Raw genomic sequence first — 56,247 nt, 5'->3', positions numbered from 1 at the left:
AGGCCGACGACGATCAGGATGATGCCGAGGGTCGTCAGGATGCTCTGCGGGAGCAGGAGTCCGAGGATGAGAAGGATCAGTCCGAGGACAATCATGGGTGTGCCTCCTAGGTGATGCGCGGTGATGCGATCCGGCCCACGGTGGGCGGGCCGGATCACTCTGGCGGTCCCTGACGCGGTTCGCAAAGTCGGATCCTCCCTACGGGTGAAGGTGTGTCCATGCTCTGTCCACCCCAGACAGGAGCGCGCTCAGTCCGTGCGGAGCGCCTTGATCGCCGCGTCGATGGCCAGCGTGCGACGTGCGGACGCGACGTGGAGGTTCTCCACCATCTTGCCGTTGAAGGTCACCACACCCGCCCCCTTGCCGTCCTCCCAGGCCGCGATCAGGCCGCGGGCGTCCTCGACCGCCTGGTCGCTCGGGGCGAAGGCGGCGTTGGCGCCCTCGACCTGGCCGGGGTGGATGAGCGTCTTGCCGTCGAAGCCCATCTGACGGCCCTGCTCGCACTCGGCGAGGAAGCCCTCGGTGTCCTTGACGTCGTTGTAGACACCGTCGATGACGGCGATGCCCGCGGCCCGGCCGGCGAGCAGGGCGGTGTGCAGGCTGGGCAGGATCGGCCCGCGCCCCGGCACGTGCTCGGCGTACAGCTCCTTGACCAGGTCGTTGGTGCCGAGGACGAAGGCACCGATCCGCTCCGAGGCCCGCGCGATGGCAAGGGCGTCGAGGATCGCGACGGGGGTCTCGACCATCGCCCAGAGACGGGTGTGGTCGGGCGCACCGGCCTTCTCCATCGCAGTGACCAGCCGCGCGACGTCGTCGGCGCTGTCGACCTTGGGGACCACGATCGCTGCGGGCCCGGCCTGGCTGGCGGCGACGATGTCGTCGTCGTGCCACTCGGTGCCGAGGCCGTTGACGCGGACGGCGACCGTACGGCGCCCGTAGTCGCCGCTGGCCGCGGCGGCGGCCGCCGCCTCGCGGGCAGCCGGCTTGGCGTCGGGCGCCACGGCGTCCTCCAGGTCGAGGATCAGGCCGTCGCAGGCGATCGTCTTCGCCTTCTCGAGCGCGCGCTCGTTGGAGCTCGGCATGTAGAGGACCGAGCGGAGGGGGGTGAAGTCGCTCATGCCTGCACCTCTCCGTCCGCCGAGATGGCGTCGTACTGCTTCTTCAGCTCGGGGTCGATCGCGGCGAGCTCCGCGGCGAGCGCGACCATCACCTGGCACTGCTTCACCGAGGCGTCGTCCTCCATCTTCCCGTCGATCATCACCGCACCGGTGCCGTCGCCCATCGCGGCGATCACCCGCCGGGCGTGGGCGACGTCCTCGACGCTGGGGGAGAAGACCTTGTTGGCGATCGTGATCTGCGCCGGGTGCAGGCTCCAGGCGCCGACACAGCCCAGGAGGAACGCGTTGCGGAACTGGTCCTCGCACGCGACGGTGTCCTTGATGTCGCCGAACGGCCCGTAGTAGGGGTAGATGCCGTGCATCGCGCACGCGTCGACCATGCGCGCGATCGTGTAGTGCCACAGGTCCTGCTGGTACGACGTCCGCTGGGCGTCGTACTGCGGCACGCCGAGGTCGTCACGCACCGGGTCCTGCCGGACGAGGTAACCGGGGTGCCCGCCACCGACCCGCGTCGTCTTCATCCGGCGGTCGGCGGCCAGGTCGGCCGGACCGAGCGACAGGCCCTGCATGCGCGGGCTGGCGGCGCAGATCTCCTCGATGTTCGCCACGCCGCGCGCCGTCTCCAGGATCGCGTGCACCAGGATCGGCCGGTCGAGGCCGGCCTTCGCCTCGAGCTGCGCGAGCAGGCGGTCGACGTAGTGGATGTCCTCCGCGCCCTGCACCTTCGGCACCATGATCACGTCGAGCTTGTCGCCGATCTCGGGCACCAGGGTGGTGAGGTCGTCGAGCACCCACGGGCTGTCGAGCGAGTTGATCCGGGTCCAGAACTGCGTGGGCCCGACCGTGCCCCCGAGATTGGCGGTCGCCTTCCCGATGTCGACGAGGCCCCGGCGCGACTTCTCCTTGTTCTCCGCCTTCACCGCGTCCTCGAGGTTGCCGAGCAGCACGTCGACCGTGCCGACCATGGCGGGCACCTTGGCGGCCATCTTCTCGTTGCCCGGATCGAAGAAGTGGATCGCGCGACTCGGTCGGGCCGGGATCTCGCGCGGCGGCGCGGGCGCGCCGACGGCGAGGGGAGCGAAGAAGTCCTTGGCGGGGCGTGTCATGGCCGCAAACTACCGTCGCCCGCCGGGCCCCGGATATGACGCATGTCTCGCCGATCCGGCCAAAAGGTGAGGCCCCACGCGTTTGCCGCAGCCTGCTAGGACTGGGGCACTCGTCCCCGACCGAGGAGCGACCCGTGGAGCTCTACCTCCCAGTGGTGGTCCTGTCCGCGATCGCCGGCCTGTTCGCCGTGGGCTCGGTGCTGATGAGCTCGGTCGTCGGACCGAAGCGCTACAACCGCGCCCGGCTCGACTCCTACGAGTGCGGCATCGATCCGGTCGCCGACCCGGGCCGCAACGCCCGCACGATCCCGGTGCGCTACTACACGATCGCGATGACCTTCATCATCTTCGACGTCGAGATCATGTTCCTCGTGCCGTGGGCAGTGCACTTCGACCAGCTCGGCAGCTTCGGCTACTTCGCCGTGGTGCTGTTCATCCTCAACCTGTCGCTCGCCTATGCCTACGAGTGGCGGCGCGGCGGGCTCGACTGGGACTGACCCGCCCGGCGGTCAGCGGCTGCGCCAGCGGGACCACCACGACGACCTCCGCGGTGCCGCGCGGCTGGCCGCGACGGCTGCGCGCTGGGCCTCGACCCGGGCCGTACAACGCTCGCGCCACGCGGCCACCTCGGCATCGACGTCACGGGGTGCGGTGATCACGGGCGGGCCGCCCTGGAGCTGTCGGCGGGTCTCGATCACCCGCTTGTTGAAGTCCTCGACCTCGCGGCGCACCTCGCTCTCGGCCGTGACCTCGTCCAACCGGGCATCGAGCTCGGCGTCCTCCTTGCGCAGGGCCAGGGCCGGCGGCAGGAGGGCGATGTTCTCGCGCTCGACGAGCTTCTTGACCCACCAGTCCGGGTCGTGCTCGACGCCGAGGTCCTCGATCGGCTTGCCCTGTCCGGGCAGGTCGTCGAACTCGCCACGCTCCATCGCCTGGCGCACCTGCAGGTCCACCCAGGTCGCCTGCTGAGCGATCCGGGCCGCTGCAGCGGAGCGACCGGTGCGGTCGTCGCGCGCGGCGGCGCGGCGTACGGACTCGGTGTCCGCCACCTCGAACCCGTCCTCCCGGTCGCTCTCCGGCATGTCGCCACCCTACGTTCGCGGCCCGGGCAAGGCACGGTCCTGGCCCGGCTCGTGGCTGCAGGCCCGTGACAGGGTGGACGCATGGCCATCCGAGGCATCCCCGACCGGGCCGCCGGCGTCCAGCTGCACGTCACCTCGCTGCCGGGCGGGCGGCTCGGGGAGCCGGCCCGCGACTTCGTGCGCTGGCTGTCGGCCGCCGGGCAGACGGTCTGGCAGGTCCTGCCGCTGACCGTGCCCGACGCGCACGGGTCGCCGTACGCCTCCCCGTCCGCCTTCGCCGCGTGGCCGGGCCTGCTCGAGGACCCGGGCGCGTCGGTCACCGACGACGAGGTCGCGGCCTTCGCCGACGAGCACGTCTACTGGGCCGGGTCGTGGGCGGCGCACGGCGGCGACCTGGCCGACCAGGTGCGCTTCGAGCGGGAATGGGCCGCGCTGCGGGCCTTCGCCGCCGACCACGGGGTGCGGGTGATGGGCGACATCCCGATCTACGTCGCGGCCGGGAGCGCCGACGCCGCGACCTGGCCCGACCTCTTCCGCGACGACGCCGTCGCGGGGGTGCCGCCCGATGCCTACAGCGACACCGGCCAGCTGTGGGGGAACCCGCTCTACGACTGGGCGGCGATGGCGGCCGACGAGCACCGGTGGTGGGTCGAGCGCCTGCGCCGCCACCTCGCCCTCCACGACCTCGTCCGCATCGACCACTTCCGGGGCTTCGAGTCGTTCTGGGCGGTCCCGGCCGGCGACGCCACGGCCGAGCACGGTCGGTGGGAGCCGGGGCCCGGCCGCGCGGTCTTCGACGCGGCGTCCGCGCGGCTCGGCCCGCTGCCGGTCGTCGCCGAGGACCTCGGCGTCATCGACGCGCCGGTCGAGGGCCTGCGCGACGCGCTGGGCTTCCCCGGCATGGGCGTCCTGCAGTTCGCCTTCGACCCCGACGGCGAGGACCGGCGCCACGAGCCGGAGAACCTGCGCCGCGACCAGGTCGTCTACACCGGCACCCACGACAACGACACCGTCGTCGGCTGGTGGGACACCCTGCCGGAGCGACGTCGCCGCGAGGTGGGCCGCGCCTGTCGTACGGCCGGCATCACCGACCCCGACCCCGCCTGGGCCCTGATCCGGCTCGCGCACGCGGCGCCTTGCCGGCTGGCGGTCGTGCAGGCCCAGGACGTGCTGTCGCTGGGCTCGGAGGCCCGGATGAACACCCCGGGCACCGCGGCCACCTGGTCGTGGCAGCTGGCACCCGGCATGTTGAGCGCCGACCTGGCGGCGCGGCTGCGCGAGGTCACCGAGGAGCACGGACGCCTGGTCTGACCGGGCCGTCCGGGTCGGCTCCGGGTCGGGCAGGGGCTTACCCCGATGGTGCTGCGTGCCCCGGCGGCGCATGCTGGAGGCATGGAAAAGATCCGCACCTCCCTCGCCCGGCAGGGCCTCGTCCGCTCGACCGACAAGGCGATCATCGCCGGCGTCTGCGCCGGCGTCGGCCGTCGCTTCGGGCTCACGCCGTGGGTGACCCGGCTGCTGTTCGTCGTGACGCTCTTCGTGCTGCCGGGCAGCCAGATCCTCGTCTACCCGCTGCTGTGGTTCCTGATGCCGTCCGAGGACAGCATCGAGGCCGCCGCGGCCGCCCCGCACCTGCGCTGACGGCAGGGTCGCTCGCCCGTCGGCCGTGCGCTGTCACCGGGCCCTGACAGGCTGACCGCATGACGGACGCGTGGGAGCTGGTGCGCCGCGAGCGCGAGGCGCTGGTCGAGGACCTGGCCGGGCTGACAGACAAGCAGTGGGAGCTGCCGTCGCTGTGCGGCGGTTGGACGGTCCACGACGTCGCCGCACACCTCGTCGACAACGCCCGCACCACCCGGCTCGGCATCGTGGCCGCGATGGTGCGGGCACGCTTCGACTTCGACCGGCAGAACGACGCCGGCGTCGCCCGCGAGAAGGGCGCGACGCCGGCCGAGACGCTCGACCGCCTCCGCGCGGTGGTGGGACGGCGTACGACTCCTCCGGCGCCGCTCGACAGCCGGCTCGTCGAGGAGGTCGTCCACGGCGAGGACGTACGACGCCCGCTCGACGTGCGCCGCGACTACCCGACGGAGACCGTCGAGCGTGCCCTCGCCCACCAGCTCAGGACGTCGGTCGGGCTGGGCGGTGGCAAGCAGCGCGCGGCCGGTCTCCGGCTCGTCGCGACCGACGCCGACTGGTTCCACGGCGAGGGCGCCGAGGTCCGCGGTCCGCTGGTGTCGCTGCTGATGGTCGTCTCCGGTCGGGCCGAGGCGCTCGAGGACCTGACCGGACCCGGGCTGGACCGGCTCGCGGGAGCGCTCACCAGCTGAGGGGCCGCTCCCGGCACGGTGGCGCTGCCGTCCACCGCGGGAGCACACTGGCGAGGTGGTGCGGACCGAGCCGATCGACAAGTGGGTGCGGGGCCGCCTCGACGGCGAGGTGGTCGTCGAGTCCCGCGAGCCCCTGCTCGTGTGGCAGGGCATGTTCCCGCCGGTCTACGCATTCCGTCGCGACGAGATCGCCGGCGGGGTGCTCACGCCCATCGATCCGCCGGTGCGCGAAGGCTTCTTCTTCTTCGGCCCGCAGGTCCCGGTGTCACAGTGGTACGACGTCGCTGCCGCGGGCCGGGTGCTCCCGGCGGCCGCGTGGACGCTCGCCGACGAGGCGCTCGCGGACCGTGTGGTGGTCACCTGGGAGCCGGGGCTGCTCGAGTGGACCGAGGAGGACGAGCCGGTCACGGCGCACCCCCGCGACCCGCACAAGCGGGTCGAGGCCATCGCGAGCTCGCGGCGTGTGGAGGTGGCCGTCGACGGCGTGAGGCTCGCCAGCAGCGACCGGCCGGTGCTGCTCTTCGAGACCCACCTGCCCACGCGCTTCTACCTCCCGGTCGAGGACGTGCGCCTCGACCTGCTGGAGGCGACCGACAACGTCTCGTACTGCCCCTACAAGGGTCGGACCGACGGCTACTGGACCTGGCCGGGGCCGCCTGTCCTGCCCAACGTCGCCTGGACCTACTCCTCGCCGGCACCGGCGGTCGGCACCGTGGCCGGGCGGGTGGCGTTCTACAACGAGCTGGTGGACATCACCGTCGACGGGGTGCGCCAGCAGCGGCCTGAGTCACCGTTCAGCTCCCGCGAGCAGCGGCCCGGCGGCGACGCCTGATCCGGCGGGAAGTTCCCCCGATATCCGGGGATCGCGCCGGAGGTCAGTGCGGGACGGTCTCGTTGCGCACGTCGCTGAAGGCGTGCCGGGGTGCGGCGAGGAGCGCGAGGGCGGCGAGGAAGGACGCGCCCGCGCAGACGGCCCACACGGTGAGGTAGCCGCTGAACGGTGCCACGTGCTCGGACGTCGCGTCGAGCGAGCCGGTCGCGGTGAGCGCGATCGCGAAGATCGCGGAGGCGATCGCACCGCCGACGGTCTTGGTGCCGTTGGTCATGCCGGTGGCGATGCCGGTGCGCTCAGGTGGTGCGGCGGCTGCCGCGGCGGCGGGCAGCGCGGCCACCAGGGCGCCCGACCCGAGGCCGGCGATGCCCATGTTGATCAGCGCCTGCCAGGTCTCGGAGTTGAACGGCAGCCACAGCAGGTAGCCCAGCCCGACGAGGCAGCACGCGACGACCAGCGCGCGTCGTACGCCGCCGAACAGGCGGGTCGTCAGGGGCAGGGTGAACGCGCCGATCGCCAGGGTCACGACGTAGAGCCCGATCAGCGTCGAGATGAATGCCGGGTCCGCACCGAGTCCGTAGCCGCGCTCCGCAGGGTCGGCCTGGGCGTAGGTCGACAGCGGGATCTGCCCGCCCAGCACCGGGATGCCGAACAGGAACGCCGTCACCTGCACCGGCCACTGCGCCGGGCCGCTGAGGAGGCGTACGTCGACGATCGGGTCCGGGTGGCGCAGCTCGAAGCGCCAGAACACGGCGAACACCGCGACGGACACGACGATCGTCGACCAGCCGAGCAGCGATCCGGCACCGTCGAGGCGTAGCCAGACGAGGCCGCCCATCAGCACGCCGAGGGCGACGGTGATCAGGGCCAGGCCGGCCCAGTCGATGCTGCCGGTGTCGTCGCCGGGCGCCTGCTCGATGCCGAAGAGGATGACGAAGAAGACCGCCGTCACCACGACGGCGGGCAGGGCGAGCAGGACGTTCATGTCGAGCGTGTCGACGAGCAGGCCGCTGCTGACCGCACCGACGATGACGGCGAGCTCGAGGGAGCCGACGAGGATCGCGGCCCCACGTCGGGTGAGCAGCTCCTGGCGACCGGACTCGCGCGTGCGGCGGTGGACGATCGCGATCTCCAGCGGCAGCCACACGACGTACGCGCCCTGGATCGCCCAGCCGACGAGGAAGGTCGTGAAGGACGGCGCGAACGCCAGCCACCACGAGCCGAGCGCGGTCACGGCTGTGGAGACGAGCAGGACGCGCTTGTGGCCGGAGAGGTCCCCGAGCCGTGCGAGCAACGGGATGCAGAGGGCGCTCACGATGAGCTGCGCGGCCTCGAACCAGTTGATGTCGCCCTCGCTGATCGAGAGGTGATCGGCGATCTGCGGGTAGATCGGGGTGTAGTAGCCCTGCAGGATGCCGCTGGCGAACTCCACCAGCACCAGGAAGCCGACGATCGTGGCGAGGCCCTTCACGGCGGTCTGCGCGGCCGGCTTGCTGGTCGTCAGGCGTGGGGTGCTGCTCATGCGGGGAGCCTCTCGATCAGCAGCGTGTACCAGCGGGCGCCGTCGACGAGGTCGGCGACGCCGATGTGCTCGTCGTAGGAGTGGATGGCCTCGCGCTGGGCCTTGGTCATCCGGAAGGGGGCGAAGCGGTAGACGTGCTCGCTGATCGCGGTGAAGTGGCGCGAGTCGGTGGCGGCCATCATCACGTAGGGCGTCGCGACCGCGTCGGGGAAGACGTCGCCGATGCAGTCCTCCAGCAGCTCGAACGGCTCGTCCATCGGGGAGACCGGCGACGGCTCGCCCGACTCGACCACGTCGATGCGGATCGAGTCGTCGTCGACCGCCTTCCTGACGTGCTCGACCACGCCGGCGACCGTGTCGCCCACCATCACCCTGATGTTGAGCCCGGCCTTCGCGGTCGACGCGATCACGTTGAGGGCCGGCGACCCGCTGAGGGTGGTGGCCGCGACCGTCGTGCGCGTCATGGCCGCGGCCTCCGGGCCCGCGGCGAGCAGCGCCCGGGTCACCACCGGGGCCAGCCGGTCGGCCCGACCGAGGAGCGGGCGCAGCGGCAGCGGCACGTGCGGCGCCAGGCGGCGCATCAGCTCGAGCGTCGGCGCCGGGGCGGATGCCGGGAAAGGCGCCTTCTCGAGCCGCAGGATGGCACGGGCGATGCGGGCCGTCGGGCCGTTCCTCGCGGGCGTCGAGGCGTGCCCGCCGCGTCCCTCGGCGACGAGCTCGAGCGAGGTGGTGCCCTTCTCGGTGACGCCGATGACGCCCAGCGGGGCCTTCACGCCCGGGAACGCTCCTCCCGCGATCGCACCGCCTTCGTCGAGCACGAGCCACGGGGTGACGCCGCGGTCGCGGAGCACCTCGACGGCCTCGGGCGCCGCGGTGCCGCTGACCTCCTCGTCGCAGCCGAAGGACAGCCAGACGTCCTGGGCGGGGGTGTGCCCGGCCTCGAGCAGGGACTCGACGGCCTCGCAGATCGCCGCGACGCAGCCCTTGTCGTCGAGCGTCCCGCGGCCCCAGATCGCCGGGCCGGTGGGGGAGTCGTGGATCTCGCCGCCGAACGGGTCGTGCTGCCACGGGGCCCCGGCGTCGACGGGCACGACGTCGAGGTGCGCCATCAGCACGACCGGGCGCTCGGCGCTCGCCCCGGCCCAGTGGAGGAGCAGGCCGTGGGTGCCGACACGCGTGAGCTCCAGCCGCTCGTGCAGCAGCGGGAACTGCGTCGCGAGCTCGGCCAGCAGCCGGTCGAAGGCGTCGGTGTCGACGCGCGCGGGGTCGCGGTCGGAGACGGTCGGGATGCGGACGAGCGCCTGCAGAGCGGCGACCACGCGGTCGGTCATGGGCCGACCGTAGTGCCCCACCGCCCGCGGTGGACGAGATTCGTACGTCGCTCGCGGCGGGCCGGTGAGCCCGGGGCGCCGGTGTCGGTCTCGCGGTGGCCGACCGTGATCGCGCCGACCGGCGCGTGGTCCTCGGGGATGCCGAACGCCTCCCGGAAGCCGTCGAGGTGGCGTTCCTCGATGCCGAAGAAGCAGGCGCCCAGCCCTTCGTCGACGGCGGTCTGCAGGACGAGCAGCGCCGCCATCCCCGCGTCGACCCACCAGTAGGGGACCGGCCAGCGCGCCTCGTCGCGGTCGGTCCAGCCCTTGTCGGGCAGGGCGTAGCGGTCGAGGTACGCGGCCTTGCTGGTCAGCGGGACGATCACGACCGGGGCCGTGCGCATGCCGTCGAGCCACGCGTTGTGGGCGTCGGGGTCGGCCCCCGTCGTCGCCCAGAAGAGCGCGACGTCCTCGGGGGTGTCCAGCACCAGGAACGCCCACCCCTGGGTGAAACCGGCGTTCGGCGCGCGCTGCGCGTTCTCGAGCATCCGGTCGACGGCCGCCGGGTCGACCGGCCGGTCGGCGTAGCGGCGCACCATCCGTCGACGACGTACGACCTCGCTGAACTCCATGGTCGAAGGTTAGGCACCTCCGGGCTCGCCGGCAGCCGGCCCCACCCCGGATCGTCTGGGATCCGAGACGACAGGCCGGGGCTGCTCGTTGACCCCGATCGACGATCCCGATGGACTGGGCGCATGGCCTTCGAGGAGATGTGGCGCGACCTGGCACCGGTCGGCCGATCGACGTCCTCGGGCGGCTACTTCCGCCAGCCCTGGACGGCGGCCGAGTCGGAGCTGAGGTCGTGGTTCGCCGAGGAGTGCGCGGCGCGCGGGCTGGCCGTCGAGACCGACGGCATCGGCAACCAGGTCGCCTGGTGGGAGCCCTCCGCCGGCGCGCGCCCGGGCGACAAGGGTGTCCTCACCGGGTCGCACCTCGACTCGGTCCTCGACGGCGGGGCGTACGACGGCCCCCTGGGCGTGGCGTCCGCGCTCGCTGCGGTCGACGCGTTGCGGGCCCGGGGCTTCGAGCCGGGCCGCCCGATCGGCATCGGCGTCTTCGTCGAGGAGGAGGGGTCGCGGTTCGGACGCGCCTGCCTCGGCTCGCGGCTGGTCACCGGCGCCACGACGTGGGAGCAGGCGAAGGAGCTGCGCGACCGCGACGGCGTCTTCCTCGCCGACGCGATCAGCGCCGCCGGGCTGGACCCTGCACAAGGACTGCTGGACCTCGACCGCGTCGGCACCTTCGTCGAGCTCCACGTCGAGCAGGGCCGCGACCTCGTCGACCGCGACGTGGCCGTCGGGCTGGCCAGCGAGATCTGGCCGCACGGGCGGTGGCGCTTCGACTTCGCCGGCCAGGCCAACCACGCCGGCAGCACCCGCATGGAGGACCGGCGCGATCCGATGCTGACCTACGCCATGACGGCGCTCGCCGCGAACAAGCAGGCCCGCATCTCCGGCCAGCGCGCCACCTTCGGCCGCATCACCGTCGAGCCCAACGGCACCAACGCCGTCCCGTCACTGGTCACCGCGTGGCTCGACGCGCGGGCCTCGTCCGAGGAGGCCCTTGCGACCCTCGTGGAGGCCGTCGAGCGACAGGCGCACGACCGCGCCGACCGCGACGGCACCTCGCTCGACGTCACCGCGGAGTCCGTGTCGGGCTCCGTCGCCTTCGACCCGGACCTGGCTGCCCGCCTCGCCGGCCTCGCCGGCTGGCCGGTCATCCCCACCCAGGCCGGCCACGACGCGGGCATCCTGTCCGACGCCGGCATCCCGACCGCGATGGTCTTCGTGCGCAACCCGACCGGGGTCTCGCACTCGCCCGACGAGCAGGCCGAGACCGCCGACTGCCTGGCCGGCGTCGACGCGCTCGCCGACGTGCTGGCCGAGCTGGCGGGTTCCGGGGCGCCCGCATGAGCACCCCACGGCGTTCTTGTCCCCCGCTTCGCTCCTCCCGACAACGCCGCAGGGACCCCGCGTGACGGCGTACCTCCTCGAGCGTGCCTGGGTCGGCGACCGCTTCCTCGACGACGTGCTGGTCGAGGTCGAGGACGGCCGCTTCACCTCCGTCACCCCGGACTCCGACCCGCCCCGCGCCATCCCGGTGCGCGGCCTCGTCGTCCCCGGCCTCGCCAACACCCACAGCCACGCGTTCCACCGCGCGCTGCGCGGCCGCACCCAGCGCGAGCGCGGCACCTTCTGGACCTGGCGCGACCAGATGTACGCCGTCGCCGCGCGGCTCGACCCGGACACCTACCTCGCCCTGGCGCGAGCGACCTACCGCGAGATGGCGGCGGCCGGGATCACGTGCGTGGGGGAGTTCCACTACGTCCACCACCGCCCGGACGGCTCGACCTACGCCGACCCCAACGAGATGGGTGACGTGCTGGTCGAGGCGGCCCGGCAGGCCGGCATCCGGATCACGCTGCTCGACACGCTCTACCTCTCGTCCGGGTTCGGGGTGCCGCCCGAGGGGGCCCAGCTCCGCTACAGCGACGGCAGCGTCGGGGCGTGGGCCGACCGGGTCGACGCCCTGGCCGCCGACCTGGCCGCCGCCGCGCACGCCGTCACCGGCATGGCGGTCCACTCCGTCCGCGCGGTGCCGGCCGACGAGCTGTCGGCGGTGGCCTCACGCCTCGACGGCCGGCCCTTCCACGTCCACCTCTCCGAGCAGGTCGCCGAGAACAGCGCCTGCCTCGAGGCGTACGGCGTCACGCCCGCACGGCTGCTCGCCGACCACGGCCTGCTGGGCCCGACGTCGAGCCTGGTGCACGCCACCCACCTGACCGACGACGACATCGAGCTGATCGGCGGAGCCGGCGCCCACGCGAGCTTCTGCCCGACGACCGAGCGCGACCTGGGCGACGGCATCGGGCCGAGCCGTCGGCTGCACGACGCGGGCGCGCGCCTGACCCTCGGATCCGACAGCCACGCGGTGATCGATCTCTTCGAGGAGATGCGCGCCGTCGAGCTCGACGAGCGGCTGGCCACCCAGCAGCGCGGTCACTGGACCGCCGCCGAGCTGCTGACCGCCGCTACCACCACCGGGCACGGGTCGCTCGGCTGGGACGACGCCGGCGCGATCGCCGTCGGTCGGCGCGCCGACCTCGTCGTCGTCGACCCGGCCAGCCCGCGGACTGCAGGAGCCGGCCGCGACGAGGGCGCGGTGGTCTTCGCCGCGTCCGCGGAGGACGTGCAGCGCGTCATGGTCGACGGTCGATGGGTCGTGCAGGAGGGTGAGCGCTACGACATCGGGCTCGAGCTCGACGCAGCCATCGCCCGCACCTGGGGAGAGGACCACCGATGAACACCCCACGCCGTTCGTCTCCTCCGCTGCGCTCCCCCGAACAACGCCGTGGGGACCCCGCATGAGCACGACCGTGATCACGGGCATCGGCGAGCTCGCCACCAACGACCCGGCGCGGACCGATGAGGGCGGACTCCTCGGGCTCGTGCACGACGCAGCGGTCGTCGTGGAGGGCAGCCGGGTCGCGTGGGTCGGTCCGGCCGCCGACGCACCCGCCGCCGACGTGCAGGTCGACGCCGGTGGGCGCGCGGTGATCCCCGGCTTCGTCGACTCGCACAGCCACCTCGTCTTCGCCGGCGACCGCTCCGCCGAGTTCGAGGCGCGGATGACCGGCCAGCCCTACACGGCCGGCGGGATCCGCACGACGGTCGCCAGGACCCGTGCCGCCACCGACGAGCAGCTCACCTCCCACGTCGCCCGGCTCGTCGCCGAGATGCGGGCCCAGGGCACCACCTCCGTCGAGATCAAGAGCGGATACGGGTTGTCGGTCCACGACGAGGCGCGCAGCCTCGCGGTGGCCCGCCAGTTCACCGAGGACACGACCTTCCTCGGCGCCCACGTCGTCCCCGCGGAGTTCCAGGGAGGCACCACCCCCGAGGACTACGTCGACCTCGTCACCGGCCCCATGCTCGCGGCGGCCGCACCGCACGCCCGGTGGATCGACGTCTTCTGCGAGGACGGCGCCTTCGACGTCGACCAGGCGCGAGCCATCCTCGCCGCGGGGTCCGACAGCGGCCTGCGCGGACGCCTCCACGCCAACCAGCTGACGTACGGCGGTGGCGTGCAGCTGGCCTGCGAGCTCGGCCTCGTCGCGGTCGACCACTGCACCTTCCTGAGCGACCTGGACGTCGAGTCGCTGAGGGACTCACGGACCATCGCGACGCTCCTGCCGGGCGTGGAGTTCTCCACCCGCCAGCCGTACCCCGACGCGCGCCGCCTGCTCGACGCCGGCGTGCGGGTCGCGCTGGCCAGCGACTGCAACCCCGGTTCCTGCTTCACGTCCTCCATGGCGCTCTGCATCGCGCTGGCCGTCCGCGAGATGCGGATGACCCCGGCCGAGGCCCTCCACGGCGCGACCGCCATGGGCGCGGCCGCCCTCGCCCGCGACGACGTCGGGGTCCTCGCGCCCGGCAAGGCGGCCGACCTGGTCCTCCTCGACGCGCCGTCGTACGTGCACCTCGCCTACCGTCCCGGCGTCCCGCTCGTCGCGGGGGTCTGGCAGGCCGGCCGGCCCGTCGTCGGCCCCTCGAGGTAGTCCAGTGAGAAGTGGCTGTCGATCTGCGGTAGACCCAGCCACTTCCCACTGGACTACCGCAGCCCGGCGGTGACGCAGCTACCTCAGACCCCGTCGTACGCCGTCGGGACCGCGTCTGAGGTAGCCAGCGACCCGTAGATAGGGCACGCGCCCGATGTCCCGGCCTACCTCATGGACGCAACCTCTACTCACGGTCCGGAACCGGGCCGAGGAGAAGAGGAGAAGGACATGTTCACCACCGACAGCTTCCTGGGCGCCGAGATGACCTACCGACAGGACAAGATCCGGAAGTACTACGGGCCCCTTCGCCGGACCCGTGTCCGCGCCAACGACACCCGGAAGTGACCCACACCGCGATCGACCCGCAGGTGTCGGACCGACACGACACAATGTGGTCCGTGCCGGCCCTGCGGACCACCGATCTCATCGGACGCGATGCCGAGCTGGAGCAGCTGACCGCCCAGCTCGGCATTCGCACGTCCGGAGACCCCTCGGGGCCCGGCGCCGGTGATCCCCGCACCGCCCCCGCCCGGGCCGTGCTCGTCGGCGGTGACGCCGGCGTGGGCAAGACCCGCCTCCTGATGGCCCTGCGCGACGCGGCCCTCGAAGCCGACTGGCAGGTCGTCGCCGGCCACTGCCTCGACCTCGCCGACAGCTCGCTGCCCTACCTCCCCTTCTCCGAGATCCTCGGTCGCCTCATGGCCGACCTCCCCGACGTCGCCGCCCGCGTGCTCGAGGTGCACCCCACCCTCGCCCGCCTCCAGCCCGGCCGCCGGATCCGCAGCAGCGAGACCTCGTCGGGCGACCAGGCCCTCGACCGCGGCAACGTCTACGACGCGTTCGGCCACCTCCTCGCCGCCGTCGCCGAGCGCGGGCCGGTCCTCGTCGTGGTCGAGGACGCCCACTGGGCCGACGAGTCCACCCGCGACATGCTCAGCTTCCTCTTCTCCCGTCCGGTGCCGGGCGTCGCGCTCGTCGTGTCCTACCGCGCCGACGACCTCCACCGCCGCCACCCGCTCCGTCGCCAGGTCGCGGAGTGGATGCGCCTGCGCGGGGTCGAACGGCTCCCGGTCGAGCCGCTCCACGACGACGACGTACGCCGCCTCGTCCGCGCGCTCCACCCGTCCACGCTCTCCGAGGCCGAATACGTCTCCATCGTCGACCGCGCCGAGGGCAACCCCTTCTTCATCGAGGAGCTCGTCGGCGCCGCGTGGTCCGGTCAGGTCCCCGGCGAGCTCGCCGACGTGCTGCTCGTCCACCTCGACCGGCTCGACGAGACGACCCGGCGCGTCGTGCGGCTGGTCTCGGTCGCGGGCCGTCAGGTCAGCCACAGCCTGCTGGCCGCCGTCTCCGACCTCGACTCCGCCGAGCTCGAGGCCGCGCTGCGCACCGCCGTCGACGCCCAGGTCCTGGTGGCCTCGCGCGGCGGCACCTACGCCTTCCGGCACGCGCTGCTCGGCGAGGCGGTCTACGACGACCTGCTGCCCGGCGAGCGGATGCGGTTCCACGCCGCCTTCGTCGCCGCGCTGGGGGAGGGCCGGGCCGTCGGCACGGCGGCCGAGCTCGCGCAGCACGCGCGGCGCGCCGACGACCGCCCGGTCGCCGTCCGCGCCTCCATCGAGGCGGGCGAGGAGGCGATGGCCGTCGGCGGCCCCGCGGAGGCGGCGACCCACTTCCTCGACGCGCTGGAGCTGGTCGACACCGCCCGCGAGCCGCTGCCCGGCGTCGACGCCTTCGCGCTGGCCCGCCGGTGCGCCGAGGCGTTGGTCGCCTCCGGGCGGGTGCACAAGGCCGTGAAGGTGCTGCGGGCGCGGCTCGCGGCCCTGCCGGCCGAGGGCGCCGCCGTCGACCGCGGACAGCTGCTCACGGCCCTCGCGTCGGCGCTCCTGCTCACCGACACCACCGACTCGCCCCGCGACATCGCGGCCGAGGCCGTCGAGCTGCTGCGGAGCGGCCCGCCCAAACTGCTGGCCCGGGCGCTCCTCGTCCACGCCCAGAGCCTGGGCGGGTGGCACGCCGACGAGGCGCGGAGCGTCGCGGTCCAGGCCCTCGAGCTGGCCGAGCGCAACGACCTCACCAGCCTCGCCGTCGAGCTCCACGCGACCGTCGCCGGGCTCGACCCCCAGGGCGGTGCGAGCCCGAGCGCCGGCTGGCGGGCCGCGGCCGAGCGGGCGCGGCGGGCCGGGCTGATCGAGCCCGAGCTCCGCGCGCTCTACCTGCTCGGCCGGCTCCACCACGACGAGGGCGACCTGCCCCGGGCCGTCGAGGTCTACCGCGAGGTGATCGAGCGGAGCGAGGTCGGGGGCCTGACCTGGTCGCCCTACCCCGCCGAGTCCCGGCTGCTGCTCGCCGTCGTGCTGACCCACCAGGGACTGCTCGACGAGGCGTGGGACCTCCTCGACGTCAGCGGCCAGAACCCGCCCATGGTCTACGAGTGGCTCTTCTTCGCCCACCAGATGCTGATCACCATCGGCATCCGCGGCCGTCGCAAGGAGCACGCCCTCGAGCGGCTCCGCGACTACTGGGGCACCGACGGGCTGACCGCCATCTCGTCCGGCGGCGCGGAGATCATGCGGGCCACGACCGCCGGCGACGGGTCCGGCGCGGTGTCGGTCTACGACGACGTGGTGGCGGTGGTCGTGCCGTTGTGGCACGAGTGGTTCCAGGCGCGGCTGCGTCTCGCGACCCTCACCCTGGCGGCGCTCGCCGCTGCGGCGCCGCGCCAGTCGGCCGAGGAGCGCGAGTCGGCGGCCCACGACGTCGAGCGCCTGATGGCCGACGGCGCCCGGGTGATCGACTTCTACGCGCCCTACGACGGCAGCCACGGCCCGGAGTACCGCATGTGGGTGGCCCGCCRCACCGCCGAGCACCTGCGCTGGCGCTGGCTGGCGCAGGTCGACCCGCCCTCGGCCGACGAGCTCGTCGCGGCCTGGCGCGCCGCCGAGGAGACCGCCGTCGCCTACGCCAGCGTCCCGGAGGTCGCGCAGACCCGGGTGCGGCTGGCCGGGGTGCTGCGCGCGGTCGGCGACGCCGCCGGCGCGCGGACCGTGGCCGACCAGGCGCGGGAGGCGGCCCACGCACTCGGCGCCCGACCGATGCTCGACGAGCTCACCGCCCAGGGGTCCGCGCCCGCGCCCGCCACCGGCACCCAGACGGCGACGCTCACACCGCGGGAGGGGGAGATCCTCGCGCTCGTCGCGGAGGGGCGCTCCAACGGCGAGATCGGCAAGCAGCTCTTCATCAGCACCAAGACCGTGTCGGTCCACGTGTCCAACATCCTGGCCAAGCTCGAGGCTTCATCGCGCACCGAGGCCGCCGCGGTGGCCCGTCGCCGCGGCCTGCTCTGAGACGCGGCCGCGCCGGGCGTTTGTCGGCCCTGCCCGCGGGTAGGTGGAACCCGTCCGACCGCCGGCCGCCCAGGAGCCACCCATGCACGCACGTCGCCTGACCACCGCACTCGCAGCAGCGGCGGTGGTCCTGTTCCCGGCTCTCGTCGTGGCGGGACCGGCCGGAGCCGGGTCGACCACGGAGCGCACGTCCGAGCGCACGTCCCAGCATCGTGCGCCCGACGTCGCCCTGACGACCCGCGACGTGCCGCAGGTCGCGCCGCCGGCGCCGATCGCGGTCGCGACGTCGTCGCGTGCCACCTCGCCGACGTCGGACCGGCCCTACCGTCGCCCGCTGTTCGCCTTCTGGGGATCGAAGTACAACCGCATCGACGGCTTCACGTTCACGACCGCGCTGCGCGGCTCAGGCACCGGCATCCAGCTCGAGGCGGCCTGGAAGACCTACCGCGGCGTGAAGCCGATCCTGCCGAAGAAGGTGTTCGTGCAGGCCCGCGTCGACGGCGGCCGGTGGGGCAAGGTCAGCGGCGCCAGCGGCAAGATCGGCAAGGAGTACGTCGTCGCCCGTGCGCCGGCACACGTCGTACCTGCCGGCGTGGCGTCCCAGACCGTCGACTACCGGCTCAAGACCAAGAAGATCACGAAGGGTCCCCGCAAGGCCCGCCGCAGCGTCGCGTCCAAGCCGGTCACGGTCACCTTCGACAACCAGGCGATGTACACCGGCGACCAGGCCCGGTTCTACGCCCCGATCGCGCAGCTGTGCCCCAACGCCAACATCCACCTCGACACCACCAACATCACCGGTGACCGCGGCGGCGTCTTCAGCTGGCAGCACGGCATCACCATCGACCCCGCCGACATGGCCGCCCGCGTCGACGAGCCCGAGATCTCCAAGCTGGGCACGGCGATCCACGAGTGCGCCCACATGAAGCAGTTCTACAACTGGGGCGGCACACGCCCCGGCCTCGCGGTGATGGAGGCGCGGTCCGCGGCGGTGTTCGTGGCCGACAACGACCCCGCCGGGCCGACCGTCCCGATGGCTCCCGACTGGGTGCCTCTCGAGCACGCCGCTGACTGCGCCAAGGAGCTCATCTCGCCCGAGCGCTACCGGACCTACGGCGGCTACTGCAACCCCGCGGAGTACGCCGCAGCGGGCCTGCTCTGGCAGAACCAGCAGTACTGAGCGCGGGCGGGTGGGACCCGTCGGTCAGACTTCTCCGCATGCCTGACTTCCGGTGCTCGATCGCCAGCCTCGTCGACGACGAGCCGATGGTCGGCACGGCGCCCACGGACGCCGAGGTCCTCCTCGTGGAGAGCCCCGGCCCGTGGGGGCGCGACGCCGTCAGCGACAACCGCCTCCCCGAGGCGGTCCGCGAGCACCTCGGCTCGGTGGACATGAAGGTCTTCCTGCTCCGCCGGCCCGACGGCAGCGCCGGTCCCGGCACCCGTGTCTTCCACGCCCGCGCCACCGAGACGGGCTACGACGTCCGCGCCGAGGTGCTCGACCGGCCCGAGGACCTCCTGCAGCTCGACCTCGCCCGCATGTCGGCGTACGACGGCCCGCTGTGGCTGGTCTGCACCAACGGCAAGCGCGACCGATGCTGCGCCGAGATCGGCCGACCGATCGCCGGCCGGCTCGCGGAGACGTGGCCCGAGGGGACGTGGGAGACCACCCACCTCGGCGGCCACCGGTTCTCCGGCACGCTGCTCGCACTTCCCAGCGGGATCACGCTCGGCAGGCTCGACACCGACACCGCCGTCGACGCGTGCGCCGCGGTCGAGCGCGGCGAGGTGCCGCTGCACTGGACGCGTGGCCGGGCGGGCCGGCCGGCACTCGACCAGGCGCGCGAGCTGCACGTCCTCGCCGGCGGCGATCCTGCCGACGAGCTCGTGACCGTCCCGGGCCCGCCGAGGCGGCAGTCGTGCGGCGACGACAAGGTGAAGGGCACCACCCGTTTCGAGGTCCGTGAGACGGAGACCGTCGGGGGCTGACCACGTCCCCAGGGGTGTGGGACGGTGGAGGTGGCGAACACCAGACTCGATGCCAGACCCGGGGCGGACCGTCCGTCGCGGCGCGACTAGGAGGATCCATGACCACTCCTGACAACCCCCTCGGCGACGACGAGATGACCACCGAGGGCGTCGATCCGACCGGCGTCGCAGCCGGGCCCGGCACGGACGCCGACGGCACCGACGCCGACGGCACCGACGCCGACGGCACCGACGGCGACTCGACCGATGCCACCGACGGTGACTCCACCGACGCCGACGGGACGGACGGCACGGACGCCGACGGGACCGACGGCACGGACGCCGACGGAACCGACCGGACTGACGGGACCGCGCTCTGAGCGCTCTCGACCGGCTCACCGGTGATGCCCAGACCTTCCTCGACAAGGTCTGGGCGTCCTCGGTCCACGTCCACCGCACTGATCCGTCGTACGGCGCCGAGGTGCTCTCGCTCGCCGACGTCGACCACCTGCTCACCGAGACCGCGATCCGCGCCCCCGCGGTCCGGGTCGCCCGCAACGGCTCCGTGCTGCCCGAGTCGTCGTTCACCCGAGGCGGCAGCCTCGCCGGCAAGCCGCTCACCGGACTGGTCGATCCGGTGAAGCTGATGCGCCTGCACGACGAGGGCGCCACCATCGTGCTGCAGGGCCTGCAGCGCTACTGGTCGCCCGTCGGCGACCTGGTCGCGGAGCTGGAGCTCGAGCTCGGCCACCCCTGCCAGGCCAACGCCTACCTCACCCCGCCGGGGGCCCAGGGCTTCGCGGTCCACTCCGACTCCCACGACGTGTTCGTGATGCAGACCCACGGCACCAAGATGTGGGAGGTGCACGGTGAGGGCGGCCCGGGCGACCTGCTGCTCGAGCCGGGGGTCGTGGCCTACCTCCCGACCGGCACGCCCCATGCCGCGCGGGCGCAGGAGTCGGTCTCGCTGCACCTCACGATCGGCATCAACCAGCTGACGTGGCGCAGCCTCGTGACGCGGGAGGTAGGACGCCTGCTCGCGGAGGTGCCCGACGACCACCTGCCCGCCGGCTACCTCGACGACCCCGCCCGCCTGTCCGAGGGCCTCGCCGACCACCTCGCTGGCGTCGCCGATGCCGTACGCCGCCTCGACCCCGCCGCGCTCGCCGAGGACCACGTCGAGGGCTTCGTCAGCAGCCGCCCGCCCCGCCTGGCCGGCGCCCTGCTCGACCGTGACGCGCTCGCGACCGGGATCGACGCCCACACACGTCTGCGCCGCCGGCGCGGGCACCCGTGCGTCCTCGTCGACGACGGCGACGCGGTCCGGGTGATGATCGGCGACCGCGTCCTCCGGGTGCCGTCGCGGGTCCGGCCCGCGCTCGAGCACGTCGCCGACCACGCCGACCTGACGCCCCACGACCTCCCGCTGGACGACGAGAGCGCGCTCGTGCTGAGCCGGCGGCTGGTGCGGGAGGGCCTGCTCGAGGTCGTCCGGTGACCGCCTTCCGGTGCGCGACCGCCAGCAGGGCCCGCGGCGACGAGCTCGCCGGCACGGCCTCGACGGTGCGCAGCTACCTGCTCGTCGAGCACCCCGGGCCATGGGGCACCGACGCCCTGCGCGACGCCCGGCTTCCCGACGGCCTCGGCGACCACCTGCAGGAGCAGTCGCGCCGGCACCGGGTGCGGGTGCTGCTCGTCCGGCGGCCCGGCAGGCGCGCCGGCGACGGACCGACGCGGGTGGTCGCCGCACGCGCCGCGGGCGTGGCCTCGTGGTCGGAGGCCGCCGACCTCGACCGGATCGACGACGTGCGTGACCTCGACCTGGCCGCGCTCGGCGCCGGCCGGTCGCTCGGCCTCGAGCCGGAGGACGCCCCGGTCCTCGCCGTCTGCACCCACGGACGCCACGACGCCTGTTGCGCCGAGCTGGGCCGGCCGGTCGCCCTCGAGCTGGCGTCCGGCCCGCACGCCGCCACCGTCTGGGAGACGTCCCACGTCGGCGGCGACCGGTTCGCCGGCAACCTCGTCGTGCTGCCGCGCGGGCTCTACTACGGCGGGCTCGACCCGCAGTCGGCCCGCGAGGTCGCGGCCGCCACGGCCAGGGGCGAGGTGCTCCTGGAGCACCTGCGGGGACGCTCGGACCTGCCGATGGCCGTCCAGGTCGCCGACATCGCGCTGCGCCGCGAGCACACACTGGTCGGGCTCGACGACGTACGCCCCGGCGCTGTCCGGGTCGACCACGACCTCACCACCGCCAGGTTCGCGGTGACCGGGCGCGGGGAGGTCGACGTCGTCGTGCGCCGGGTGGCCGGCGCCGACGCACACCAGCTCACCTGTGCCGCCCGCCGGGCGAACACGATCCCGGGCCACGAGGTGGTCGAGGTCCGCACCGTGCCCTGAGAAAGTCGCGTGCACCTGGACCCCGCGAGAGGGAGACTGACCGCTCGTGACCTGGACCGACCGGCTCCGAGCGATGCGGATGGACGTGACGCCGCTGCGCGAGTCGCGCGACTTCCGCCTGCTCTTCACCGCCGGCACCGTGTTCTACCTCGGCAGCATGGTCGCCTACGTCGCGGTCCCGTTCGCGATCTACGACCTCACCGGCTCCAACTTCCTCGTCGGTCTCGTCGGTCTCGTCGAGCTCGGGCCGCTCGTCGTGTTCGGCCTCTACGGCGGCGCGCTGGCCGACCACGTCGACCGACGCCGGCTCCTCGTCGGCACCGGGGTCGCCCAGGTCGTGCTGATGGGCGCCTTCGCCGGGAACGCCTTCTCCGCCCACCCGAGGGTGTGGCTGATCTTCGTCATCGCCGCCCTCTATGCCGCCGTCAGCTCGTTGCAGCGCCCGTCGCGCGAGGCACTGGAGCCGCGTACCGTGCGGCACGACCAGATCGCCGCGGCCAACGCGCTGAGCAGCTTCGCCATGCAGTTCGGCGTCCTCCTCGGCCCTCTCGTCGGCGGCCTGCTGGTGGCGTACGTCGGCGTCGGCTGGTGCTTCCTCGTCGGCATGGTCGGCTACTCGATCGCCACGCTTCTGTTCGCTGCCATGCGGCCCTACCCGCACGACGGCGAGACCACCCCGCCCAGCCTGCGCGGCATCCACGAGGGCCTGACCTACGCGCTGCGTCGCCGCGACCTGCTCGGCACCTACCTCGTCGACATCGCGGCGATGATGCTGGCGATCCCGGTCGTCCTGTTCCCCGCCCTGGCGCACGAGGTGTTCGCTCGCCCCGAGCTGCTCGGCCTGCTCTACTCGGCCGAGACCGTGGGGGCCCTCGTCGCGACCGCACTCAGCGGTTGGGTCGGCCGGGTGCACCACCACGGCCGCGCGATCGTGATCGCCGCCAGCCTCTACGGCGCCTGCATCGCGCTCGCCGGACTGATGCCGTCGTTCTGGCTGGCGTGCCTCTTCCTCGCGCTCTCGGGCGCGGCGGACATGGTGTCGGCGGTCTTCCGGTCGACGGTCTGGAACCAGACCATCCCGGACACGATGCGCGGCCGCCTCGCCGGCATCGAGATGCTGTCGTACTCGGTCGGGCCGATGGTCGGCGAGACCCGCGCCGGCTTCGTGGCGGACGCGTGGTCGGTGCGTGGGGCGATGGTCAGCGGTGGCGCCGCGTGCGTCGGCGGGGTGCTGCTCACGGCGGTGGCGTTGCGCGACTTCTGGTCCTACGACTCGCGTACCGACCCGTACGCCCTCGCCGAGCGTGAGCGGCGTGCTGCGGGAGCCGAGTCGTCCGACTAGGAGAGCGCCGGCTCAGCCCAGCCGGTCGCGGAGGTCGGTGGGCCGGTCGGCAGGCTGCCAGTCGGCCCGCTCGACGACGAGGCGGGGGCGTCCGGCCTCCGCGTCCTGGAGGTCGCGGGCAGCGCGGTTGGCCTGCGCCTGCTCGCGCTGGGCCACGGCCTCGGCGTCGCGCATCTCGACCCTGGACTCGATGAGCTCGCGGTGCAGCGCCTGGACCTCGGCGGCCTGGGCCTGGATCTCCTCGGGCGGGGCCTCGGCGACCACCAGCTCCTCGAGCCTGCCGAGCGCGGTCTGCTCCCGGCGCCGGAGCGCGTCCACGGTGGTGCGGGCCGCCTCTGCGGCGTCCCCGGCCTGCACGGCCTCGAGGGCCTCCTCGGCCGCCTCGCGGCGGAGCTCGCCGAAGCTCACCTGGTGGGCACCGGCGGGGACGACCTTGGCGCGGTCCTTGTCGGGGTGGACGCCGGCGTGCTCGGCCAGCGCCTTCACGAGCTCGCGGGTGGCGACCCGGCGGGCGTCACGCAGCTCGATCTTGGCCTCGAAGCACGCCTGGTAGGCCTTCCAGTCGCTCTCCCACGCGTCGGCCTGCTTCTGGGTGGCGTCGCCGGGCAGCGTCTCGACCGGCGGCCAGATGCGGTTGCCGCGCACCTCGAGGCCCTTGCTGACCGCGAAGTCACGCAGCTGCTCGAGGCCCTGGCGGTGCCGGCGCAGCACGTCGGAGTAGGCGTTGATCGCGCGGCCGAGGCCACGGAGGTTGTCGCGGACGGTCGCCGACTCCTCGTGGCGGCGGCCGGCGCGGTCGCGGAGCGTGTCGGCGGCCTCGCCTGTGAAGACGTCCTCCGACAGTGTCGAGGTGCGCTCGAAGGCGTCGACGGCGAGCTCGACCTTGGCGGCGAGCCGGCGCACGGAGTCGCCGTAGGAGTCGACCTCGTCGGGCTCGAGCCAGTGGTAGTGGCAGCCGATCGGGTCGCCGAACTGGAGCTTGTCCTGCTGGGTCTCGATCCGGTCGACGACGACCCGGGTCATGGCTTCACCTGGTCGAGCTCGGCGGCGAACGTGGCGGCCTGTCCGACCATCGAGTCGAGCTCGTCGAAGTCGATGATCGAGTCGTCGACCGCGCCGGCGAGGGTGCGGCACTTCTTCGCCACCTGCTCGGCGTCGTCGACCAGGCTGCGGACCCCCTCGACCAGGAGGTCGCGCCAGGGGAAGTCGTCGGCGGGGTGGTCGATGTCACCGAGCGCGGACCGCAGGTCCTCGCGGGCGGAGTCGAGCTCCTCCTTGGCGCCGCGCAGCGCCCGCTGGTTGATCGCGATCGGCCTCATGGCGTTCTTCTGCCCCGATGAACGGCGTCGAAACCAGAAGTCGTGGAACTGTGAACTAGGCGGTCACCCGGTCTGGACCGCACCTCGCGGATGCGCTGGCCGACCACGCCGTCGAGCGGACCGAAGCCGTACGCCCGCCCGACCGCTGAGCGCGGACCTCGGGCGGTCGAGGTCGTTCGGTCCGATCGACGGTCGGACCCGACGGGTCAGACGTGGCCGCTGAGCTGCGCCAGCCGCAGCTCGAGGCGCCCGAGGAGGTCGGTGCAGGCCTTCTCCGGCATCGCGGAGCGCTTGTCGCCACCCCGGGCGCACACCGGCAGCACGTCGATCGACAGCTTGGCGCCGCCGGCGAGCGCGCGCAGCTCGTCGAGCTTGTCGCCGAAGGGCGTGCCGCTGCCGGGGGAGTAGTAGTGCACGGCGGCGTCGACGTCGTCGGCGAAGAGGTCGGCCTTCGTGACCGCGACGACAAGCCAGGTCGGTCGGTCGCGGCGGACGGCCATGCTCGCGATCCGGTGCGACGTGATCGCCCAGTCCTCCAGCTCGGCGGCCAGCAGCTCCTCGCGGGTGGCGAGGGCCGCGCCGGTGGTGCCGCCCGTGCGGCGCGGGGTCGCGTGGCCCCACGCCACGACGTGCAGCACGCCGTCGACGGGTTCGTCGTGGAAGACCTCGTCGAGCGCGCCGAGCCGGGTGGCGGCGTTCTCGCCCGGCACGACCCGGAAGCGGTAGCCGCGCAGCCGCGCGTTGCGACGGGTACGACGCTCCATCACGGCCGAGCCGACGTCCGCCCCACCGGCCGACTCCGCGCTCGCACGCCGGGAGAGCCGGTCGGCCAGACGGGTCTTGCCGACGCCGGTCATGCCGGTCACCGCCACCGTCGGGTAGCGGTGCCGGAGGAGACGGGAGGCCCGGTCCGGGGCCTGGGAGAGCGCGGCGAGCGCGCCAGTGGCGATGGTGGTGCCGATGGCTGCCTTGCCGTGTCGCAACGGTGACTGCATGGCCCCATCCTGTCCGACGCGCGGTGGCAGGCTCGCCCGACGGGCGGGCGACTTGGACCCGCAACCGCTCGTCCCGGACAATGGCGTCGTCCCCGCTCCCGCATGAAAGGCACCCGCCCACCGTCATGGACACCGAGAACCGCCCCGTGCTGACCGGCCTCGTGGCCCTGGTCGGCGTCGCCGTGGCCATCGGCCTGCTCGGCGGGCTTGCCGTCCTCGTCGGGGTCAAGGCCGCCGGCATCGGCGACAGCACCGAGGCCACCAGCGACCCGACGTCCTCGGCGACGTTCCGGCTGCCCAAGCCCACGGAGACCAGCACCGAGACCACGCCCGAGGAGACGGAGCCCAGCCCGGGCGCCGAGACCTCATCGGAGGCGCCGGCGGAGGGCATCTCGCTGACGGCGACGCAGCAGTCCGTGAGCCCGATGCAGCAGATCGACCTGACCGGGACCTACCAGGCCGGCGAGGGCGCCATCCTGCAGGTGCAGCGGATGGAGAACGGCGCGTGGTCCGACTTCCCGGTGACCATGTCGGTCAGCGGCGGCACCTTCGCAACCTACGTCCAGACGAGCCGCACCGGTCCCAACCAGTTCCGCGTGGTCGACACCGACTCGGACGTCGTGTCCAACGAGGTGACGATCACCGTCGGCTGAGGGCCGCCGCCCGGGCCAGGTCCACGCGCCTGGTCCAGTAGCCGACCCAGCCGGCTCCGACCAGTCCGAGCAGGCCGACGGTCATGCACGCCACCGCCAGCGGCGCGACTGCGGCCACGGCGCTGACCAGCAGCGGCCCGCCCGTGCTGCCGATGTCGCCGCACAGCCGCCACGCGCCGAGGAACTGCGACCTGCCGTCGGCGGGTGCGGCATCCGCGCCCAGGGTCATCACGATGCCCGACCCGAGGCCGTTGCCGCACGCGATGAGCGCCATCACCAGGGCCACCGACACCGCGTCGGTCGCGAGCGGCAGCAGGAGGCACGCCACGGCCATCGACAGCACCACCGGCACGGCGACGACCATCCGGCCGCGGGTGTCCATCAGCCAGCCGCCCGGCCACATGAACGCCACGTCGAGGGCGGCGGCGCCGGCGAAGATGAGGGACGTCGTCGATGCCGACAGCCCGACGTGGTCGGCCCACAGCGGCAGGAGGCTGAGCCGCAGCGAGCGGCTCGCCCCGAGGATCACCACCGCGGTGCCCAGCGTGGCCAGCAGCCGGCGGTGCGCGGCGATCACGGTCCACACGCCCAGGTGGCCGGTCGCCCGGGCGGCGGCGCGCTTCTCCTCGCCGAGGTCGGGCATCGAGGCCGCGAGCAGGGAGGCGAGCACGGACATCGCGGCACCCAGCCAGAAGACGCTCGTCAGGTCGGAGACCGCGATCAGCCCGGCCCCGATGAGCGGACCGATGAGCACCCCGACGCGGTAGGACCCGCCCAGCAGCGACATCGCCCGCGCCCGGTGGCTCTCCGGCACGACGTCGATCATGAAGCCCTGCCGGGCGATGAGGAACAACGTCCAGCACACGCCGCTGAGAAGCACCCCGATCGCCAGCCCCAGGACGGAGTCGGTCAGCGCCGCGAAGGCCATCGCGCAGGCGTCGACGAGGCCCGCGCCCACCAGCGCCCGCCGCTCGCCGATCCGCGCGACCAGCGCGCCTGCCGGCAGGCTCGCGAGGAGCTGCCCGACCCCGAGGAGGGCGACGATCGCGGCCGCGACGCTGACGTCGGCCCCGAGGTCGCGGGCCCGAAGGGCGAGCACCGGCAGCATCGCGCCGTGGCCGATGGCTGAGACGACCGAGGGTCCGTACGCGACGAGGAGGATGTCGCGGAAGCGGAAGTCCTGCGTGGTCCCCGAGGTCACCGGCACATCCTCGCAGCGCCGTCCGGCGACCCGCCCGGCCGGACCGTCGTACGAACCTGTCGGCCTCGTGGTGCTGCCTGCCACGCCGGGCGCCCGTAGGCTCCAGACGTGGCCGAACCGACCGAGACCCAGCCCGTTCCCGTCGACCTCCCCGGGGAGGGTGACTGGCTCGCGTGGGTGGCGCAGCGCTGCCGCGACCAGCTCGAGGAGGCGCAGCAGCAGGTCGGGCTGGTGAAGGCCGGCTCCTCGGACGCCCCCGTCGTCCTGGTCGCGTGGAACAAGGCCGAGACGGCGATCGCCAACGCCGAGGCCGTCGCGCTGTGGGCCGAGGTCCACCCCGACGCGGCCGTCCGCGACCTCGCCGACGACCTCAGCCAGCAGGTGCAGAAGTACGTCACCGAGCTCGGCCTGGACCGCGACCTGTACGCCGTCTTCGACCGGCTCGCGACGTCGTCCGACCTCTCGGTCCTCGACGCCGACGGCCGCCGGGTGCTCGAGCACACGCTGCGCGACTTCCGCCGCGCCGGCGTCGACCGGGACGACGCCACCCGCGACCGGCTCCGCGCGCTCAGCGAGCAGAGCGTCAAGCTGTCGCAGGACTTCGGTCGCAACATCCGCGACGACGTCCGGTCGATCCGGATCGCGCCCGAGCGGCTGGTCGGCCTGCCCGAGGACTACCGCGCCGCCCACGCGCCCGGCGAGGACGGCCTCGTCACCATCACCACCGACTACCCCGACCTGGTCCCGTTCATCACCTTCGGCTCCGACGCCGAGGCCCGCCACGAGCTGGCCCTGGCGCAGAACAACGTCGCCTGGCCCGCCAACGACCAGGTGCTCCAGGACCTGCTGGCGGTGCGTCGCGAGACCGCGCAGCTGCTCGGCTACGACTCGTGGCCCGACTACGACACCGAGGTCAAGATGATCGGCAACGGCCAGGCCGTCGCCGACTTCATCGGCCGGGTCGGCGAGGCGGCCAAGGAGCGGGCCGGCGACGAGGTCGGCGTCCTCCTCGAGCGCAAGCGCGTCGACGACCCGTCCGCGGACGCCGTGGCCACCTATGACTCGCGCTTCTACTCCGAGCTCGTCCGGAGGGAGCAGTACGACGTCGACGGCCAGGTCGTGCGCACCTACTTCCCGTTCGAGCAGGTCCGCCAGGGCCTCCTCGACGTCACCGGCCGGCTGTTCGGCCTCGGATGGACGCCCGTCGCGCGCGAGGACGCCGGCACCTGGCACGACGAGGTCGCCAGCTACGACGTCGACCTCGACGGCACCCGCATCGGGCGGATCCACCTCGACCTGCACCCGCGCGAGGGCAAGTTCAAGCACGCGGCCCAGTTCGACCTGGTCAAGGGCATCGCCGGCGAGCAGCTCCCCGAGGGCGTGCTGGTGTGCAACTTCAACCGTGGCCTGATGGAGCACGACGAGGTCGTGACGCTCTTCCACGAGTTCGGCCACCTCGTCCACCACGTCCTCGCCGGCCAGGGCCATTGGGCCCGCTTCTCCGGTGTCGCCACCGAGTGGGACTTCGTCGAGGCGCCCAGCCAGATGCTGGAGGAGTGGGCCTGGGACGCCGACGTGCTGGCGACCTTCGCGCGCAACGAGGCGGGCGAGACCATCCCGGCCGACCTGGTCGCCGCGATGCGCCGGGCCGAGCAGTTCGGCAAGGGCCTCTACGCCGTGCAGCAGATGTCGTACGCCGCGCGGTCCTACTGGTTCCACGCCGGCCAGCACGACGACCTCACGTCCTACGGCGACGACCTGCAGCGCCGCTACTCGGTGTTCCCGCCGCTCGACGGCGCCCACATGCACTGCGCCTTCGGCCACCTCGACGGCTACTCGTCGGGCTACTACACGTACATGTGGTCGCTCGTCATCGCCAAGGACCTCTTCTCGGCGTTCGACCCCGACGACCTCTTCGCGGCCGACGTCGCCCTCGCCTACCGCGACAAGGTGCTCGCGATGGGCGGCCGCGAGGACGCCGCCGACCTGGTCGCCGACTTCCTGGGCCGGCCCTACTCCTTCGACAGCTGGGCTGCCTGGCTGGCGGAGTAGTCYGGAGCAGTCCGGAGCAGGACCGAGCAACGGGGCGGGGCAGCAGTGCTGCCCCGCCCCGTCACGGAGTGGCTGAGGTCAGGAGACGTTCAGCGCGGTGTCGTCGATCACGAAGCTGGTCTGCAGCGACGAGTCCTCGGTCATCGTGAAGCGGATGGTGACCGTCTTGCCCTTGTAGGCGGTGAGGTTGTGCGAGTACTGCGTGTACGTCGCGTTGGTGCCCACGTTGCTGAAGCTGCGCAGCGTGGTGGCGGTGCTCCCGTCCACGACCTGCACGCGCATCGTGTCGTACGCCGTCGACCCGCTCTCGGCGGTGTCGGTGCGGATCCAGTACGACAGCGTGGCCGCGGTCGCGTTGGACGGGACGGTCACCGTCTGGTTGACCGTCTCGGTGCTCGAGGAGCCGTTGCCGCCGAGCCAGAGCTTCCACGAGCCCGTGCGGGCCGCCCGACCGGTGTTGTTGGTGATCGGGCCGGCGGTGCCGGTCCAGGTCGTCGCGCCGGACTCGAAGCCCGGGTTGCCCAGGATGTTGCCGCCGGTGGGCGGGTCGGTCGGGGGCGTGGTGGTGCCGCCGCAGGTCGGGTCGGCGGTCTGGGCCGGCACGTTGACGGCGTTCCAGGCGGCCTTGACGGCGTTGAACTGGGCGCAGGTGCTGTCCAGGTTCTTGGCCGCGGTGAGCGTCCAGGTGCGGTACTTCAGGTAGTTCGACGAGCTCGTCTTCATCAGCATCGCGTTGTAGAGGACCTTGATGGCCGCCTGCTCGCCGAGGCCGGTCACGGACTGACCGTTGCACTTCGAGACGCCGCCGCGCGAGAGCAGGTAGAACCAGTGGTCGCCGGGGCCGGCGGCCGCGTGGACCTCGGCGGTCGGGATCGAGCTCGAGTAGCACGAGGGGTCACCCACGTTGGCGGGGTTGGAGCCGTCGCGGATCGGGCCCTGGCCGACGAGGTTCACCTCCTCGCCGACGGTGTGGTCGGGGGCGTCGTACGGCGCCACCTGGCCGTCGTAGTACTCCGTGGCCGCCGCGAGGGCGTCACCGATGAACTCCTGCGTGCCGCCGCCGGAGATGCCGCCGGGGGTCTTGTCGTCGACGCCGTGGCCGAACTCGTGGGCCACCACGTCCATCGAGGAGATCCATGCGCCGGCCTGGTTCTTGCCGACCTGGACCTGCGTGCCGTCGTAGTAGGCGTTGATGTCGTTGAGGCCGACGCGGATCGGGACCCAGCCGCCCGAGCCGTTCATGCCGCTGCGGCCGAGCCACGACGACATCATCGCCTTCATCTGCTGCGCGGCGTAGAGCGCGTCGACGCAGCCGGTCTCGCGGTTGGTCGCGTTGCCGTTGCCCCACAGGTCGTCGGTGCCGGAGAACGTCGTGTTGGTCGCGGCGTCCTGGCAGCGCAGCGTCGTCGCCGTCGGGTCGGTCATCGTGTAGCTGCTGCCCGAACCGCTGGTCGCGATGGGCAGCGGGTTGGGGCCGGAGTAGGCGGCCGTGCCGGAGCCGTGGGCGATCTGCTCGCGCGCCTCGAGGACGCTCCCGTCCTTGGCGTCGACCCAGACCTTCTGCCACGACACCTCGCCGGCGTCGGTACCGCGGACCTCGACCTCGTACGCCAGCCGGGTGCCGGTGTCGCGGTGCCAGATCACGAGCTCCGGGGCCGAGGCGTCGCTGACCTCGTCGACCTGGACCCTGGCGACGGCGGCCGCGCGGGCCGCGGGCACCTGGGCGGTGGTGGAGGCGATGTCGACCGGTGCCTCCTGGGCGACCGACGACCCGAGGACCCGGCCGTCGGCGTCGGCGAGGACGACGAAGTCGCCACCGACCACGCGCAGGCCCTCGTGGGTCCGCTCGTAGGCCATCGAGTAGACGCCGTTGTCGCCCTCGAGCGTGCCGGCGCGGACGAACGAGTCGGCGGCGGCGCGCTCCAGCGCGGTCGAATGGCCCTTGACCCAGGCGCTGGCCGCCTGCTGGGCCTCGAGGCGGGGATCGCCCGCCGAGGGTGCGGCGCCGGCCGAGGTGACGGTCGGAACCAGGAACGACGCAGCGACGGCTGACGCTGCGACACCGGCCAGGACGGCCGGACGGAGTGATTTCACTGGGGTTTCCAATCATGAGTTCGCGTCGGTCGACGCGAGGGTGGATTGGGGTGTTGCGGACCACTGCACAAACTCGCAATCGCCGGACGGGTCGTCAATGAGCGCGGATCTGCGTATTCGTGCAACGCGAGAAGATGCACCGTTCGGCCGATGACCGGACAAAAGTGTCCGATAGCCGGGAAGGGGTGCGACTGAGTCGCCGATCAGCGGGTCGGCGCGGAGCTCGGTCGGGTCAGCGGCCGAGCAGGGCGGGCCGTGCGGGTGTCACAGCCGTGAGGCGGTCCGCGACGGCGTCGCCGAACTCCCGGTGCCCGTCCTCGGTGAGGTGGAGCCGGTCGTCGAGGTAGTCCAGGTCGAGGTCGCTGGTGCGCACGTAGGGGACGCCGTACAGGTCGGCGAGCACCTGGAGCCGGTCGTCGACCCGGGGCACGGCACCGGCCCGGAGCGGGGCCGTCGCGGGACCGACGATCACCACGCGGTGGCCGACCAGGTCGGCCATCAGCTCGCGGAAGCCGCGGTTGATGGCGCGGTCGGGCTGGTCGTAGTCGTTCAGGCCGCCCTCGACCACCACGAGGCGGGGCTGCACGCCGAGCGCGGTCGGCGCGCGGTCGTGGAAGGAGACGCGACCGCAGCCGCTGGCCCCGGCGCTGAAGCCCGACCCGGAGAAGCCGCGGACGTGGACCTCGCCCGGGAGCCGGCCGGCCCACGACCGGGTCAGGTCGTCCTGCCCGAGGCCGACCGACCACGAGTCACCGATCACCAGGACCCGCTCGCCGCGACCCGTCACGACCGCCGCGCGCTCGCGGGCGTCGAGGCGGTGCTGCTGGCACCGGGTGGGTCCGGCGTCGGCGATGTCTGCGACGTAGAACGCCATCAGGGCAGCGATCAGCAGCGCGATGGTCGAGGCGCCGACGACCCGGCGCAGGTTCCCCCGATGGAGCACGAGAGAAGTGTGCGGCCTGGAGGCCGTTCCGCGCAGGCGAAAACCCCTGAGATTCCCCTGACTTCGGGACCTAGGCTGCCGCCCATGACGACCGACGCCCTCCTGGCGGCCTACGACGAGCAGCTCCGCACCGACGCCGAGATGGCCCGGGCCCGGGAGGTCGTGCGCGAGGGGCCGCTCCTGTGGGGCGTCTTCGACCACGGCGGGTTCGTGTCCTACCGCGACCTCGGCGGCCTCGAGGGGGAGGCGCTCGACGCGCTCATCGAGCGGACGGTGGCCCACTACCGCGACGACACCGACGTCGCGGCGTTCGAGTGGAAGTCGCGCGGGCACGACCGGCCCGCCGACCTGGGCGAGCGGCTCGTCGCCCACGGGCTCGTCGCCGAGCCGCGGGAGACGGTGATGATCGGCGAGGCGTCGCTGCTCGACGTCGACGTGCCCCTCGCCGAGGAGCCCGAGGGGCCCGTCGTCGTACGACGTCTCGAGCCGGGCCCGTCGGTCGTCGACGACCTCACCCGGATGCTCGACGCGCAGGAGTCGGTCTTCGGCACGGGTCGCGGGCCGTCGGTGGAGTCATCGCTGGCCGAGCTCGAGTCCGGCGACTCGGAGTTCTGGGTCGCCGAGGTCGGCGGCCGCGTCGTCTGCGGCGGCCGGCTCACCCCGGTCCCGGGCACCGAGTTCGCGGGCATCTGGGGCGGCTCGACGCTGCCCGACTACCGCGGCCGCGGGATCTACCGCGCGCTCGTGGCCGCGCGCGCCCGGTCGGCGACGGCCCGCGGCATCCGGTTCATCAACTCCGACTGCACCGACATGTCCCGCCCGATCCTCGAGCGCTCCGGCCTGCAGGCCGTGACCACCACGACGCCGTACGTCTGGACCCGCTGACCTCGAGTCGGCGCATCCTCGCGCCGGGTCGACGGCGTACGCGCGTCAGAGCGGCGCGTAGTCGATCTCGAGGAAGTCCGCGACCTCCGGCACCCAGCGGCCCGCGACGAAGGCGGTGTGCACCGGGTGCTCGTTGTAGCCGTCGTACGCCGCCTGGTCGGCGAACTCCATCGAGAAGCCGAAGGCGAAGTCGTTCTTCGGGCTGGTCTGGCGCAGCTGCTCGAACGCCGTGACGCCCGGGATGTCGGCCAGCGCCCGGGCGGCGGCGAGGAAGTCGGCCTCCTCGGTGGAGCCGGGGGCGTGGTGGAGCCGGAACGCGACGGTGTGGCGGATCATGCGCCAAGGCTAGCCAAGACGAGGGGGAGCCAGGTCACACCAGGTTTCTGTCCGGATCGGGGAACATCCGGCCCCGACCTGCGTTGTACCCCATGAACAGACTTGAGTCAGACCGACTCAACTGTTTTGCCTCCTCCGCCGACGCGCGGCAGGATGGCACCGAGACTGACGTCATCCACGCAAGACCAAGCAGGAGGAACACACCATGGCTCGAGCGGTCGGCATCGACCTCGGCACGACCAACTCCGTCGTCGCCGTCCTTGAGGGTGGCGAGCCCACCGTCATCGCGAACGCCGAGGGCGCGCGGACGACCCCGTCCGTCGTCGCCTTCACCAAGTCCGGCGAGGTCCTCGTCGGAGAGGTCGCCAAGCGACAGGCGGTCACCAACGTCGACCGCACCATCCGGTCCGTCAAGCGCCACATGGGCGAGGACTGGAAGGTCGACATCGACGACAAGACCTTCACCCCCCAGCAGATCAGCGCGTTCGTGCTGCAGAAGCTCAAGCGCGACGCCGAGGCCTACCTCGGCGAGACGGTGACCGACGCGGTCATCACCGTCCCCGCCTACTTCTCCGACGCCCAGCGCCAGGCGACCAAGGAGGCCGGCGAGATCGCGGGCCTCAACGTCAGCCGCATCGTCAACGAGCCCACCGCGGCCGCGCTGGCCTACGGCCTCGACAAGGGTGACGACCAGACCATCCTCGTCTTCGACCTCGGTGGCGGCACGTTCGACGTGTCCCTGCTCGAGATCGGTGAGGGCGTCGTCGAGGTGAAGGCGACCTCCGGCGACAACCACCTCGGTGGCGACGACTGGGACAACCGCGTCGTCGAGTGGATGGTCAAGAAGTTCAAGGACTCCAACGGCGTCGACCTGGCGGCCGACAAGATCGCCAAGCAGCGCCTGCAGGAGGCCGCGGAGAAGGCGAAGATCGAGCTCTCGTCCTCCAGTGAGACCACGGTCCACCTGCCCTACATCACGCACGGCGAGTCCGGCCCGCTGCACTTCGAGGAGAAGCTGACGCGCAGCGAGTTCCAGAAGCTGACCGCCGACCTGCTCGAGCGCACCAAGGCGCCGTTCCAGAACGTCCTCAAGGACGGCGGCGTCGCGATCGACAAGATCGACCACGTGGTCCTCGTCGGTGGCTCGACCCGCATGCCGGCCGTCACCGAGGTCGTCACCGAGCTCCTCGGCGGCAAGCAGCCCAACAAGGGCGTCAACCCCGACGAGGTCGTCGCCGTGGGCGCCGCGCTCCAGGCCGGTGTCCTCAAGGGCGAGGTCAAGGACGTGCTGCTCCTCGACGTCACCCCGCTCTCCCTCGGCATCGAGACCAAGGGTGGCGTGATGACCACGCTCATCGAGCGCAACACCACCATCCCCACCAAGCGGTCGGAGATCTTCACCACCGCTGACGACAACCAGCCGTCGGTGGAGATCAAGGTCGCCCAGGGTGAGCGCCAGATGTGGTCGCAGAACCAGCCTCTCGGCAACTTCGAGCTCACCGGCCTCCCGCCGGCCCCGCGCGGCGTGCCGAAGATCGAGGTCACCTTCGACATCGACGCCAACGGCATCGTGCACGTCTCGGCCAAGGACCAGGCGTCCGGCCGCGAGCAGTCGATGACCATCTCCGGTGGCTCGGCGCTCGGCAAGGACGAGATCGACCGCATGGTCAAGGAGGCCGAGCAGTACGCCGAGGAGGACGCCAAGCGTCGCGAGTCGGTCGAGGCCCGCAACCAGGGCGACCAGCTCGTCTACACGACCGAGAAGTTCCTCGCCGACAACGACGACAAGCTCCCCGAGGACGTGAAGACCGAGGTCCGCACGGACGTCGACGCCCTCAAGGAGACCTTGGCCAAGGAGGACGCGTCCTCCGAGGACATCACCGCCGGCATCACCAAGCTGGGCGAGTCCAGCCAGAAGATGGGTGCCGCGATGTACGCCGCTGCGGAGGCCGACCAGGCCGCCGCGGGTGGCGCCACCGGGGCGACCGGCGAGTCGGACGACGACGTCGTCGACGCCGAGATCGTCGACGAGCCGACGGACGGCTCGACCGACGGCTCGACCGACGGCTCGACCGACGGCAGCGCGTCCGCCGAGGGTGAGTCCAAGTGACCGATCGCCCCGTCGAGCCCACCCCGGGCCCCGAGGCGACCGACCTCCCGGAGGGGGAGCCCACCGCGGCTCCCTCTCCGGGGGGCGGCTTCGGGGACGCCGCCGGTGAGGCGCCCGCCCAGACCGAGGTCGAGGAGCAGGTGGCCGGCGACGCCGTCGCCGGTGACGACCCCGGCACCGCCGAGGAGCGCCCCGACCTGGACGCCGGTGACGACTCCTACCTCGACACCGAGGAGGACCAGCTCGCCGCCATGAAGGGATCGCTCGCCGACCTGACCAACGACCTGCAGCGGCTCCAGGCCGAGTACGCCAACTACCGCAAGCGGGTCGACCGCGACCGGCAGATGGTGGCCGAGTCGGCCGCCTACAAGGCGCTGACGCCGGTGATCGAGGTCCTCGACACCATCGACCGGGCCAAGGAGCACGGCGAGCTCGAGGGCGGCTTCAAGGCTGTCGCCGACCAGCTCGAGCGGGTCGTGGCGAGCGCCGGCCTGGTCCGCTTCGGCGAGCCGGGCGACGCGTTCGACCCGACCTTCCACGAGGCGCTGAGCCACCTCGGCGCCGACGCCGAGGTGCAGGTCACGACGGTCAAGCACGTCGCCAAGGGCGGCTACCGGATGGGCGACCGTGTCGTCCGCGCCGCCCAGGTGCTCGTGGTCGACCCGGCCGACGCCTGAGGCGGCACCACGCACCCGATGACCCTGTCGACGACGGAGGGAGGTTGATCCATGGCTGACAACGAAGGTTTCCGCAACGACTGGGCGACCAAGGACTTCTACCAGGTCCTCGGCGTCGCCAAGGACGCCAGCGCGGCCGACATCAAGAAGGCCTACCGCAAGCTGGCCCGGGCCAACCACCCCGACTCCAACCCCGGCGACGACGCCAAGCACGAGACGTTCAAGGCCGTCGCCGAGGCCTACGACGTCGTCGGCGACGAGGCCAAGCGCGCCAAGTACGACGAGTTCCGCTCGCTGCAGGCGCACGGCGGCTTCGGACCCGGCATGGGCGGGGGCGGCGGCGGCTTCGGCGGCGGCGGCGGGTTCAACCTCGACGACCTGCTCCGCGACCGCGCAGGTGCGGGCGGCGGGCTCGGCGACATGTTCGGCGACCTGTTCGGTGGCGCCCAGCGCGGGCGTACGCAGCAGCAGGCCCGGCCGCGCCGGGGCGCCGACGTCGAGAGCACGGCCACCATCGGCTTCACCGACGCGCTCGACGGCGTCACGGTGTCGCTGCGCCTGACCTCCGACACCGCCTGTCCCACCTGCCAGGGAACCGGCGGCAAGCCCGGCACCCGGCCGCACATCTGCCCGGAGTGCGAGGGCGCAGGATTCGTCGTGTCCGGCACGGGCGGGGCGTTCTCCATCAACGAGACCTGCCCCGCCTGTGGCGGGCGCCAGCTGGTGTACGACGAGGCCTGCCCCACCTGCCACGGCAGCGGTCGCGGCACCTCGGCGCGCACCATCCAGGCCCGCATCCCGGCCGGCGTCAAGGACGGCGCGAGGATCCGGCTCAAGGGCAAGGGCGCGCCCGGCGACAACGGCGGCCCGCCGGGCGACCTGTTCGTCAAGGTCAAGGTCACGCCCCACCGCGTCTTCGGCCGCAAGGACGACAACCTCACCATCGACGTCCCCGTCTCCTTCGACGAGGCGGCCCTCGGTGGCGAGGTGAAGATCCCGACGCTCGGCGGTGCGCCGGTGACCCTCAAGCTGCCCCCGGGCACGCCCAACGGCCGCACCTTCCGGGTCCGCGGCAAGGGCGCCACCAAGCGCGACGGCAGCAAGGGCGACCTGCTCGCCACGGTCGAGGTGCAGGTCCCGGCCCACCTCGACCCGACCGCACGCGAGGCCCTCGAGGCCTACCGCGCGGCGACCGCCGGCAAGCCGCTCCGCGCGGGCCTGTTCGAGGCATGAGCACCCCGTGAACACCGTCTTCCAGCCCCCGTCGCCCGATGCCGCGGTCTACGTCATCTCCGTCGCCGCGGAGCTGACGGGCCTGCACCCGCAGACCCTGCGCGCCTACGAGCGGATGGGGCTGATCCAGCCGGGCCGCACCGGCGGCGGCGGTCGCCGCTACTCCCACCGCGACATCGAGCGTCTGCGCGAGATCGCCGACCTCACCCGTGCCGGCATCGGCATCGAGGGGGTCCGCCGCATCATGGACCTCGAGCTGCAGGTCGACGCGCTCCGCGCCCGCAACGAGGAGCTCGTCGCCGAGCTCCAGGCGCTGCGGAGCGGGCTCGCCGCGCGGGCGGCGGTGCAGCCCACCAACAAGCTTCCGGTGCTGCACCAGGCCGTCGGGCAGTCCCTCGTCGTGTGGCGTCGCGGGTCCTGACGTGCCGCGCATCGACCGGGCCGTCACCGACGTCAGTGCGCCTCCGGAGGAGGTGTACGCCGCCTTCGTCGACGCCGACGCGCTGGCGGCCTGGCTCCCTCCGGACGGGATGACCGGCGAGATCGCCGACGCCGACCTGCGGGTCGGCGGTGGCTTCACGATGACGCTCCGCTACGACGAGGCACCCGAGGGTGGCGGCAAGACGACCGAGCACAGCGACGTCTCCCGCGTCGCGATCGACGAGCTCGTCGAGCCCGAGCGCGTGGTCTGGGGCGTCGAGTTCGACTCCGACGACCCGGACGCCGCCGGCCGGATGACGATGACGTGGACCTTCACCGCCCGCGACACGGGCACCCGCGTCGCCATCGACGCGACCGACGTACCTCCCGCCATCGACGTGGAGGCGCACCAGCAGGGTCTCGACGCGTCGTTGGCCAACCTCGCCGCCTGGCTCGAGGCGTAGCCGGCCCCGGTTGTCGTGGCCTGCGGCTACTGTGCGCGGGGTGCGGCAGCGCAATCTCGAGACGGCGGACCGGTGCGCGTCACCGGTCGGCTTCTCCGGGGCTACCCCGGGGACCACCGGATCGTTCGGGCACGGCACCGCGCGCGACTCGCTGCGCTCCGCTGCAGGTCATCGCGCGCACGACGGGACAGGTCGGGCTGCGCTGCCGCACACCCTCCACGTCACCCTTCCGGCCAACGGGTCGGCGGCCGGATGAGGGCTGACCTGGCGCGCGCCCTGGCGGCCGCCTTCCTCGCCGGCGAGTGGACCCAGCCGGGCATGGTCGCGAGCGGCGCGACGGTGCTGGGTCGCCGAGCGCGGTGGCTGCCGCCGCTCGTGCGCCAGACGCTCGCGCTCTACCCGCGCGCACCGGTCGACCGTCCCCGCGAGCTCGCCGCCAACCTCGCCTCGCGTCCGGCGGCGGCCAAGGCGCTGCGCGCGGTCCCCCTGGTGCAACCGGTCGTCGCCACGCAGATGATCGCCAACCGGTGGCGGCTGCCGGTGCTCGACGACCTCGCGGACGTGGCGTCGTTCCTGCGTCTCAGCGCTTCCGACCTCGACTGGTTCGCCGACCCGAGACACCTGGCGCGCAGCGCCTCCGACGTCCCCCTCCAGCACTACCGCGTCTCCCACCGCGTGGCGCCCAGCGGCGCCATCCGCGTCCTCGAAGCACCCAAGCCGCGGCTCAAGGCCGTGCAGCGCCGCCTGCTCCACGAGGTCGCCGCCCTCATCCCGCCGCACGACGCGGCCAGGGGCTTCCGGCCCGGAGGCTCGGTGCGTTCCTACGCAGCGCCCCACGCCGACCGGAGCGTCGTGCTGCGGCTCGACCTCGAGGCGTTCTTCGCGAGCGTGACCGTCTCCCGCGTCTACGGCATCTGGCGCACCGCCGGCTACCCGGAGCCGGTCGCGCACTGCCTGGCCGGCCTCGTGACGAGCGTCCTGCCGCTCTCGACCTGGCGCGCGGTGCCGACGCCCGCGGACGACGGCATGCTCGACGCCCACTGGCGGCTCGGTCGCCGGCTCGCCGCGCCACACCTGCCGCAGGGTGCGCCGACGTCGCCGGCGATGGCCAACCTGGCAGCCTTCCGGCTCGACGTGCGCCTCACCGCGCTGGCCCGGTCGTGGGGCGGGCGCTACACGAGGTACGCCGACGACCTGGCGTTCTCGGGCGAGCGCGGGTGGGGCACGGGCACGTCGCGCCTCATCGACGCGGTCGAGGCGATCGTCGCGGACGAGGGCTTCCGGCTCAACGCCCGCAAGACCGGGGTCATGCCGCGGGCCGGTCGGCAGACCCTCGGCGGGCTGGTGGTCAACGAACGGCCGAAGGTGGCCCGCCACCAGGTCGACCTGCTGCGGGCGATCCTGCACAACTGCCACCGCCACGGACCGAGCACGCAGAACCACGACGACGTACCCGCCTTCGAGGAGCACCTGCGCGGCCGGATCGCGTGGGTCGCCCAGCACGACCCGGTGCGCGGACGCCGGCTGCAGGACGTCCACGACGCGATCGACTGGAGCCGATGACCGACGCTGTCGGTGCGAGCGCGTAGGTTCATCCCGTGAGTGGACGATGAGCAAGATGGACAACCTGCGTGCCATGCGCGAGGCGAAGTATGCCGAGGCGCAGAAGCGCGCGACCTCCTCGCCCGCGCGCCCGAAGGCTGCGGCGCCCGTCGCCCCGCCGGCTCCGGCTGCGAAGAAGGCAGCCACGTCGGCAGCGCAGCCGGCGGTCGAGTCCGAGCCCTCGGCGACCGAGGAGCTGTGCGGCCACCGCAACATGAGCGGCCGCACCTGCACCCGCGAGCGCGGCCACGCAGCGAAGAGCCACCGCTACTCCTGACGCCTGCCGGGCGAGGGTCAGGCGCTGAGCGCCTCCGCCGGCACGCCGGTCGGGTGGGGCGCGGGCTCCCCGCGCAGCTCGGCGACCTGCGACACCAGCACGGTCATCACCTCGTCGGCCACCCGGCGCACGGTCGCGTCGTCGACCGGCTGGTCACCACTGACTCCCGCGAGGCGTCGTACGTCGATCGGGTCCCCGACCGCGACCCGCACCCGTGGGCGCAGGACGGTGTTGCGCAGCAGCCGGGCGACGATGCCGCTCGTGCCCACGACCTGGTGCGCTCCGACCAGCGCGACGGGGACGACCGGCGCGCCGGTGCGGAGCGCGAGCCGGACGGCGCCGGTCTTGGACCGCTCGGGCCAGTGCTGCTGGTCGCGGGTGATGCGGCCCTCGGGGAAGAGGCCGACGGCCTCGCCGGCCTCGAGGGCGGTTGCTGCGGAGTCGAGCGCGCCGGCGGCCGAGTCGGTGCCGCGGAGGACGGGGATGAACCCGAGCCGACGCACGACCGGGCCGACCAGACCCGACCGGAAGACGCCGCCGGTGGCCATTAGCCGCAGCGAACGGCCGAGGCGGCGGCCGACGAGCGCCAGCAGGATGCCGTCGGCGAAGCTCGTGTGGTTCGCGACCACGATCACCGGTCCGTCGGGGAGCTCGGCGTCGGGGACGGCGCGACGGGTGAGCTCGAGGCGGCTGACCGCGGAGACGATGCTGCCGAGGAGGCCGGCGGCGACGGCGTACAGGAGCGCGGCGCGGAGGCCGGGGCGCTGCCAGGTGCTGGGTTCCATGCGGGTGAGTCTGGGCCAGTCGGGCGGGGTCACGCGTGCGTATGAGGATCAGGTGCGCATGACGGAGGCCCGACCCCTGGACGGGGTCGGGCCTCTCGACGTGGCGGCTGGTGGGTCAGCCGGGGATGTAGTCGAAGGTGTCGGGGTTGGGGCCGGTGCGGCCGTCCTCGCCGCGGTCCAGGCCCGTGATGCGCGCGACCTCGTCGTCGGTGAGGGAGAAGTCGAAGATCTCGAAGTTCTCCTTCATCCGCCCGGGGTTCACCGACTTGGGGAAGACGATGTCGCCGCGCTCGACGTGCCAGCGGAGGGTGACCTGCGCGGTCGACCTGCCCTTCGCCTCGGCGATCTCGGTGATGACCGAGTCGTCGAGCACCTGGCCCTGCGCGATCGGCGACCACGCCTCGGTCGCGATGCCGTGCTTCGCATTGGCCGCGCGGACGTCGTCGTTCGTGAAGTAGGGGTGGACCTCGACCTGGTTGATCACCGGGACGACGCCGGTCTTGTCGACGAGCCGCTGCAGGTGGGCCGGCTGGAAGTTGGAGACCCCCACCGACGCCGCGCGGCCGTCCTCGACGAACGACGCCATGGTGCGCCAGGTCGAGACGAAGTCGCCGTCGTAGCGGGTCGGCAGCGGCCAGTGGATGAGGAACAGGTCGATGCGGTCGAGGCCGAGGTCGCTCAACGTCTTCTCGAACGCGCGCTCCGCGTCGTCGGGGCGGTGGAAGCCGTTGTTGAGCTTGGAGGTCACGTAGACCTCGTCCCGCGCGATCGGTGACGACCGCAGCGCCTCGCCCACCTCCTTCTCGTTGCCGTACATCTCCGCGGTGTCGATGTGGCGGTAGCCGACCTCGAGGGCCTGCGTCACCGCCTCCGCGGTGTCGGCGGGGTCGATCTGGAACACGCCGAAGCCGAGCTGCGGGATGGACGTGCCGTCATGGAGCTGGATGCTGGGAACGGTCATACGAGGCACAGCACGACCCTCCCGCGAGGTATTCCGCCCGGTCAGGACTCCCAGCGTGCGGGCCGCGACAAACCCTCCGGAAGGGTGGTCGCCGGGTCGCCGATGGCGCCGTTGACCTGGGGCTGGGTGAGGAACAGGGCGGTGGAGAGGTCGCAGCCGCGCAGGTCGGTGTCGCGCAGGTCGGCGCCGAGGAGGTCCACCTCGCGCAGGTCGGCACCGCGGAGGTCGGCGGCGATCAGCAGCGCGCCGCGGAACGACCAGCCGCGATGGTCGCCGGTCAGCCGGCGGCCGGCGAGGTCGGCGCGCGTGCGGTCCTGCGCGGTGGGCCACGGTCGTCGCACGCGAGCGCTGGCCTCCGACAGCAGGCGGCCCACCCGCTCGTGCAGGTCGTCGACGTCGGCGAGGAGGAGGGTCTCGGGGTCGGCGCCGGTGAGCTGCTCGACCTCGGCGCGTACGACGTCGGCATCGGGGTCGGGTGAGCGCCGGGCGACCTCGACGAGGTGGACGAGCATCTCGTGGAGCCGGCGCATCACCGACAGCACGGCGGCCATCTCGGCGAGGTTGTCCTGCTCGCGCCACGACGTACCGCCGTAGGTGACCTGGGAGACCTGCTGGCCGGCGCCGAAGCACTCGAAGACCGTGCACCCGGGCCACCCGTCCTCGCGCAGGGTCGCGTGGATGCGGCAGCTGTCGTCGCTGAGGAGGTTCAGGCATGGGCGCCCGCCGGGCTTGTCGACGCCGAAGCCCGCCGAGGCGGAGAAGGGCAGCAGCACGCAGCAGAGGCCGAAGCAGCGCGCGCAGTCAGAGCTCAACCCGGGTGTCGCCACCCGGGGATCGTGTCATGCGTACGGTCGTGGGGCCGGCATGGCCTCAGGCGTACCAACCGCTCGTGATCGCGTAGGCGTTGACGAACAGCAGCAACACGAACGCGACTCCGACGAAGCGGTTGTCGAAGATCAGCTTGCCCATAACACCAAGAGTGCCCGGTTGTTCGCGAAATGAAACAGCTCGTCGGTAAAGATTTGGGGGTGGGGTGCCCGTTCGGCTGCATGGACCTCGGTGCCCGCTGCAGGCACCATCTCGAAGTTGAGGGGAATCGACTCAACTTCTGGCGCGTTGGATGGAGCGAGGCCACAGTGGTCTCGTGAGGGCGCAGGGGCGCCCTCCTCGACCCACGGACATCATGAGGAGATGAGTTGAGCCAGTTCGGTGCCGAGAAGTTCACCACCCGCAGCCGCGAGGTCGTCGAGGTTGCGCAGCTCGCCGCCACCACGGGCGGCAACACCACCACCGAGCCGATCCACCTGCTCGTCGCCCTGCTCAAGCAGGAGGACGGCGCCACCCGCAGCCTCGTGCAGAAGGCGGGCGTCGATCCCGTCGTCCTGCTCGCGCAGGCCGAGGGCGTGCAGCAGCAGCTGCCCCGTGCCACCGGCTCGACCGTGCAGCAGCCCAGTGCGTCGGCCTCGCTGACCCGCGTGCTGGCGCAGGCGCTCGACCTCGCCGCGTCCATGAAGGACGACTACGTCGCCACCGACCACCTCCTGGTCGCCACGGCGACCGTCGAGTCGAGCGCGCAGAAGGTGCTGACCGACGCGAGCCTCACCGAGGCCGGGCTGCGGGAGGCGATCACCGCGGTCCGCGGCAACCGGCGCGTGACCAGCGAGAGCGCCGAGGCGTCGTACGAGTCGCTGGAGAAGTACTCCGTCGACCTGACCAGGTCGGCCGAGGACGGCCGTCTCGACCCGGTCATCGGCCGTGACGCCGAGATCCGCCGCGTCATCCAGGTGCTGTCGCGGCGCACCAAGAACAACCCGGTCCTCATCGGCGAGCCCGGCGTCGGCAAGACCGCCGTCGTCGAGGGCCTCGCCCAGCGCGTCGTCGCCGGTGACGTGCCCGACTCGCTCAAGGGCCGTCGGGTGCTCAGCCTCGACCTGGCCGCGATGGTGGCCGGCGCGAAGTACCGCGGCGAGTTCGAGGAGCGGCTCAAGGCGGTCCTCGAGGAGATCAAGGACGCCGGCGGGCAGGTCATCACCTTCATCGACGAGCTGCACACCGTGGTCGGCGCGGGCGCCGGCGGCGACTCCGCGATGGACGCCGGCAACATGCTGAAGCCGATGCTCGCCCGCGGCGAGCTGCACATGATCGGTGCGACCACCCTCGACGAGTACCGCGAGCGCATCGAGAAGGACCCGGCTCTGGAGCGACGCTTCCAGCAGGTCTTCGTCGGCGAGCCCAGCGTCGAGGACACGATCCAGATCCTGCGCGGCATCCAGGAGAAGTACGAGGCCCACCACGGCGTGCGCATCACCGACGCCGCGCTGGTCGCGGCCGCCACGCTGTCCGACCGCTACATCCCCGGTCGCCAGCTGCCCGACAAGGCGATCGACCTCATCGACGAGGCGTCGTCGCGCCTGCGGATGGAGCACGAGTCCTCCCCCGAGGAGATCGACGTGCTCCGCCGCCGGGTCGAGCGGCTCAAGATGGAGGAGTTCGCGCTCGCCAAGGAGAGCGACGCCGCCTCGGCCGACCGGCTCGCCGTGCTGCGCAAGGACCTCGCCGACCGCGAGGAGGAGCTGCGCGGGCTCGAGACCCGCTGGGAGCGCGAGAAGGACCAGCTCCAGGGCGAGGGTGAGCTGCGCCGCCAGCTCGACCAGCTCAAGATCGAGGCCGAGAAGAAGCTGCGCGAGGGCGACCTCGCCGGTGCCTCGGAGATCCAGTACGGCCAGGTCCCGGCGCTCGAGAAGCAGATCGCCGAGGTCGAGAAGGCCGAGTCGGATGGTCTTGGCGACCTCGAGCCGCTCGTCGGCGAGGAGGTCGGTGCCGAGCAGATCGCCGACGTCGTCGAGGCGTGGACCGGCATCCCCACCGGCAAGATGCTCCAGGGCGAGACCGCCAAGCTGCTCGAGATGGAGTCGGTCATCGGCGAGCGCCTCATCGGGCAGCGCGAGGCGGTCACCGCGGTCAGCGACGCCGTACGCCGCTCGCGCGCCGGCATCTCCGACCCCCACCGGCCGACCGGGTCGTTCCTCTTCCTCGGCCCCACCGGCACGGGCAAGACCGAGCTCGCCAAGGCGCTCGCGGACTTCCTCTTCGACGACGAGCGCGCGATCGTCCGCATCGACATGAGCGAGTACAGCGAGAAGCACTCGGTCTCGCGGCTCGTCGGTGCCCCTCCCGGTTACGTCGGCTACGACGAGGGCGGCCAGCTCACCGAGGCCGTGCGGCGACGCCCCTACAGCGTCGTCCTCCTCGACGAGGTCGAGAAGGCGCACCCCGAGGTCTTCGACATCCTGCTGCAGGTGCTCGACGACGGTCGGCTCACCGACGGCCAGGGTCGCACGGTCGACTTCCGCAACACGCTGCTGATCCTGACCTCCAACCTCGGGTCCAACTTCCTCGTCGACCCGAACCTGATGCCGGACACGAAGAAGATGTCGGTGATGAGCGTGGTCCGGCAGCACTTCAAGCCGGAGTTCCTCAACCGGCTCGACGAGGTCGTCCTGTTCGAGGCCCTGTCGAAGGACGACCTGGCCCACATCGTCGACCTGCAGCTCGCGCTGCTCGAGCAGCGGCTCGCGGTCCGGCGGATCACCATCTCGGTGACCGACGCCGCCCGCGCCTGGCTCGCCGACACCGGCTACGACCCGGCGTACGGCGCCCGGCCGCTCCGCCGGCTGATCCAGTCGGCCATCGGTGACCCGCTCGCCCGCCTGCTGATCGCGGGCACGGTGACCGACGGCGGCGCGGTGACGGTGGACGTCGGCGACGACGGGCTCGTTCTCACCTGATCGGGCCGTCCCAGTCCCAGTGGGTCAGGGCGAGGTCGTCGGGGACGTCGTCCTTCGAGCGTCCCCAGGCCTGGAACGGCCCGGTCGCGGCCCACGTGATGTAGTCGGTGATCGCCCGGCGCACCCGCGGGTCGTCGGGCACACCGGCCTCGTCAAAGGAGTCGACGACGCACTGCACGAACCGGGGGCTGGCCTCGACGGCGTAGTCGCCCTCGCCTGCGTGCAGGCGCTGCACGTGCGACTCGCTGCCGCCCATCGTGGAGGTGTACGTCGGCGGGCCGCCGAGTGCCTCGGCCCAGTAGGCCGCCAGCCGGTCGGTGTGGTCGGGCTGGTTGTCGGCGTGGGAGAAGGGGTGGCTGAGCAGCGGATCGGCCAGGCAGCGCTGGTGCGTCGCCTCGGCCAGCCGCACGAAGACGTCCCTCCCGCCGGCCGCCTCGTAGATCGTGCTCACCCGTCGATCGTCGTGCAACGAGGGGCATTCGTCGAGGCGGTTCTCAGCGCCACTTCAGCCGGCTGCGGGATGCTGGGGGCGTGAGCACCACGACCGAGGCGACGAGACCGTGGTGGCGACTCCGGGACACACCCGTCCCGGGTGGCGTGCCGGACCTGGCGAAGGCGCTGCTGTGGACCGAGCTCGCGATCGTGCTGCTCGTCTCCCTGGGCCGGAGCGCGGTCTACTCGATCGTCAGCATCGTCTCGGCGCTCACGGCGCCGGGGCCGCTGTCGTCGCAGGCGGCCAACCTCAACAACTCCCTCGCCCCGGACCGGCCGTGGCTCGACCTGACCTACCAGCTGCTGCGCGTCGCCTTCGCGCTCGTGCCGGTCGCGCTGGCGGCGTACCTGCTCGTGCGCTCCGGGAGCAGGCTCAAGGACGTGTGGGCGCGGGACGGCGGCTGGAGCAGCCTCGGTGACTGGGGGCGCGGCGCCCTTCTCGCGGCCGGTGTCGGCTCGGTGGGCGTGGTCTTCTACCTCGCGACCTTCGCCCTCGGCACCAACCTGACGGTCGTCGCCCAGTCGCTGCCGGGGGAGTGGTGGCGGGTGCCGGTGCTGGTGCTCGCGGCCGCGCAGAACGCCGTCGTGGAGGAGTTCATCGTCCTCGGCTTCGTGCAGGTGCGGCTGCGGCAGATCGGGTTCGGCGACACCGCCGCCATCGGCCTGGCAGCCCTCCTGCGCGGCAGCTACCACCTCTACCAGGGGCTCGGCGGCTTCGTCGGCAACCTCGCGATGGGGCTGCTGTTCGGATGGCTCTTCCGCCGCTGGGGGCGGGTGATGCCGTTCGTCGTCGCCCACACGCTGCTCGACGTGGGCGCGTTCGTGGGGTACGCCGTGCTCGCCGGGCGGGTCGACTGGCTGCCGACCCTGTGACCCGCCCGGCGGCGGGCGGTCAGCGGCGGATCTTGACCTTCTTGGAGCTCTTCCGCGCCTTCTCGTAGCCCTTCTTCCTGGCCGTCACCCGGACCGAGATCTTCTTGCCGCGGTCCTTGGCGCGGACGCGGTAGGTCGCCTTCTTGGCGCCCTTGATCTTCTTCCCGTTCTTCAGCCACTGGTAGCGCACCTTGACGCTCTTCTTGGCCGGCTTGGGCTTCCAGCCCTTCACCTTGACCGACAGCACCCGGCCGGCGCGCGGCACGCCGCGCAGCTTGGGCCGCTTCGTGCGGAACAGCGCCTTGCCGACGACGACGGACACCGTCGGAGCGGCCACCGTCGGGTAGAACGGCGCGGAGCCGAACACCTGCAGCGTGAGGGTCTTGCCGATGTCACCGCGGCCCAGCTCGAAGGTGCTGGCGGTCGCGCCCGGGACCGCGACGCCGTCGAGCAGCCACTGGTAGCCCAGGTTGACGGCCGGGGACCACGGCGTGGACGTCGCCTCCGCGGTGCCCTTGAAGCGGGGGCGGCCGGCGATGCTGGCGGTGCCCGGGTAGATCTGCGACTGGCGGTAGCCGGCCACGGTCGCCATCTGCTCGTTGATCGCCAGCACGTTGTTGGTCGCAGCGGTGCCCTGGACGCGCCCGTTGTAGGTGACGTTCGGGTTGGAGAAGTAGCCGATGCGGGTGCAGTTGACCTGCTGGCGCACGCACTGGTCGTAGTAGGCCATCACCGTGATCGTCTGCGCGGCCACGTCGACGTAACCGCGGGCGTAGGGCTTCCCGTCGGTCGGCGGCTGGGACGCCCCGGCGTCGTGGTGGGCGCTGAGGTTGTGCCCGACCTCGTGGGCGAACGCGCGGAACTCGGTGGCGCAGGCGGCCGCGTAGACGACCGACCAGGCGGCGTACTGCGGGTCGTACTGCGGGTCCGTGCCGCCGAGGTAGGCGATGCCGCACGACGCGCCGCCCGGGACGCTGCCGGACAGCCAGAGGCTGACCAGGTCGGCGTGGGTCTCCTCGCGCAGCGCCTGCGCCTCGTCGAAGATGCCGTCGCCCGGGGTGCCGAGCGCCCTGAGGTTGGTGACCAGGTCGGAGGACTGCGTCGCGGCGACCTGGCGCGTGCCCACCAGCCGCACCCGGGTGCCGACGCCGGAGCTGGCGAAGGCCTCGTTGGCCTGGGTGATGCCCAGCGCGAACTGGGCCTCCATTGCGGGCTGCCCCATCTGCGCGACCAGCTGGGCGGGGTAGACGATGGCGATGTCGATCGTGTCGGGCGCGTCGGCCGAGGCGATGGGGCCCGGTGCGCCGGCTGCGCCGGCTGCGCCGGCGGTGTCGCGCGGCGCGCGCGGCTGGCTGCCGTGGTCGTGGGACTCGGCCTTGCCCGGGCGCTCGGGCAGGACGACGTCGTCGCCGCCAGGCGGGTCGCCCGCCTCGTCGACGACGTAGTCGCCCTCGGGCGTGCTGCGCACCTCGTAGGTGCCGTGCTCGACGGAGGTGACGTTGATGTGGGTGACCCCGCCGACCACGACGCCGGTGACGCTGCCCTTCTCGCCGATGATCCCGCCGGACCACGACGTGATCCCGGCGGCGTCGGTGCGCCGGTCGACGGCGGCGGTGACGGTCGTGTCGTCGAACAGCGCGAGGCTGATGCGGTCGCCGGTGCGTACGGCGTCGAGCGCGGCGGCGTCGACGTCGACGGAGCGCGAGCGCTCACCACCTTCGGCGTCGGCGGTCGCGCGGGCGGCCGGAGCCGGGCTGAGCAGGTCCACGGGGCGGCGGTCGTCCTGCGACGCGGTGGCCATGGTGACGGGCGCTGTGGTGGCGGCCAGTGCGAGGACGCACAGGCCGGCAACGCCGACGAGTGTCCTGCTGGTGCTCCTGGTGGGCACGGTGATGGGCATGGAGTCCCCCTCTCTCTGGACCCCTACCTCCCCCGGGTGGCGGTGCCCAAACCCGGGCGGGGGAACTACTCGCCCGTCTCGACCTCCTCGCGCTGCTGCTCCTCGGCGAGGGCCGGGCGGCGACGGCCCAGGAGGCCGCCCGCCCACAGCGCCCAGAGGACGAGCACGGGCTGGAAGAAGAGGCGGGTGAGGCGGGCGCGGTCGGTGTCGAGGCCGAACGCGGAGGTGCCCTCGACGTACTGCGCGATGTTGCCCGGGAAGATCGCAACGAAGAAGGCCGCCAGCAGTGCACCGATGGTGCGCCGGTGCCGCGGCAGCGCGACGAACGCCCCGCCCAGCGCGACCTCCACGACGCCGGAGGCGAGGACCGTGAGGTCCTCGTCGACCGGGAACCAGTCGGGAACCTGCGCCCGGAACTCCTCGCGTTGCGTGGTCAGGTGCAGGACACCTGCGGTCACCATGAAGCCGCCGAGGACGATGCGGCCGAGGGTCTGTGCCTTCATGCCTGCAGCCTAGGGCGAGTCCCTACGGGGTGGGCGGGACGAGGACGCCCGGGTTCATCAGCCCGGCCGGGTCGAGCGCCTGCTTGACGGCGCGCATGAGGTCGACCTCGACGTCGGACTTGTACGACGCTGCCGCCGCCACCTTGGTGCGGCCGAGCCCGTGCTCGGCGCTGATCGACCCCGCCTCGCGGGCCACCGAGTCGTAGATCGCGGACGTCAGGTCGGCCGCCGCGGCACGGAGTGCGTCGTCATCGCTGCGACCGTCGGCCAGGGGCGCGTTGAGGTTGTAGTGGAGGTTGCCGTCGCCGACGTGGCCGTAGGTCACCAGCCGCACGCCCGGGCAGACCTCCTGCAGCCGCGGCCCGATCGTGGTCGCCCACTCCGCGAGCCGGGCGATCGGCAGGGTGACGTCGTGCTTGAGCGTGGCACCCTCGACCTTCTGCACCTCGGAGATGCCCTCGCGCAGGACCCACAGGGCCGACCGCTGCGCCGGGCTGCCGGCGATCGCCGCGTCGTCGGCGGTGCCGGCCTCGACGGCCTCGCCGAGCAACGACTCGAGGGTCTCGTCCAGCCCGGCGTCGGAGGCGGAGCCGGCGAGCTCGACCAGGACGTACCAGTCGCTCGGCTCGCCGAGCGGGTCGCTCGCCCCTGGCAGGTGGGCGAGGACGAGGTCGATGGCCTGTCGGTTGGCGATCTCGAACGTCGACAGGTGCACGCCGGCGTGCTGCTGGGCCAGGCCGAGCAGGGACACCGCGGCGTCGACGGAGGGCACGGCCACCCAGGCCGTGGCGTGCCGCGGGGTGGCCGGGAAGAGCCGCAGCACGGCGCCGGTGATGACGCCGAGGGTGCCCTCGGCGCCGACGAACAGCTGCGTGAGGTCGTAGCCGGTGTTGTCCTTGCGGAGCCCGCGCAACCCGTCCCACACCCGGCCGTCGGGCAGCACGACCTCGAGGCCGAGCACCAGCTCGCGGGTCATGCCGTAGCGCAGCACCGCGGTGCCGCCGGCGTTGGTCGACAGGTTGCCGCCGATGGTGCAGCTGCCCTCGGAGCCCAGCGACATCGGGAAGAGCCGGTCGACCTTCTCGGCCGCCGCCTGCACGTCGGCCAGCACGACGCCGGCGTCGACGGTGACGGTGCCGGCTACCGGGTCGACCTCGCGCACGCGGCGCATCCGGCCGAGGGAGAGCACGACCTGGCTGCCCGACGCGTCGGGCACCCCGCCGCCGACCAGCCCGGTGTTGCCGCCCTGCGGCACGACCGCCACACCCGCCGCGGCGCAGGCCGCGACGACCGCGGCCACCTCCTCGGTCGAGCCCGGCCGGACCACTGCGAGGGCCCGCCCGGCGTGGGTGCCGGTCCAGTCGACGACGTACGCCGCGACGTCGGCGTCCTCGGTCAGGACGTGGTCGGCGCCGATGCTCGTGCGCAGCTGGTCGAGCAGGTCGTCCATGGTTCTCCTTCTGGTCGGTCTGGTCGGTCTGGTCGGTCTGGTCGGTCTGGTCGGCGGGGCGGGTCAGCCCAGCAGCACGGCGACGAGCAGCGCCACGGGCAGGGAGGCGAGGGTGGTCACCAGGATGGTCTCCCGCGAGACATCCTCGCCGACGCGGTAGCGGGTGGCGTGCAGGAAGATGTTCTGCGCGGTCGGCAGGGCGGCGGTGATGACGACGCCGAGCAGCACGCGGTCGTCGAGGCCGAGTGCCACGCCGACCAGCCAGGCGACCACCGGCATGACGGCCATCTTGAGGACCGTCGCGAGGACGACCTCGCCGTTGTGGCCGGCCCGACCGATCGGTGGGCTCAGCCTCAGGGCGGCGCCGTACGACATCAGCATCAGCGGGATCGCCGCGCCGGCCAGCATCTCCAGCGGCGACAGCACGGCGGCCGGCAGCCGCCAGCCGGTCGTCGCCAGCACCAGGCCGACGACGGCGGAGATGGTGAGCGGGTTGGTGACGAGCCGTCGGACGGCCGGGCCCACGCCCTCGCCGCGGCCGGTGATCCGGTCGAGGACGATCAGCGCCGCCGGCTGCACGAGCAGCATCTGCACGAGCAGGGTCGGCACGACCACGGTGATGTCACCGACGACGTAGGCCGCGATGGCGATGCCGAGGTTGCCCGCGTTGACGTAGGACGACGACAGCGCGCCGAGGAGCAGCGAGCCGGTGTCGAGGCCCCAGCGCAGCCGCGCGATGACGACGTACGCGACGAAGCAGGCCCCGAGCGAGATGGTCGAGGCGACCAGGTTGGCCGCCGCCGTCTCCAGGTGGACCTTGCTGATGGTGACCACCATGAGGGCGGGGGAGGCGACGAAGAACGCGATCTCGCCGAGGGTGCGCTGCGAGCGGCGGTCGAGCACGCCGACGTGGGCGAGCGCCGCGCCGGCGGCGATGACGACGAGGATCGTGGTGAAGCCGATCAGCAGGCCCATGCGTGCTCGCTCCTCTCGCTCCGGTCGTGGGTGGGTATCGCGCGATAGCGAGGTCGACTTGGACGCCGCGACCGCCGCCCGGCAAGGATGGCGTGGTGACCACCGACACCCAGCACCCGGTCCGTGTCGTCCAGCTCGGCGGGCTGATGCCCTTCGTGCGCGAGTGGCTCTCGGAGCGGTACGCCGCCCCGCAGCGGGAGGACCTCGGCGACCCGGCGGGCGTCGCGGTCGCCGTGGTCGGTGGCGGTGCGCGGGCCGGCGCGGAGGAGATGGAGGCCCTGCCCGACCTGCGGGCGATCGTGAACTTCGGCGTCGGCTACGACAACGTCGACGTGGCCGAGGCGCAGCGCCGCGGGATCGTCGTCTCCAACACCCCCGACGTGCTCACCGACGCCGTGGCCGACCTGGCGGCCTTCCTCGTCGTCGACGTGCTGCGCGGCATCACGGCCGCCGACCGGTTCGTGCGGACCGGTGCGTGGGCGCGCGGCGAGAAGATGCCGCTGACCCGCGACGTGCGCGGCGCGGTCGTCGGCGTGCTCGGCCTGGGCCGGATCGGGACCGCGGCGGCGGAGCGGCTCGAGGCCTTCGGTGCCGAGATCCACTACCACTCGCGCAGCCCCAAGGACGTCGCGTGGACCTACCACGACAGCCCGGTCGCGCTGGCGGCTGCGAGCGACGTGCTGGTGGTGCTGACACCGGGTGGCGCCGGGACCGACGGGCTCGTGGACGCCGCCGTCTTGGACGCGCTCGGCCCCGAGGGCTACCTGGTCAACGTCGCCCGCGGCTCGGTCGTGGACGAGGACGCGCTGGTCGCGGCGCTCGAGGCCGGTCGCATCGCCGGTGCCGGGCTCGACGTGTTCGCCGACGAGCCGCGCGTGCCCGCCGCCCTCCTGGAGCGCGACGACGTCGTGCTGCTGCCCCACGTCGGCAGCGCGACCGTCGAGACCCGGGAGGCGATGGGCCGGCTCGTGCTCGACAACGTCGACGCCTTCCTCGATCGCGGCGAGCTGGTGACCCCGGTCGGCTGACCGTCCCGCCCTCACCACGCCCGCAACCGGGCGTGCGCGGAGGTCAGGTCGGCGAGCGTGGGCGTGCCGAGCATGCCCATCGCGCGCCGCATCTCGTCGGTGAGGAGGTCGAGCACGTGGGTGACGCCGCGCTGCCCGCCGACCATGAGGCCGTAGAGGTAGGCGCGTCCCACCATCACCCCGGTGGCGCCGAGCGCGATTGCGGCGACCACGTCACCGCCGCTGCGGACGCCTGAGTCGACGTACACCTCCGCACGACCGGCGACCGCCTCGACGACGGCGGGCAGCAGCTCGAACGGCACCGGGGCGCGGTCGAGCTGGCGTCCACCGTGGTTGGACAGCACGATCGCATCCGCGCCGGCATCGACCGCGGCGACGGCGTCGACGACCGACTGGACGCCCTTGACGACGACCGGCCCGCCCCACTCCTCGCGCAGCCAGGTGATGTCGGCGGGTCGGATCTCCTGCTCGCGCAGCTCGTTGGACATGCCCCACCGGGCGTGCGCGGACCCCTCGGGGAACGTCGCGAAGCGCAGCGGCTCGGTGGTGAGGATGTCGGCGACCCAGCCGGGGTGGCGGGCCATGCCGGCCATCGTGCGCGCGGTGAGCTGGGGCGGGATGGCGAAGCCGTTCTGCTTGTCCTTGCGCTTCATGCCGGTGACGGTCGTGTCGATGGTGAGCACCAGCGCCTCGTAGCCCTGGCAGCGCGCCTCGTCGAGGTGCGCCCGGGTCACGGCGCGGTCCTTCATCAGGTAGACCTGGAACCAGTTGCGGCCGCCCGGTGCCGCGCGCGCGACGTCGGTGATCGAGGTCGTGGCGTAGGTCGACAGGGTGTACGGCAGGCCGGCCTGCTCGGCCGCGACGGCCGCGGCGCGCTCACCGGTGTGGTGGCTCAGCCGCGTGTAGCCGGTCGGTGCGAGGACGATCGGCGCCGCGGCGGTGCGGCCCAGCAGGGTGGCGGTGGTGTCGGGCGCGGCGACCTGGCCGAAGGTCGTCGGCATGAGCTCGACGCGGTCGAAGGCGTCGGCGTTGCGGCGCATCGCGAGCTCGGAGTCGGAGCCGCCGGCGACGTAGTCCCAGACCGCGCCCGGCACGCGCCGGCGGGCCAGCCGCTCGACGTCGTCGACCGACAGGCAGCGCGTCAGGCGACGTCGTACGACATCACGCTCGACGGGACGTGGCCGCAGGAACGGCTCGAGGTCTCGCCAACGAGGGACCTGTCGACGGCTGCTGACCTGGCTCATCACGACTCCTCACGAGCGGGGCTTGACGTACTTGTGTAATAAGTTGCACACTCATCATACAAGTTAGCTCGTACCTGTTCGCGATGACCCGAGGAACCCCGATGACGCAGACCCTTGTCCCGCCCACCGCGACCCCCACCACGGGCGACCGCATCCGCAGCGTCACGCTGTCGCACGTCGTGCTCCCGCTGCCCAACCCGGTCAGCGACGCCAAGGTCCTCACCGGCCGCCAGAAGCCCCTCACCGAGACGGTCATGCTCTTCGTCGAGCTCACCACCGATCAGGGCCTCGAGGGCATGGGGTTCAGCTACTCCAAGCGCGCGGGCGGCAAGGGGCAGTACGCCCACCTCAAGGAGGTCATGGACGTCGCCATCGGCCAGGACCCCAACGACATCGCCAAGATCTACGAGTCGCTCATGTGGGCCGGTGCCTCCGTCGGCCGCTCCGGCGTCGCCACGCAGGCGGTCGCCGCGCTCGACGTCGCGCTCCACGACCTCAAGGCGCGCCGCGCCGGCCTGCCGCTCGCCAAGCTCCTCGGCGCGCACCGCGACTCGTGCCGCGTCTACAACACCTCCGGCGGCTTCCTCCAGGCCTCCGTCGAGGAGATCAAGGAGAAGGCCACTGGCTCCCTCGAGTCCGGCATCGGCGGCATCAAGATCAAGGTCGGCCAGCCCGACTGGCGCGAGGACCTGCGCCGCGTCGCCGCGCTCCGCGAGCACCTCGGCGACGGTCCCTTCATGGTCGACGCCAACCAGCAGTGGGACCGTGCCCGCGCCCGCCGGATGTGCCGCGAGCTCGAGCGGTTCGACCTGGTCTGGATCGAGGAGCCCCTCGACGCGTGGGACCACGTCGGCCACGCCGACCTGTCGCAGACCTTCGACACCCCGATCGCCACCGGCGAGATGTTGACGTCCGTGGCCGAGCACATGGGCCTCGTCGACGCCGGCTACCGCGGCATCGTGCAGCCCGACGCGCCGCGGATCGGCGGCATCACGCCGTTCCTGAAGTTCGCCACCCTCGCGGCGCACCACCGCCTCGACCTCGCGCCGCACTACGCGATGGAGATCCACCTCCACCTCGCGGCGACGTACCCCACCGAGCCGTGGGTCGAGCACTTCGAGTGGCTGAACCCGCTCTTCGAGGAGCGCATCGACATCCGCGACGGCCAGATCTTCGTGCCGGACCGTCCGGGCCTCGGCTTCACGCTCACCGAGCGGATGCGCGAGCTCACGGTGGAGACCGCTACCTTCTCGGCATGACCACCCTGTCGGCGGGCGTCGTCGCCGGCCTCAAGGACAAGATCCTGGCCGGTGACCTGGCCCCGGGGGCCAAGCTCCCGTCGGAGTCGGAGCTCATCGAGGAGTACGCCGTCTCGCGCACCGTCGTGCGCGAGGCGGTGACCCGGCTCCGGGCCGAGGGCCTCGTCGAGACCCAGCAGGGCCGCGGGTCGTTCGTGCTCGCGGTGCCCGAGTCGTCGTCGTTCCACGTCGAGTCGTCCGCGATCCGCACCCAGGCCGACGTCCTGGCGATGCTCGACTTCCGCATCGGCGTGGAGAGCGAGGCGGCGGCGCTGGCGGCGCGGCACCACACGGCTCTCGACGCTGCGGCGATCGAGGAGGCGCTGGCCGGGTTCACGCGCGTCGGGCACGAGGGGGCCGTCGAGGCCGACTTCGCCTTCCACCTCGCCGTGGCGCGGGCGACGGGCAACCGCTTCTACGTCGACCTGCTCGGCTCCCTCGGGCCGATGATGATCATGCTCCCGCGCACCCGCCTCAGCGACGCGTACTCCATGACCGACGCCACCCACGTCGAGCGGGTCCAGCGCGAGCACGACAACGTCGCCGCCGCGGTCCTCGCCGGTGACGTGGAGACCGCCCGCGCCGCCATGCGGCTCCACCTCGGCAACACCCGCCGCCGCGTCGGCTGACCGGGCACTTCCTCGCGCTACGGGGCGGCGACCGGGCACTTCCTCGCGCTACGGGGCGGCGACCGGGCACTTCCTCGCGCTACGGGGC

At 72.7% G+C, this 56,247-nt stretch carries 53 protein-coding genes (1 of these 53 only partly in view); 30 read left to right on the top strand and 23 right to left on the bottom strand.

Annotated features, from left to right (window positions below; translation table 11 throughout):
- The 3 genes from AC1DP1_RS17005 to AC1DP1_RS16995 form a co-directional block, all read right to left on the bottom strand.
- Positions 1-95 carry the 5' portion of a hypothetical protein gene (locus AC1DP1_RS17005; protein WP_186339411.1) on the bottom strand. The gene continues 49 nt to the left of window position 1, outside the view, so the window shows 95 of its 144 coding nt (coding positions 1-95); the start codon lies at positions 93-95; its stop codon lies beyond the left edge, outside the window.
- Between the two features lie 153 nt (positions 96-248).
- A complete protein-coding gene (locus tag AC1DP1_RS17000; RefSeq protein WP_477507829.1) occupies positions 249-1,118 on the bottom strand; it encodes an HpcH/HpaI aldolase/citrate lyase family protein in 870 nt (289 codons plus the stop codon).
- Entirely contained in the window at positions 1,115-2,224 is a 1,110-nt protein-coding gene (locus AC1DP1_RS16995; protein WP_477507828.1) for an HpcH/HpaI aldolase/citrate lyase family protein, read from the bottom strand. Before AC1DP1_RS16995 ends, AC1DP1_RS17000 begins: the two co-directional genes overlap by 4 nt.
- 134 nt (positions 2,225-2,358) lie before the next feature.
- On the opposite strand from AC1DP1_RS16995, the gene AC1DP1_RS16990 reads away from it, so the two are divergent.
- The gene (locus AC1DP1_RS16990) at positions 2,359-2,721 is read left to right on the top strand and encodes an NADH-quinone oxidoreductase subunit A (protein ID WP_457184509.1); all 363 of its coding nucleotides are present in this window, start codon (positions 2,359-2,361) and stop codon (positions 2,719-2,721) included.
- A 12-nt stretch (positions 2,722-2,733) separates the two neighbouring features.
- On the opposite strand, the gene AC1DP1_RS16985 is transcribed toward AC1DP1_RS16990, so the two are convergent.
- Complete coding sequence (locus AC1DP1_RS16985; protein ID WP_477507827.1) at positions 2,734-3,306, bottom strand: DnaJ family domain-containing protein; 573 nt, start codon at positions 3,304-3,306, stop codon at positions 2,734-2,736.
- Positions 3,307-3,387: 81 nt separating this feature from the next.
- On the opposite strand from AC1DP1_RS16985, the gene AC1DP1_RS16980 reads away from it, so the two are divergent.
- From AC1DP1_RS16980 to AC1DP1_RS16965, 4 genes are all read left to right on the top strand, one after another.
- Positions 3,388-4,617, top strand: a complete 1,230-nt coding sequence (locus AC1DP1_RS16980) for a 4-alpha-glucanotransferase (RefSeq protein WP_477507826.1) — start codon at positions 3,388-3,390, stop codon at positions 4,615-4,617.
- Between the two features lie 81 nt (positions 4,618-4,698).
- Complete coding sequence (locus AC1DP1_RS16975) at positions 4,699-4,947, top strand: PspC domain-containing protein (RefSeq protein ID WP_300047804.1); 249 nt, start codon at positions 4,699-4,701, stop codon at positions 4,945-4,947.
- A 59-nt stretch (positions 4,948-5,006) separates the two neighbouring features.
- The gene (locus AC1DP1_RS16970; protein ID WP_477507825.1) at positions 5,007-5,636 is read left to right on the top strand and encodes a maleylpyruvate isomerase family mycothiol-dependent enzyme; all 630 of its coding nucleotides are present in this window, start codon (positions 5,007-5,009) and stop codon (positions 5,634-5,636) included.
- A gap of 55 nt (positions 5,637-5,691) precedes the next feature.
- Positions 5,692-6,468: a DUF427 domain-containing protein gene (locus AC1DP1_RS16965; RefSeq protein WP_477507824.1), complete on the top strand. Its 777-nt coding sequence runs from the start codon at positions 5,692-5,694 to the stop codon at positions 6,466-6,468.
- Positions 6,469-6,511: 43 nt separating this feature from the next.
- Here the strand turns inward: AC1DP1_RS16965 and AC1DP1_RS16960 are convergent, their stop codons facing one another.
- From AC1DP1_RS16960 to AC1DP1_RS16950, 3 genes are read right to left on the bottom strand one after another with little or no spacing between them, the layout of a single operon-like run.
- Positions 6,512-7,990 (bottom strand): MFS transporter, encoded by a 1,479-nt coding sequence (locus AC1DP1_RS16960; RefSeq protein ID WP_477507823.1) that lies wholly within the window; start codon positions 7,988-7,990, stop codon positions 6,512-6,514.
- The gene (locus AC1DP1_RS16955; protein ID WP_477507822.1) at positions 7,987-9,321 is read right to left on the bottom strand and encodes a M20/M25/M40 family metallo-hydrolase; all 1,335 of its coding nucleotides are present in this window, start codon (positions 9,319-9,321) and stop codon (positions 7,987-7,989) included. The genes AC1DP1_RS16960 and AC1DP1_RS16955 overlap by 4 nt, the downstream gene beginning before the upstream one ends.
- On the bottom strand, positions 9,318-9,932 hold the full coding sequence (locus AC1DP1_RS16950) for a nitroreductase family protein (RefSeq protein ID WP_477507821.1): 615 nt from the start codon (positions 9,930-9,932) through the stop codon (positions 9,318-9,320). The genes AC1DP1_RS16955 and AC1DP1_RS16950 overlap by 4 nt, the downstream gene beginning before the upstream one ends.
- 123 nt (positions 9,933-10,055) lie before the next feature.
- Between AC1DP1_RS16950 and AC1DP1_RS16945 the strand changes: the two genes are divergently transcribed.
- The 10 genes from AC1DP1_RS16945 to AC1DP1_RS16900 all read left to right on the top strand — a co-directional run bounded on the left by AC1DP1_RS16945 (position 10,056) and on the right by AC1DP1_RS16900 (position 22,972).
- Positions 10,056-11,273 (top strand): allantoate amidohydrolase, encoded by a 1,218-nt coding sequence (locus AC1DP1_RS16945; RefSeq protein ID WP_477507820.1) that lies wholly within the window; start codon positions 10,056-10,058, stop codon positions 11,271-11,273.
- Positions 11,274-11,334: 61 nt separating this feature from the next.
- Positions 11,335-12,663, top strand: a complete 1,329-nt coding sequence (locus AC1DP1_RS16940; protein WP_477507819.1) for a formimidoylglutamate deiminase — start codon at positions 11,335-11,337, stop codon at positions 12,661-12,663.
- Between the two features lie 61 nt (positions 12,664-12,724).
- Positions 12,725-13,918, top strand: coding sequence for an imidazolonepropionase (gene hutI, locus AC1DP1_RS16935; protein ID WP_477507818.1), 1,194 nt, complete (start codon positions 12,725-12,727; stop codon positions 13,916-13,918).
- A 398-nt stretch (positions 13,919-14,316) separates the two neighbouring features.
- Complete coding sequence (locus AC1DP1_RS16930) at positions 14,317-17,265, top strand: helix-turn-helix transcriptional regulator (RefSeq protein WP_477507817.1); 2,949 nt, start codon at positions 14,317-14,319, stop codon at positions 17,263-17,265.
- An 82-nt stretch (positions 17,266-17,347) separates the two neighbouring features.
- A complete protein-coding gene (locus tag AC1DP1_RS16925; protein WP_477507816.1) occupies positions 17,348-18,445 on the top strand; it encodes a hypothetical protein in 1,098 nt (365 codons plus the stop codon).
- A 38-nt stretch (positions 18,446-18,483) separates the two neighbouring features.
- The gene (locus AC1DP1_RS16920; protein ID WP_477507815.1) at positions 18,484-19,254 is read left to right on the top strand and encodes a sucrase ferredoxin; all 771 of its coding nucleotides are present in this window, start codon (positions 18,484-18,486) and stop codon (positions 19,252-19,254) included.
- 98 nt (positions 19,255-19,352) lie between these two features.
- Complete coding sequence (locus tag AC1DP1_RS16915) at positions 19,353-19,613, top strand: hypothetical protein (protein WP_477507814.1); 261 nt, start codon at positions 19,353-19,355, stop codon at positions 19,611-19,613.
- 101 nt (positions 19,614-19,714) lie between these two features.
- Positions 19,715-20,731, top strand: coding sequence for a JmjC domain-containing protein (locus tag AC1DP1_RS16910; RefSeq protein WP_477507813.1), 1,017 nt, complete (start codon positions 19,715-19,717; stop codon positions 20,729-20,731).
- The gene (locus AC1DP1_RS16905; protein ID WP_477507812.1) at positions 20,728-21,630 is read left to right on the top strand and encodes a sucrase ferredoxin; all 903 of its coding nucleotides are present in this window, start codon (positions 20,728-20,730) and stop codon (positions 21,628-21,630) included. The genes AC1DP1_RS16910 and AC1DP1_RS16905 overlap by 4 nt, the downstream gene beginning before the upstream one ends.
- Before the next feature lie 46 nt (positions 21,631-21,676).
- Positions 21,677-22,972: an MFS transporter gene (locus AC1DP1_RS16900; RefSeq protein ID WP_477507811.1), complete on the top strand. Its 1,296-nt coding sequence runs from the start codon at positions 21,677-21,679 to the stop codon at positions 22,970-22,972.
- 12 nt (positions 22,973-22,984) lie between these two features.
- Here the strand turns inward: AC1DP1_RS16900 and AC1DP1_RS16895 are convergent, their stop codons facing one another.
- The 3 genes from AC1DP1_RS16895 to AC1DP1_RS16885 form a co-directional block, all read right to left on the bottom strand.
- Complete coding sequence (locus AC1DP1_RS16895; RefSeq protein ID WP_477507810.1) at positions 22,985-23,995, bottom strand: hypothetical protein; 1,011 nt, start codon at positions 23,993-23,995, stop codon at positions 22,985-22,987.
- Positions 23,992-24,291, bottom strand: a complete 300-nt coding sequence (locus tag AC1DP1_RS16890) for a hypothetical protein (protein ID WP_477507809.1) — start codon at positions 24,289-24,291, stop codon at positions 23,992-23,994. The genes AC1DP1_RS16895 and AC1DP1_RS16890 overlap by 4 nt, the downstream gene beginning before the upstream one ends.
- A 206-nt stretch (positions 24,292-24,497) precedes the next feature.
- Positions 24,498-25,286, bottom strand: coding sequence for a hypothetical protein (locus AC1DP1_RS16885; protein ID WP_477507808.1), 789 nt, complete (start codon positions 25,284-25,286; stop codon positions 24,498-24,500).
- Between the two features lie 125 nt (positions 25,287-25,411).
- On the opposite strand from AC1DP1_RS16885, the gene AC1DP1_RS16880 reads away from it, so the two are divergent.
- Entirely contained in the window at positions 25,412-25,939 is a 528-nt protein-coding gene (locus AC1DP1_RS16880; protein ID WP_477507807.1) for a hypothetical protein, read from the top strand.
- Here AC1DP1_RS16880 and AC1DP1_RS16875 read toward each other — a convergent pair.
- Entirely contained in the window at positions 25,926-27,140 is a 1,215-nt protein-coding gene (locus AC1DP1_RS16875) for an MFS transporter (protein WP_477507806.1), read from the bottom strand. The two genes, AC1DP1_RS16880 and AC1DP1_RS16875, sit on opposite strands and share 14 nt — an antisense overlap.
- 108 nt (positions 27,141-27,248) lie before the next feature.
- Here AC1DP1_RS16875 and AC1DP1_RS16870 point away from each other — a divergent pair, with 108 nt between their 5' ends.
- The gene (locus tag AC1DP1_RS16870; protein WP_477507805.1) at positions 27,249-29,192 is read left to right on the top strand and encodes a M3 family metallopeptidase; all 1,944 of its coding nucleotides are present in this window, start codon (positions 27,249-27,251) and stop codon (positions 29,190-29,192) included.
- A 78-nt stretch (positions 29,193-29,270) separates the two neighbouring features.
- Here AC1DP1_RS16870 and AC1DP1_RS16865 read toward each other — a convergent pair whose 3' ends face one another.
- Complete coding sequence (locus AC1DP1_RS16865) at positions 29,271-31,286, bottom strand: M4 family metallopeptidase (RefSeq protein ID WP_477507804.1); 2,016 nt, start codon at positions 31,284-31,286, stop codon at positions 29,271-29,273.
- A 232-nt stretch (positions 31,287-31,518) separates the two neighbouring features.
- Positions 31,519-32,229, bottom strand: a complete 711-nt coding sequence (locus AC1DP1_RS16860) for an SGNH/GDSL hydrolase family protein (RefSeq protein ID WP_457184483.1) — start codon at positions 32,227-32,229, stop codon at positions 31,519-31,521.
- A gap of 84 nt (positions 32,230-32,313) precedes the next feature.
- Between AC1DP1_RS16860 and AC1DP1_RS16855 the strand changes: the two genes are divergently transcribed.
- On the top strand, positions 32,314-33,114 hold the full coding sequence (locus AC1DP1_RS16855) for a GNAT family N-acetyltransferase (protein ID WP_477507803.1): 801 nt from the start codon (positions 32,314-32,316) through the stop codon (positions 33,112-33,114).
- Positions 33,115-33,159: 45 nt separating this feature from the next.
- On the opposite strand, the gene AC1DP1_RS16850 is transcribed toward AC1DP1_RS16855, so the two are convergent.
- On the bottom strand, positions 33,160-33,450 hold the full coding sequence (locus AC1DP1_RS16850) for a Dabb family protein (protein WP_477507802.1): 291 nt from the start codon (positions 33,448-33,450) through the stop codon (positions 33,160-33,162).
- Positions 33,451-33,655: 205 nt separating this feature from the next.
- On the opposite strand from AC1DP1_RS16850, the gene dnaK reads away from it, so the two are divergent.
- The 7 genes from dnaK to AC1DP1_RS16815 all read left to right on the top strand — a co-directional run bounded on the left by dnaK (position 33,656) and on the right by AC1DP1_RS16815 (position 40,233).
- Positions 33,656-35,560, top strand: coding sequence for a molecular chaperone DnaK (dnaK, locus tag AC1DP1_RS16845; RefSeq protein WP_477507801.1), 1,905 nt, complete (start codon positions 33,656-33,658; stop codon positions 35,558-35,560).
- Complete coding sequence (grpE, locus tag AC1DP1_RS16840) at positions 35,557-36,237, top strand: nucleotide exchange factor GrpE (protein ID WP_477507800.1); 681 nt, start codon at positions 35,557-35,559, stop codon at positions 36,235-36,237. The genes dnaK and grpE overlap by 4 nt, the downstream gene beginning before the upstream one ends.
- Before the next feature lie 51 nt (positions 36,238-36,288).
- Positions 36,289-37,470, top strand: coding sequence for a molecular chaperone DnaJ (dnaJ, locus tag AC1DP1_RS16835; protein ID WP_477507799.1), 1,182 nt, complete (start codon positions 36,289-36,291; stop codon positions 37,468-37,470).
- A 7-nt stretch (positions 37,471-37,477) separates the two neighbouring features.
- Positions 37,478-37,891 carry a heat shock protein transcriptional repressor HspR gene (locus AC1DP1_RS16830; protein ID WP_477507798.1) on the top strand — a complete coding sequence of 138 codons (414 nt, stop codon included), beginning with the start codon at positions 37,478-37,480 and terminating at the stop codon, positions 37,889-37,891.
- Position 37,892: 1 nt separating this feature from the next.
- On the top strand, positions 37,893-38,354 hold the full coding sequence (locus tag AC1DP1_RS16825; protein WP_477507797.1) for an SRPBCC domain-containing protein: 462 nt from the start codon (positions 37,893-37,895) through the stop codon (positions 38,352-38,354).
- A gap of 252 nt (positions 38,355-38,606) precedes the next feature.
- Entirely contained in the window at positions 38,607-39,917 is a 1,311-nt protein-coding gene (locus AC1DP1_RS16820; protein WP_477507796.1) for a reverse transcriptase family protein, read from the top strand.
- 55 nt (positions 39,918-39,972) lie between these two features.
- On the top strand, positions 39,973-40,233 hold the full coding sequence (locus AC1DP1_RS16815; protein WP_477507795.1) for a hypothetical protein: 261 nt from the start codon (positions 39,973-39,975) through the stop codon (positions 40,231-40,233).
- 17 nt (positions 40,234-40,250) lie between these two features.
- On the opposite strand, the gene AC1DP1_RS16810 is transcribed toward AC1DP1_RS16815, so the two are convergent.
- The 3 genes from AC1DP1_RS16810 to AC1DP1_RS16800 form a co-directional block, all read right to left on the bottom strand.
- Positions 40,251-41,018 (bottom strand): lysophospholipid acyltransferase family protein, encoded by a 768-nt coding sequence (locus tag AC1DP1_RS16810; RefSeq protein WP_477507794.1) that lies wholly within the window; start codon positions 41,016-41,018, stop codon positions 40,251-40,253.
- Positions 41,019-41,133: 115 nt separating this feature from the next.
- Positions 41,134-41,979: an aldo/keto reductase gene (locus AC1DP1_RS16805; protein WP_477507793.1), complete on the bottom strand. Its 846-nt coding sequence runs from the start codon at positions 41,977-41,979 to the stop codon at positions 41,134-41,136.
- A gap of 41 nt (positions 41,980-42,020) precedes the next feature.
- Positions 42,021-42,806, bottom strand: coding sequence for a pentapeptide repeat-containing protein (locus tag AC1DP1_RS16800; protein WP_477507792.1), 786 nt, complete (start codon positions 42,804-42,806; stop codon positions 42,021-42,023).
- A 369-nt stretch (positions 42,807-43,175) separates the two neighbouring features.
- On the opposite strand from AC1DP1_RS16800, the gene clpB reads away from it, so the two are divergent.
- On the top strand, positions 43,176-45,767 hold the full coding sequence (gene clpB, locus AC1DP1_RS16795) for an ATP-dependent chaperone ClpB (RefSeq protein WP_477507791.1): 2,592 nt from the start codon (positions 43,176-43,178) through the stop codon (positions 45,765-45,767).
- Here the strand turns inward: clpB and AC1DP1_RS16790 are convergent.
- Complete coding sequence (locus AC1DP1_RS16790) at positions 45,760-46,218, bottom strand: globin domain-containing protein (protein WP_477507790.1); 459 nt, start codon at positions 46,216-46,218, stop codon at positions 45,760-45,762. The genes clpB and AC1DP1_RS16790 overlap by 8 nt on opposite strands.
- A gap of 80 nt (positions 46,219-46,298) precedes the next feature.
- Here AC1DP1_RS16790 and AC1DP1_RS16785 point away from each other — a divergent pair, with 80 nt between their 5' ends.
- The gene (locus AC1DP1_RS16785) at positions 46,299-47,132 is read left to right on the top strand and encodes a CPBP family intramembrane glutamic endopeptidase (protein ID WP_300047712.1); all 834 of its coding nucleotides are present in this window, start codon (positions 46,299-46,301) and stop codon (positions 47,130-47,132) included.
- A gap of 19 nt (positions 47,133-47,151) precedes the next feature.
- Here the strand turns inward: AC1DP1_RS16785 and AC1DP1_RS16780 are convergent, their stop codons facing one another.
- The 4 genes from AC1DP1_RS16780 to AC1DP1_RS16765 all read right to left on the bottom strand — a co-directional run bounded on the left by AC1DP1_RS16780 (position 47,152) and on the right by AC1DP1_RS16765 (position 51,960).
- Positions 47,152-49,032, bottom strand: coding sequence for a reprolysin-like metallopeptidase (locus tag AC1DP1_RS16780; protein WP_477507789.1), 1,881 nt, complete (start codon positions 49,030-49,032; stop codon positions 47,152-47,154).
- A gap of 65 nt (positions 49,033-49,097) precedes the next feature.
- Entirely contained in the window at positions 49,098-49,535 is a 438-nt protein-coding gene (locus AC1DP1_RS16775; protein WP_477507788.1) for a DoxX family protein, read from the bottom strand.
- Between the two features lie 22 nt (positions 49,536-49,557).
- Entirely contained in the window at positions 49,558-50,985 is a 1,428-nt protein-coding gene (locus tag AC1DP1_RS16770) for an FAD-binding oxidoreductase (protein WP_477507787.1), read from the bottom strand.
- 63 nt (positions 50,986-51,048) lie between these two features.
- On the bottom strand, positions 51,049-51,960 hold the full coding sequence (locus AC1DP1_RS16765; protein WP_477507786.1) for an AEC family transporter: 912 nt from the start codon (positions 51,958-51,960) through the stop codon (positions 51,049-51,051).
- Positions 51,961-52,055: 95 nt separating this feature from the next.
- On the opposite strand from AC1DP1_RS16765, the gene AC1DP1_RS16760 reads away from it, so the two are divergent.
- Entirely contained in the window at positions 52,056-52,988 is a 933-nt protein-coding gene (locus AC1DP1_RS16760; protein ID WP_477507785.1) for a 2-hydroxyacid dehydrogenase, read from the top strand.
- Between the two features lie 11 nt (positions 52,989-52,999).
- Here AC1DP1_RS16760 and AC1DP1_RS16755 read toward each other — a convergent pair whose 3' ends face one another.
- Complete coding sequence (locus tag AC1DP1_RS16755) at positions 53,000-54,232, bottom strand: alpha-hydroxy acid oxidase (protein WP_477507784.1); 1,233 nt, start codon at positions 54,230-54,232, stop codon at positions 53,000-53,002.
- 101 nt (positions 54,233-54,333) lie between these two features.
- Between AC1DP1_RS16755 and AC1DP1_RS16750 the strand changes: the two genes are divergently transcribed.
- Together AC1DP1_RS16750 and AC1DP1_RS16745 are read left to right on the top strand one after the other, a co-directional pair.
- Positions 54,334-55,491 (top strand): L-talarate/galactarate dehydratase, encoded by a 1,158-nt coding sequence (locus tag AC1DP1_RS16750; protein WP_477507783.1) that lies wholly within the window; start codon positions 54,334-54,336, stop codon positions 55,489-55,491.
- A complete protein-coding gene (locus AC1DP1_RS16745) occupies positions 55,488-56,159 on the top strand; it encodes a FadR/GntR family transcriptional regulator (protein WP_477507782.1) in 672 nt (223 codons plus the stop codon). Before AC1DP1_RS16750 ends, AC1DP1_RS16745 begins: the two co-directional genes overlap by 4 nt.
- Positions 56,160-56,247 lie beyond the last annotated feature (88 nt).

The organism is Nocardioides sp. P4_G10 (assembly GCF_056401175.1).
The sequence above is the reverse complement of the archived record's forward strand: the minus strand, read 5'-3'. Positions and strand labels throughout refer to the sequence as shown.

Coding starts and splice junctions, on each gene's coding strand:
- AC1DP1_RS17000 (WP_477507829.1), bottom strand. CDS start 1,118: ATGAGCGACTTCACCCCCCTCCGCTCGGTCCTCTACATGCCGAGCTCC.
- AC1DP1_RS16995 (WP_477507828.1), bottom strand. CDS start 2,224: ATGACACGCCCCGCCAAGGACTTCTTCGCTCCCCTCGCCGTCGGCGCG.
- AC1DP1_RS16985 (WP_477507827.1), bottom strand. CDS start 3,306: ATGCCGGAGAGCGACCGGGAGGACGGGTTCGAGGTGGCGGACACCGAG.
- AC1DP1_RS16980 (WP_477507826.1), top strand. CDS start 3,388: ATGGCCATCCGAGGCATCCCCGACCGGGCCGCCGGCGTCCAGCTGCAC.
- AC1DP1_RS16975 (WP_300047804.1), top strand. CDS start 4,699: ATGGAAAAGATCCGCACCTCCCTCGCCCGGCAGGGCCTCGTCCGCTCG.
- AC1DP1_RS16970 (WP_477507825.1), top strand. CDS start 5,007: ATGACGGACGCGTGGGAGCTGGTGCGCCGCGAGCGCGAGGCGCTGGTC.
- AC1DP1_RS16960 (WP_477507823.1), bottom strand. CDS start 7,990: ATGAGCAGCACCCCACGCCTGACGACCAGCAAGCCGGCCGCGCAGACC.
- AC1DP1_RS16955 (WP_477507822.1), bottom strand. CDS start 9,321: ATGACCGACCGCGTGGTCGCCGCTCTGCAGGCGCTCGTCCGCATCCCG.
- AC1DP1_RS16950 (WP_477507821.1), bottom strand. CDS start 9,932: ATGGAGTTCAGCGAGGTCGTACGTCGTCGACGGATGGTGCGCCGCTAC.
- AC1DP1_RS16945 (WP_477507820.1), top strand. CDS start 10,056: ATGGCCTTCGAGGAGATGTGGCGCGACCTGGCACCGGTCGGCCGATCG.
- hutI (WP_477507818.1), top strand. CDS start 12,725: ATGAGCACGACCGTGATCACGGGCATCGGCGAGCTCGCCACCAACGAC.
- AC1DP1_RS16925 (WP_477507816.1), top strand. CDS start 17,348: ATGCACGCACGTCGCCTGACCACCGCACTCGCAGCAGCGGCGGTGGTC.
- AC1DP1_RS16920 (WP_477507815.1), top strand. CDS start 18,484: ATGCCTGACTTCCGGTGCTCGATCGCCAGCCTCGTCGACGACGAGCCG.
- AC1DP1_RS16915 (WP_477507814.1), top strand. CDS start 19,353: ATGACCACTCCTGACAACCCCCTCGGCGACGACGAGATGACCACCGAG.
- AC1DP1_RS16895 (WP_477507810.1), bottom strand. CDS start 23,995: ATGACCCGGGTCGTCGTCGACCGGATCGAGACCCAGCAGGACAAGCTC.
- AC1DP1_RS16890 (WP_477507809.1), bottom strand. CDS start 24,291: ATGAGGCCGATCGCGATCAACCAGCGGGCGCTGCGCGGCGCCAAGGAG.
- AC1DP1_RS16885 (WP_477507808.1), bottom strand. CDS start 25,286: ATGCAGTCACCGTTGCGACACGGCAAGGCAGCCATCGGCACCACCATC.
- AC1DP1_RS16880 (WP_477507807.1), top strand. CDS start 25,412: ATGGACACCGAGAACCGCCCCGTGCTGACCGGCCTCGTGGCCCTGGTC.
- AC1DP1_RS16855 (WP_477507803.1), top strand. CDS start 32,314: ATGACGACCGACGCCCTCCTGGCGGCCTACGACGAGCAGCTCCGCACC.
- AC1DP1_RS16850 (WP_477507802.1), bottom strand. CDS start 33,450: ATGATCCGCCACACCGTCGCGTTCCGGCTCCACCACGCCCCCGGCTCC.
- dnaK (WP_477507801.1), top strand. CDS start 33,656: ATGGCTCGAGCGGTCGGCATCGACCTCGGCACGACCAACTCCGTCGTC.
- dnaJ (WP_477507799.1), top strand. CDS start 36,289: ATGGCTGACAACGAAGGTTTCCGCAACGACTGGGCGACCAAGGACTTC.
- AC1DP1_RS16820 (WP_477507796.1), top strand. CDS start 38,607: ATGAGGGCTGACCTGGCGCGCGCCCTGGCGGCCGCCTTCCTCGCCGGC.
- AC1DP1_RS16815 (WP_477507795.1), top strand. CDS start 39,973: ATGGACAACCTGCGTGCCATGCGCGAGGCGAAGTATGCCGAGGCGCAG.
- AC1DP1_RS16810 (WP_477507794.1), bottom strand. CDS start 41,018: ATGGAACCCAGCACCTGGCAGCGCCCCGGCCTCCGCGCCGCGCTCCTG.
- AC1DP1_RS16805 (WP_477507793.1), bottom strand. CDS start 41,979: ATGACCGTTCCCAGCATCCAGCTCCATGACGGCACGTCCATCCCGCAG.
- AC1DP1_RS16780 (WP_477507789.1), bottom strand. CDS start 49,032: ATGCCCATCACCGTGCCCACCAGGAGCACCAGCAGGACACTCGTCGGC.
- AC1DP1_RS16775 (WP_477507788.1), bottom strand. CDS start 49,535: ATGAAGGCACAGACCCTCGGCCGCATCGTCCTCGGCGGCTTCATGGTG.
- AC1DP1_RS16770 (WP_477507787.1), bottom strand. CDS start 50,985: ATGGACGACCTGCTCGACCAGCTGCGCACGAGCATCGGCGCCGACCAC.
- AC1DP1_RS16765 (WP_477507786.1), bottom strand. CDS start 51,960: ATGGGCCTGCTGATCGGCTTCACCACGATCCTCGTCGTCATCGCCGCC.
- AC1DP1_RS16755 (WP_477507784.1), bottom strand. CDS start 54,232: ATGAGCCAGGTCAGCAGCCGTCGACAGGTCCCTCGTTGGCGAGACCTC.
- AC1DP1_RS16750 (WP_477507783.1), top strand. CDS start 54,334: ATGACGCAGACCCTTGTCCCGCCCACCGCGACCCCCACCACGGGCGAC.
- AC1DP1_RS16745 (WP_477507782.1), top strand. CDS start 55,488: ATGACCACCCTGTCGGCGGGCGTCGTCGCCGGCCTCAAGGACAAGATC.